Here is a 57,671-nt window from a genome sequence, read left to right on the forward strand (position 1 = left end):
ATCTCGCGCGACGCCTGGGATGAGGGAGTGCTCAGAAATTCCCATCTCAGAACATCCGGGAGGGTTCCCGAAGTCATTCCCTTCATCTCGCAACTCTCAGAGGAGTCGAAAGATGAATATCCGGAAGTCACAAAAACAAAAATAGATACTTCGCTTCGAATCAAGCCACTGGAAGAATATACGTGGAAAGAGACCTTGGACAATCTGTCAAAAGCGCTCAAAAACCCGGGGCGCGAAGCTGCTACATTCATTTGTCTTCTGACGGATGCGTCTGAAGAAACAACGGCTCGCGCCCGGGAACTGGGGGACTGGTTCTCGACATTGAGCAAAACGATCGCGCGTTTTCACCCTTTGTCCATACCGCTCACCGCCCTGGAAAATTTTGTCGATTATGCCAATCGCCTCGCGCACGACAGGCCGATCGACACGCCTGCGCTGGAAAATCTCGCCGATGATGCCGCAAATCTGTGGAGCCTTCTCCGCCCCACTGTGATGAATCACCCTTCTGTGAAAGGGGACCCAAAATTGCAGAAGGAGCTCGGTGAGGGGCCGCCGAGAATTCGGACAACAAGGCCGCAAGTCCGTCCCGCAGCCGCTGAATCTTCCGCCGCGCCAAAACCTGCTGGAGAGGCTCCGGACGACTTTGATCTGTCGCGCTGGTTGAACGTTTTTTCTCAAGATATTCCTGTCACCCCTCCGAATGAATGGAGCAGCAGCATCGACCTGAATGGGAAGACTCCCGACGCCCAAGGAATGTTCAGCGTCGAGAATAAGTACTATGTAATGACGAATGACGCGACCTATCGGGTCGAATTTGATTCACGGTTGAACGCTTGGATGATCATCCGCCCTGACGGAATGAGCAGCAAGTTGTATTCCGTTCGCTATGCAGGCAGCGGCCGCTGGCGTTCCGGTCTGGCGGGACTGCGTGGTGGAGGCAACGACGGCGGCCTCAGGATCATTCCTGAAGACAGGCAAACGGACTACAACGGCCATATCAGAACCGTCACCTTCTGGGAAAAAACCAAGATCCTCATCGCCAGGGCAACTGGAATCCACTTGAAGCCACAGAAGTTTGATACCGCCAGTGCGACTTTCAAGCCGACCAATGATCTCGAGTGCATTCAGGTGAGCTCGACGGATCTCAGCGACCTTGAGGCGCAAGTGAGGTATATGCAGGATCTGGAGAGCCTGGAAGAAACAGTGTCGCATTATCAAAAACTGTATCGATATCTCAAGACGGTCATTGAAATTTCTCCCGATGGAAAAACTACACGCAAGAATCTCTACAGCAATATGGAAACCGGAGAACAGGTTTCCAACTACATTCTGGAAAATGGTCTTGAAAACGAAGACCTGACCCGAGGAAATGAATTCCATTACTTCGCGGCAATCGACAAATCCGAGCAAGGCCTTGCGGGCAACGATCAGACGAGTGCGCTCAATACGCGACCGTTGCGAACGAAAGCCGTCATGATGATCAAGACACGCAATCTCACTCATAAGGGCCGCAGCAGCAACGAGAAAGAGTTTGTGGCGGATGTCTCCGCTGTCGTCGCGCATCCCTTTACTCAGCTTGACGACAGCGACTTCCGCTACCTGCAAGAAGAAATCGGTAAGCTGCAACGCATCTTCGCGAACAGGAAATCCAATCCAGGAAAAATGATCCATCTGGAATCTGTGCTCTTCAGGAGCAATATCAATCAGGTGGCATTTGAAAATTTCCTTCACGAGTTCCCGGATATAGGTGGAAACAGTGAACGTATCAAAGGATTTTCGGAATATATGACATCGGAGGCAATGATCGCTTTACTGCCAAGATGGGACAAAAAAACAGTAATGGAGGCCACTCCGATCAATCCACGTACCATCAGTGTAGTAAGGAGCCAAGGCTTCAAGATCAACCTGTCGGCGGCGAAACAAGTGAAGGAAACCGGCTTGTATCAAATCTACAATCAAGAATTCGCAAAGATTGGCAACAAGGTTTACGAAGTGAAGAAGAAAGCCGGAACGGATCAATATGAAGCGATCTTCCCGCACGTCCTCTTCAGGCCAAGAAGAGACGTGTTTCGTGATGCATCGGGAGTCTGGAAGTTTGGACGGCGATCCGCCGCCGAGGAATCCATGCCCGGCCCTTCGCGTCCCAGGGCGAGCCGATCAATCACCGATATCACAACCGATAGAAGCACGACGACCGCGACATATTCCATGATCACTCCTCGTCCCCTGCCTGATACGCTGTACATGAGCAGCTCCGTTTCTCCGGAACAGGTCAAATTGCAAGGAGGCTTCAGCACCCCGGCGTCGGCATCGACTGGCTACGATCATGAAGCGAACCAACTCACGGCGGATGCCAGAAACGCCGTCATTGACCAGCAGTTCAAACAAGAACAGGCCGACGCCAAAGAGGTACTGGACGTACGGTGGAAGGCCATGATGGCGCTCGGCCGTCGGATAGCCGCCATGACAACGGGCGACGAGAAAGACGAATGGCTCGAAAAGTGGCAAGAAGAGGTCAACGCACTGCCCGAGGCTATTTCCGAACATGTGGAGAAGGTGCCTACGTTCTGGGATCCGTTTCAGATTCACATCGAACGTCTGCTCAAAAAGACGACATGGGCCCCGGGCGATCCACTTCCGTCATATTCAGGCGGCAATCCGTTCATCATGCTCAGTTCGTCATACGACAAAGAAATGCGGTTCTGGTACACCCCTGTCTATCGAAGCAATGGCTTTATCTTTTCCATTGCACCGGATGAAAACGTCATTGACGTCAAGTCCACCCTCGGACAAAGCAATATTCATCGGAACGAACGGGACTGGGCCGTTCGGGAATTCATCCCATGGAACCGCATAACCGGATGGTTCGATCAGGCAGGCACTTTCACCGCCAACCCCGACTACGTCGGACGGGAAAACGGTTGACCATATTGCCTCGCCTCCGCTCGGGGCTAAACGGCAAACACCAGACCGCCGATCTCGTCTTTGGGCATCACCGTCACCGCCACCTGCATGCTCTGCTGCCCGCCGCCGATCAGCACCCCGCGCAGAGGTGACACGTCGAGGAAATCGCGGCCCCAGCCCAGCGTGATGTGACTGGTGTCGGCAAAGATGCCGTTGGTGGGATCGGCGTCGATCCAGACGCCCTCTTCGCCCTCGCGTCCCGGGCAATACACCGACACCCAGGCGTGCGAGGCGTCGGCGCCGATCAGGCGCGGTTGTCCCGGCGGCGGCTCGGTCAGCAGGTAGCCGCTGACGTAGCGCGCGGCCAGGCCGATCGAACGCAGGCAGGAGAGCATCAGGTGCGCGAAATCCTGGCATACGCCGCGGCGGTTGACGAAGACCTCCGTCACCGGCGTCGACACCGTAGTGGCGGCCGGATCGAAGGAGAACTCGTCGTGGATGCGCAGCATCAGCGCGCGCACGCCCTCCACCACCGATAGACCGGGACGGAAGCAGTCGGCCGCGTAGCGGATGAACTCGCGCTTGATGCGCACATGCGAGGACTCGAACAAGAAATTGGAGGCGTCCAGCATGCCGGGCTGCATCGACTGTCCGCCGTGGTAGGACTGCTGCATGACGGCCTCGTCCCACGACAGCGCGTCTTGCGGCAGGCTGCGCGAAGTCAGCTCCACCCATGAGTCGGCATGCACGTCCAGGCTGGTGTGGTCGGTATCCAGCGAGAAGCCCTTGATGACGTTGCCGAAATTGTCCTCGTAGCTGCGCACCAGTTGCGGCGCCGGCTGGATGTTGACGCTGTGCGAGATGCAGTGCTGCCACGGCAGCTCGCGCGGCGTCAGGTGCAGCATCTGGTGCGACAGCCGCACCGGCAGCGAATACTGGTAGGTGGTCTGGTGGCGGATCTGGTAGACCAGGCGCTGCGGCTGCGTTGCGGCGATGTCGCCGGCTTGATCGTCTTGCGCCATCTCAGACCCCCTGGCTGACCGGCGCGGTCAGCGGTGTGAAGTAATGGCGCGACAGGTCGTCGGAGAGCATGTAGCCGCCGCTGACGGCGTCGCGCATGAGCTGCGCCAGGCGCGCATTGGCCTCGGCCGCGGAGGCGGAACCGTGCGCGAAATCGGCCAGGTTCATGGCCTCCAGCTGCTGCGCCAGGTGCGAAGGAATGGTCATGCTGAGCAGGCCGAGCTGCTGGGCGATGTCGGCCAGGTATTGCTGCAGCATGCGGAACTGGTAAGCCATGCCGTGCGGATTGCTGACGTCGAAGATCAGCAGGTGCAGCACCGGCAGCCACTCCGGCGTGCGACGGTAGCGCACGCGGTAGGTGACGATGCTGCTGGCCGCTTCCAGCAGCCAGGAAAGCGCCGCCGTCTGCCGCTGCGGCGGCAGGCGCAGGAAGTTGTCGAACAGCGCGGCCATGTTGGCCATGCGTTCGATGTGGCGCCCCACCATCAGGAATTGCCAGCCGGCGTCGCGCGTCATGTCGTCCAGCGCGTGGCCCGCCAGCCCGGAGCAGGCGTCGATCACGTTGCTGAGCACATGCTGGGCCGCGGCCGGGGTATTGATACGCTCCTGCACCATGGCCGGCATCTTGTTGAGCGCGTGCCAGTTGTCCAGCGACAGATGTTCGCGCACCTGGTAGGCGGCGTTGGCCAATTGGCGCAGCTGGGCGGCGACGCTGACGGCCGCCGACGGATCCACCACCGCCGCCTGCAGGCTTTGCTGCAGGCCGGTGATGGTCGGGCGCGGATCGGACTTGGGCATCTGCACGCCCAGCTGGCTGCAGATCCAGGAGACGCTGCCCAGCATGCCGCGGCTTTCGCTCTGGCCGTCCATGGTGTATTGCAGCGTGGTGCGCAACAGGCGCGAGAGATTCTTCACGCGCTCGGAGTAGCGTCCCATCCAGAACAGGTTTTCGCCGGAATGCGAAGAGACGTCGACCGTGCTGCGGATCAGCGTGCCGGCCGCGGTGCCGACGCCGGCGGCGTCATCCGCAGGCTGGTCGCCGCCGGCGGGTTCGCCTTCGCGCAGCACCCACACGTCCTTGGTGGTGCCGCCCTGCTGCATCGACACCACGTCGCGGCGCTGGCGCGAAGCCACCCGGGTCAGGCCGCCCGGCATTACCTGGTAGCCGCCCTCGCCGTCGGCCACCGCGAACACGCGCAGGCTGATGGTGCGGTTCATCAGGCGATAGTCGCCGCTGCGCGACATCACCGGCGCCTGCGACAGGCGCACCCACTCCTGCGAGGCGTAGGCGTGCGGCTGCAGCTGCAGGCTCTCCACCAGGCGGCGGCGCGCCGCGCCCGTGACGGTATGGCCGAACACCGGCTGCATGCGCATCGAAGAAAACGCCGGCACGATCACCAGGTCGTCGAAGTGCTCCAGCGTGTAGTCCAGCGCGGGCTTCTCGCCGCACCACCAGGACGCCACCGAAGGCAGCATCAGCGGTTCGCCGAACAGGCGCTCGCTGATGGCCGGCAGGAAGCCGTGCAACGCGGTCGACTCAAGCACGCCGCTGCCCAGTGAATTGGCCACCAGCACGTTGCCCAGGCGCGCCGCCTGGGTCAGGCCCGGCACGCCCAGCGCGGAGTCGGCGCGCAGCTCCAGCGGATCGCAGTAGTCGTCGTCCATCCGGCGCAGGATGGCGTGCACGCGGCGCAAGCCGTTCAGGGTCTTCAGGAACACCTGGTCGCCGCGCACCGTGAGGTCCACCCCCTCGACCAGCGGGAAACCCAGCGTGTGCGCCAGGAAGGCATGTTCGGAATAGGTTTCGTTGTAGGGGCCGGGCGTGAGCAGCACGATCAGCGGCACCTCGCCGTTGGCCGGCGCCAGCCGCGTGAGCGTGGCGCGCAGCGTGTGGAAGTAGCCGTGCGGCGACTCCACGTGCATGTCGCGCAGCGCCTCGGGCATGGCGCGCGCCATGATCTGCCTGTTCTGCAGCGCGTAGCCGGTGCCGGACGGGCCTTGCGTGCGGTCCGACACCACCCACCAGGTGCCGTCGGCGGAGCGCGCCAGGTCGATCGCGTAGGCATGCAGGTGAACGCCGCCCGGCGGCTTCAGGCCGTGGCAGGGCATCAGGTAGCCGTGCTGCCCGAACACCAGCGCCGGCGGCAGCAGGCCCGCGCTGATCAGGGTCTGCTCGCCGTAGATATCGGCCAGCAAGGCGTTCATCAGGCGGGCGCGCTGCGCCACCGCCTGCGAGAGGAACTTCCATTCGTCGTCGGCGACGATGTGCGGCAGCAGGTCCAGCTCCCATGGGCGATTGGCGCCCTTGGGGTCGGCATAGACGTTGTAGGTGACGCCGTCGGAGGCAATGGCTTCGCGCACTTCGCTGGCGCGGCGGCGCAGCATCTCCGGCGAGAGGTTTTCAAGCTGGTCGATCAGCGTTCGCCAATGCGGCCGCAGGCGGCCGTCGGCCTGCAGCATCTCGTCGTAACGATCGCCGCTGACCGGATAGCTTTCCAGTAAACGCTGGTGCATAAATGAGGCGGAGCGGGCGCGTCGCTGGCTGGTCCGGCGCAGTCGGTCTACACCGGCGAACCGGCTGATGTGGACGGAAGGACCGGCGCGGCAAAAAGGCCGCGCCCGGATGAGTTAGAAGTAGCGTAAGTCTAACGTAAAAGGAAACTCGATAGACGCCCGCGACGGCTTGACATCGAACTTTCCCGGCGTGTGGTTGAGGCGGAAATAGCGCGCCAGGCGGCGGCTTTCCGCCTCGAAGGCATTGACCGGGAAGGTCTCGTAGTTGCGTCCGCCCGGATGCACGACGTGGTACTGGCAACCGCCCAGGCTGCGGCCGTTCCAGGTGTCCACCAGGTCGAAGGTCAGCGGCGAATCCACCGGGATGGTGGGATGCAGCGCCGATGGCGGCTGCCAGGCGCGGTAACGGATGCCGGCGACGAACTGGCCGACGGTCCCGGTCGGCTGCAGCGGCACTGGCACGCCGTTGCAGGTCAGCACGTAGCGCTCGGAAGCCATGCCCGAGACCTTCACCTGCAGGCGCTCCAGCGACGAGTCCACATAGCGCGCGGTGCCGCCGGCGCCGCTCTCCTCGCCCAGCACGTGCCAGGGTTCCAGCGCGGTGCGCAGTTCGATCTCCATGCCCTTGACGGCATAGTCGCCGATCTTGGGGCAGCGGAACTCCATGTGCGGCGCGAACCACTCGGCCTTCATCGGATAGCCGGCCTCGTTCATGTCGTCGATGACATCGCGGAAATCCTGCTCGATGAAATGCGGCAGCAGGAAACGGTCGTGCAGTTCCGTGCCCCAGCGCACCAGCCGCGCCGGCTTGTACGGCGTTTTCCAGAAGCGCGCCACCAGGCCGCGCAGCAGCAACTGCTGGGTCAGGCTCATGCGCGCATGCGGCGGCATTTCGAAGGCGCGCAGCTCCAGCAGGCCCAGGCGGCCGGTGGCGCTGTCGGGCGAATACATCTTGTCGATGCAGAACTCGGCGCGGTGCGTGTTGCCGGTGACGTCGATGAGCAGGTTGCGCAACAGGCGGTCCACCAGCCAGGGCGGGCAGTCGCCGCGGGCCACCTGCTTGTCCATCTCGGTGAAGGCCAGCTCGATCTCGACCGTCGAGTCGTTGCGCGCCTCGTCGATGCGCGGCGCCTGCGAGGTCGGGCCGATGAACATGCCCGAGAACAGGTAGGACAGCGACGGATGGTTGTGCCAGTACGAGATCAGGCTGCGCAACAGGTCGGGCCGGCGCAGGAAGGGCGAATCGCCGGTGGTGATGCCGCCCAGCACCATGTGGTTGCCGCCGCCGGTGCCGGAATGGTGGCCGTCGAGCATGAACTTCTCGGTGGTCAGGCGCGAGGCGCGCGCGGCGTCGTACAGGTGGGTGGTCTGCTCGACCAGCTCGCCCCAGTTGTTGGCCGGCTGGATGTTGACTTCGATCACGCCGGGGTCGGGCGTGACGCTGAACTTGCGCAGGCGCGGATCGTTGGGCGGCTCGTAGCCTTCCAGCAGGACCGGCTGCTTGAGCTCTTCGGCCACGGCCTCGATGGCCGCGACCAGTTCCAGGTAGTGCTCCAGCTGCGCCAGCGGCGGCATGAACAGGTAGAACACGCCATTGCGCACTTCCGCCGACAGCGCCGTGCGGGTGATCCAGTTGGCGGATTCGAAGGCGCCCGGCGCCGGCTGCGCCGGCGCTGCGGAGGCGGCGTTGCCGGCCGCGGAAACAGCGGCCCGCGCGACGGCCGGCCCGGCGGGCGGCATGCCCGGACGCAGCCCCGGCTCCTGCGGGCCGCCGGACTGGCGACGGATCTCGCTGGCGCCCGGCAGCGGACGGAACAGCTGCGAAGGATCGGCCGGATGCACGGCCGGATATTCGCTGCCGCTTACCCAGGGCAGCGAATCCAGCGGCAGGCGATAGCCCAGCGGCGAATCGCCCGGGTAGAGATAGCAGCGCTCGCTGCGCAGGAACCAGGCGCCGCTCTGCCAGCCGCGGCCGTCGACACGGCGCGCCAGCGGCAGCACATGGCCGACCGCGCTTTGCAGCCCCTGGGTGAAGACGCGCATCAGGCGCTCGCGCTCCTGCTTGTCGTCCACACGCGAGTCGAACGGATCGACGTTGCCGGGCAGCCGGCGCTCGCGCCACATGTAGTAGAACACGTCTTCATAGGCCGGGAAGACGTTCTTGCCGTCCACCTGCAGGCGTTGCGCCACGCGGTGCAGGAAGTGGCTGGTGACGATCTTGTCGGTCACGTTGGGCCGGGTCTCGTCGCCGATCAGGGCCGGGTTCAGCCAGATCGGTTCGCCGTCGCGCCGCCAGTAGCAGTTCAGCGCCCAGCGCGGCAGCTGTTCGCCCGGATACCACTTGCCCTGGCCGAAGTGCGGCAGGCCCTGCGCGGCGTAGTTGTCGCGCATGCGGTGGTAGAGCTCGGCCGCCAGCGGTTTCTTGGTCGGGCCCATGGCGGCGGTGTTCCACTCGGGCTCGTCGGGATGATCCAGCGCGACGAAGGTCGGCTCGCCGCCCATGGTCAGGCGCACGTCGTTGGCCGCCAGGTCGACGTCGATGGCGTGGCCCAGCGCCTCGATCTCGCTCCATTGCTCTTCGGTGTAGGGCTTGGTCACGCGCGGCGCTTCCCAGATGCGCTTGACGCTCATCAGGTGCTCGAACTCGACCTCGCAGGGATCGACCAGGCCCGACACCGGCGCGGCCGACGCCGGCTCGGGCGTGCACGACAGCGGGATATGCCCTTCGCCGGCGAACAGGCCCGAGGTCGGGTCGAGCCCGATCCAGCCGGCGCCGGGCAGGTAGACCTCGCACCAGGCGTGCAGGTCGGTGAAGTCGGCTTCCGGACCGGAGGGGCCGTCCAGCGATTTCTGGTCGGCGGTCAGCTGGATCAGGTAGCCGGAGACGAAGCGCGCGGCCAGCCCGAGGTGGCGCATCAGCTGCACCAGCAACCAGGAAGAATCGCGGCAGGAGCCGGATTTCAGCTCAAGCGTCTGCTCCGGCGTCTGCACGCCGGGCTCCATGCGGATGGTGTAGTCGATGTGGTTGGCCAGGCGCTGGTTGAGGTCGACCAGGAAGTTGGCGCTGCCCATCTTCTCGCGCGGAATGCCGTCGAGGAATTTCTTGAACAGCGGCGACAGCGGCAACTTCTGCCGATAAGGCAGAAGTTCGTTTTTCAGCTCATCTGCGTAATCGAACGGGAATTGTTCGGCATAAGGTTCGAGGAAAAAGTCGAAAGGATTGATGACCGACATCTCGGCCACCAGGTCGACCTCGATCTTGAATTCGGTGGTCTTTTCCGGGAATACCAGGCGCGCCAGGTAGTTGGCTTCGGGATCCTGCTGCCAGTTGATGAAATGCGGCTCGGGCAGGATGCGCAGCGAATAGCTCAGGATGCGGGTGCGGCTGTGGGGGGCCGGGCGCAGGCGAACCACTTGCGGTCCCAGGTTGATGGCACGGTCATACTTGTACGAAGTGACATGGTTCAACGCCACGTGAATTGACATGTAGATCCTTTACGACGAGCAAATGGTTGAAGTGCTGACTGCCTTGTCGGACATACCTGCTCCGCTGCCGGGACTCCGGCCCGGCCGGAGAGACAGTCATACCGGATTATTCTTACCGCCTCGTTACCCGTTCCCTGCGGCGGCGGCCGTGACCGCGCGCCTACCTGTGGTGCATATTAATGAAATCCCGCAGGCGCGGATAGATTTCGTTCTCCCAGCGGCGACCGTTGAACACGCCGTAGTGCCCCACCGCCGTCTGAACATGGTGCAGCCGCATGTAGGGCCGGATGCCGCTGCACATTTCCTGTGCAGCGACGGTCTGGCCGACGGCGCAGATGTCGTCCTTCTCCCCTTCGATGGTAAACAGCGCGGTGCGCCTGATGACTTGCGGCTTGACCTCGCGCCCGTGGTATTGCAGCTTGCCCAGCGGCAGCGCATGCTCCTGGAAGACGGTGCGCACGGTTTCCAGGTAAAACTCCGCGGGCAGATCCGACATGGCGAAGTACTCTTCATAGAAGGTCTTGATCTGCAAGGCTTTTTCGTCTTCGCCGTCGATCAGGTGATGGTAGAGGTTGCGGAAGGCGTCGACATGGCGGTTCAGGTTCATGTTCATGAACGCAGCCAGCTGCATGAACCCGGGATAGACGCGCCGTCCGGCGCCCTGGTGGCGGCCGGGCACGGTGCCGATCATGTTCTTTTCGAACCACTCGATGGGCTTGCTCTTGGCCAGCGCGTTGACGGTGGTGGGATTGACGCGGGTGTCGAGCGGCCCGGCCATGAGCGTCATGGTGCGCGGCTGGGCGTCATTGCCGTCCTCGGCCATGACCGCCGCCGCCGTGAGCGCCGCCACGGTCGGCTGGCAGACGGCCAGCAGGTGCGCGCCCGGACCGAGCACGCCCAGAAAGGAGATGACGTGGGAAACGTATTCATCCAGGCCGAACTTGCCGTGCTCCAGCGAAATGTCGCGCGCGTTGTGCCAGTCGGTGATGTAGACGTCGTGATGGCGCAGCAGGGTCTTGACGGTGCCGCGCAGCAAGGTGGCGAAGTGGCCGGACATCGGCGCCACCACCAGCACCCTGGGCTGGCCTTCGGATGTTTCCTTGCGAAAACGCAGCAGGCTGCAAAAAGGCGTGGTCGCCACCACTTCCTCATGCACCGCAATCGTGCGTCCGCCGTCCTCGACGGTCCCGATCTCGAAATCCGGCCGGGCGTGGGTCAGCTGGGTGCGCGCAAAAACCTCGCAGGCCGAGGCCAGCTTGCGCATGAAGGGGTTGGCCGGCAAACCCGGCCATTCGTACCCGAAGACGGGCGCCATCATCCTGGCGGATGCCCGCAGCGGGTCGGTGGCGTCGGCGTAATTCTGGTAGAGCTGATAGGTATTGATCATGAGGACGCCGCCCTTTTCGTTCTGTCTCTTTTGTCTGATCGCTCGCCTTGGGTGCGATGCAATATGCATGCCACGGAAGACGCGCGGCAGGCGCGGCTTTGGCCGCAATACGGCCAATCCGTCGCCGCGTCTTTTTGTCGACGCCGGCGACCGACAAAGCGATGGGCTGGCACGCGCTTTGCAAGCGCATATCGCAGGCGATTGCATATTGACCGCCCTCTTCCCTCCCGAATGAGCAGACGCGGGAGGAAAGCCGTGACGATGCCGTGGTTCGCCTTTGCCGGCGCGCGACGGCGACGTGCTCAAAGTCAACATCCGCAAGAAAACAGATAAGGGACTGACATGCCTAAGACGACTTTGCGCATCACCAGCAAGAACTACTCCTCATGGTCCCTGCGCGGCTGGCTGCTGGCCAAGTTCGCGGGCCTGTCCTTCGAGGAAGACATCGTGCCGCCGGACGACCCGACAGCGCGCGCGGAGATCCTGCTGTTGTCTTCCTCCATCCTGGTGCCCAGCCTCAAACATGGCGACGTGCTGGTGTGGGACACGCTGGCCATTGCCGAATACCTCAACGAAATCCGCCCGTCGGCCAAGCTGCTCCCGGCCGACCAGGCGGCGCGCGCGCACTGCCGGTCGGTGTGCGGTGAAATGCACTCCGGCTTTTCCGCCCTGCGCGCGGCGCTGCCGATGAACCTCAAGGGCCACTTCCCCAACTTCAAGGTGTGGTCGCGCGCCGAGGCCGACATCCACCGCATCACCACCATCTGGAAGGAATGCCTGGCCAAGTACGGCGGCCCGTTCCTGTTCGGCGAGCAGCGCACCATGGCCGACGCGATGTATGCGCCGGTGGTGACGCGCTTCATGACCTACGACGTCAAGCTCGATCCGATCTGCACCGCGTACGGCAAGCGCATCATGGCCATGCCCGAGATGCAGCAATGGATCACGGCGGCCAGGAAGGAGCCGGAAGACATTGATGAGCTGGACGTAGAGTTTTAGAACGTATCGGGCTTGTCTTTCAGCGATGCGTTCGGGCGCGGCCGGCGGCCGCGTCTTTTGTCGCAGTCCAATGCGGGACGCCGCAGAAAGGATGGTCGTGATGAACACCGTAGCTGAAAGCGCATTGACGAAGAACACGTTCTCGCATGTAGGCGAGGGCGAAACGCCCTGGGAATCCGGCGGCCTGCGCGACTTCTTCCTGTACCGCGACCTCGGCATCGCCGCGGCCACGGGCGGACAGGTGGTGGCGCAACTGGTGAAGGCCAACATGCCGCCCGAGGAAGGCACCGGCTGGCACCGGCACGAAGCCAGCTTCCACATCGTCATCATGTTGAAGGGCTGGGCGCGCTTCATGTACGAAGACCAGGTGACGCTGGTGAAGGCCGGCGACTGCGTGCACCAGCGCCCGGGCATCGTGCATTTCCTGTTCGACTATTCGCCGGACATGGAATATCTGGAGATCGTCAGCCCGGCCGATTTCACGACCATCGACATGCCGGCGCCGTGCGCGGTACCGGCGCCGACACCCTGGAGCTGAGCCGGAGCCGACAAGCGTTCCGGCGCGATTTCCCGCCTCGCCGGCGGGATGCGCGCCGGGGTTTTCAACATCGCCGCAAACAGAGAAAAAGACTGCAAGATCGGATCAAAATCATGAAAATTTCCACTGTCCAAAACCATATCGCTCTGATAGTCTTATTCCGCGCACCCTAGCAAGCACGCGCATTTGCAGCAGATCTCCACGCCTCATTTGTCGTCAAATTCAACCTAGAAAAGTTCCTGCCCACTACAGGAAAACGAATCAAATTTATGGCACATTTTTTCGATGAGATGTATTCGGGAAGCGCTGCAAGCGACAACCCGCAAGTGCGCCAGCACTACGCCGAATTCGCCAGCTGGCTGGCGTCGCAATCGGCGGAAACCATCGCCCGCAAACGTGCCGAGTCCGACCTGATCTTCCGCCGCGTCGGCATCACCTTCGCGGTCTACGGCAACGATGCGGGCACCGAGCGCCTGATCCCCTTCGACATCATCCCGCGCATCATCCACAAGGCCGAATGGGCCAAGCTGGAAGCCGGCCTGGTGCAGCGCGTCAGAACGCTCAACATGTTCATCCACGACATCTACCACGAGCAGAAGATCGTCAAGGCCGGCATCATCCCGGCCGAGCAGATCTTCAAGAACGCCCAGTACCGCCGCGAAATGCAGGACGTCAACGTGGTCAACGACATCTACGCGCACATCGCCGGCGTGGACATCGTGCGCGCCGGCGAAGGCGAGTTCTACGTCCTGGAAGACAACCTGCGCGTGCCCTCGGGCGTGTCCTACATGCTCGAGAACCGCAAGATGATGATGCGGCTCTTCCCCGACCTCTTCACGCGCCACAAGATCGCGCCGGTGGCCCACTACCCCGACCTGCTGCTGGACAACCTGCGCTCGGTGGCGCCGGCCGGCGTGACCGATCCGGTGGTGGTGGTGATGACGCCGGGCATGTACAACTCGGCCTATTTCGAACACGCCTTCCTGGCCCAGCAGATGGGCGTGGAGCTGGTCGAGGGCCAGGACCTGTTCGTCAAGGACAACGTGGTCTACATGCGCACCACGCGCGGCCCCAAGCGGGTCGACGTGATCTACCGCCGCATCGACGACGACTTCCTCGATCCGCTGGCCTTCCGTCCCGATTCCGCGCTGGGCGTGCCCGGCCTGCTGCAGGCCTATCGCGCCGGCAAGGTGACGCTGACCAACGCCATCGGCACCGGCGTGGCCGACGACAAGTCGATCTATCCGTATGTGCCGGACATGGTGAAGTTCTACCTCTCGGAAGAACCCATCCTCAACAACGTGCCGACCTACCAGTGCCGCAAGAAGGAAGACCTCGACTACACGCTGGCCAACCTGGAGAAACTGGTCGTCAAGGAAGTGCACGGCGCCGGCGGCTACGGCATGCTGGTCGGCCCGGCGTCGACCAAACAGGAGATCGAGGATTTCCGCGCCCGCGTCATCGCCAAGCCCGACGGCTACATCGCCCAGCCCACGCTGGCGCTGTCGGTCTGCCCGACCTATGTCGAAGCCGGCATCGCGCCGCGCCACCTGGACCTGCGCCCGTTCGTGCTGTCTGGAAAAAGCGTGACGATGGTCAAGGGCGGCCTCACGCGCGTGGCGCTCAAGGAAGGCTCGCTGGTGGTGAACTCGTCGCAGGGCGGCGGCACCAAGGACACCTGGATTCTGGAGAAATAAACGATGCTCAGCCGTACCGCCGATCACCTGTTCTGGATGGCCCGCTACACCGAGCGCGCCGAAAACACCGCCCGCATGCTCGACGTGCATGTGCAGACCGCGCTGCTGCCGCAATCGACCGACGACGCCGAACAAGGCTGGCGCGCCCTGCTCGGCATTTCCGAGCTGACCTGGGGTTACCAGCAGAAGTACGACAAGCTCACCGAGAAGGATGTGATCGACTTCATGGTGCGCGATCCCAACAACCCGTCATCGATTGCCTCCTGCCTGCGCCAGGCGCGCGAGAACGCGCGTGCGGTGCGCGGCGCGCTGACCACGGAGGCCTGGGAAATCCAGAACGCCACCTGGATCAAGATGCAGTCCTACCTGCAGACCAATGCGCTGGAGCAGAATCCCAGCGATTTCTTCGAATGGGTCAAGCACCGCTCGCACCTCTCGCGCGGCGTCACCATCGGCACCATGCTGAAGGACGAGGCGTTCCACTTCATCCGCCTGGGCACTTTCCTGGAGCGCGCGGACAACACCGCGCGCATCATCGACGTCAAGTTCCACGGCGCCCAGGAAGCGCAGTCGCAAAAGCAGAACGGTCAGTCGCAATCGCAGTCCAGCCAGGAAGACAGCGGCCAGATCGACTTCTACTACTGGGCCGCGATCCTGCGCTCGGTGTCGGGCTTCGAGATCTACCGCAAGGTCTACCGCGACGTCATCACGCCCGAGCGCGTGGCCGAGCTCTTGATCCTGCGCGCCGACATGCCGCGTTCTCTGCTGGCCTGCATGGGCCACGTGCTGTCGAACCTGAAGAACGTGCACAACGACGTCTCGGCCGACACCGAACGCTTTGCCGGCAAGCTGCATGCCGACCTCAAGTTCGCGCGCATCGAGGAAATCCTGGACGCCGGCCTGCACGATTACCTGACGGTATTCTTGGAGCGCATCTTCGAACTGGGCAATCGCATCAGCAAGGATTTTCTTGTTCCTTTGGCAGCATGAATATTCATTTATTCCGGCCTGGAGCCTAAGAAAATTCTGAATTGCGCCGTTAATGTAGATACACGGCGACAGTCGGCCCCGCCCGCAACTTTTGCCGGCGGGGCTTACTGTAAAATCCGGTTTTTACATTTTCAGATCACATCATGACCTATTGCGTTGCCATGCGCCTGAATAGCGGCCTGGTATTCCTGTCCGATTCGCGAACCAATGCGGGCGTCGATCACATCGGCACTTTCCGCAAAATGAGTGTTTACGAGAATCCAGGTGATCGCGTCATGGTGCTGATGACTGCCGGCAATCTCTCGATCTCGCAATCGATCCGCCAGATGGTGACCGAGCGCACCAACGCCGAAGGCCGCACCATCTGGACCGCCACCTCGATGTACGAAGCCGCCCAGATCCTGGGCGACGCCATTCGCGCGGTACACGACCGCGAAGCCGGCGAGCTGAGCAAGTTCGGCATCGACTTCAACGTCTCCATCATCTTCGGCGGCCAGATCAAGGGCGAGCGCTGCCGCCTGTTCCAGATGTATTCGGCCGGCAACTTCATCGAGTCGCACGACGAGAACACCTATTTCCAGATCGGCGAAGCCAAGTACGGCAAGCCCATCATCGACCGCGTCGTCACTCCGCAGACCACGCTGGACGAGGCCGCCAAGTGCGCGCTGATCTCCATGGACTCGACCCTGAAGTCCAACATCTCGGTCGGCCTGCCGCTGGACCTGCTGGTCTACGACAGCGAAGACCTGGCGGTGACCCGCTTCGTCACCATCGACGAGCAGAACCAGTACTTCCAGATGATCCGCCGCAGCTGGGGTTCGCAACTCAAGCGCGTGTTCGAGGCGATCGACGACCCGGTCTGGGATGCGGCGCCGGAGGCCACGCTCAACGTGCTGTCGTCCCAGTCCGACCATAGCGAGCCGGTGCGCGTGCCGCCGCCGTCGGGTGTGGCGCGCAATATCCAGGCCGTGCCGCGCCAGATCCTGGCCCACCAGGACGGCGACTCGGAACAGGCCAGCTGAACGGCTGCAGTCCGACGCATTCCGGCGCATCATTCCGGCGCACCACCCCAGGTTTCACCGGGGCAATAAAAAATGGCTGCAATCGCTTGCAGCCATTTTTGTTTCCCTTCAACAACGCAACGCCGGCATCCCGGCGTGCACTGTTGTTTTAACGCACGATGGTCTGGGCTTCGCCTTCGGCGCGGGCGCGGATGGCACCGATGCGGTAGACGGTCTCGCCGGCCGCCTTCAGGTGGGCTTCGGCGGCGTCCGCGTTTTCCTTGGAGACGATCACGGTCATGCCGATGCCGCAGTTGAAGACGCGGTGCATCTCGGCGTCAGCCACGCCGCCGTGCTGCTGCAGCCAGGTGAACAGCGGGGGCATGGTCCAGGACTTGGCATCCAGCTCTGCGGTCAGGTTGTCCTGCAGCACGCGCGGGATGTTCTCGACCAGGCCGCCGCCGGTGATGTGCACCATGCCCTTGACTTCCAGCTTCTCCATCAGCGACAGCAGCGGCTTGACGTAGATGCGGGTCGGGGCCATCAGCACGTCGGCCAGCTTGCGGCCGTGGAAATCGGCGTTCAGGTCCGGCTTGGCGACTTCCAGGATCTTGCGCACCAGCGAGTAGCCGTTGGAGTGCGCGCCCGACGAGGCCAGGCCCAGCACCACGTCGCCCGGGGCGATCTTGGTGCCGTCGATGATCTTGGACTTCTCGACCGCGCCGACGGCGAAGCCGGCCAGGTCGTATTCGCCGTCCGGGTACATGGACGGCATTTCGGCGGTCTCGCCGCCGATCAGGGCGCAGCCGGCCTGTTCGCAGCCGGCGGCGATGCCCTTGATGACGTCGGTGGCCGACGGCACGTCCAGCTTGCCGCAGGCGAAGTAATCCAGGAAGAACAGCGGCTCGGCGCCCTGCACCAGGATGTCGTTGACGCTCATGGCGACCAGGTCGATACCGACCGTATCGTGCTTGTTAAGATGGAAAGCCAGCTTCAGCTTGGTGCCTACGCCGTCGGTGCCGGACACCAGCACCGGCTCCTTGTACTTCTTGCTGATTTCGAACAGGGCGCCGAAACCGCCAATGCCGCCCAGCACGCCTTCGCGGGTCGTACGCTTGGCAAACGGCTTGATCGCCTCGACCAGTGCGTCGCCTGCATCGATGTCGACGCCAGCGTCACGGTAGGAAAGGGAGACATTGGATGGTGAAGTCATGATGAAATATTGCCAGTTAAGACGGTAAAATAGGAAATTCGGGGGTAAATCCCCCCGCCAAACCGTGATTTTAACAAAACCGACACCCCGAAGCCCCGATTCCATGCCTTTTTCTTTGTCCGAAGAACAAAAACAAAATCTGGTGTGGCTGATTGTCGGAATTCTGCTGCTGACCCTGCTGGCCGCGCTGGGCCCCATGCTCTCGCCGTTCATCGCCGCCGGCATCCTCGGCTACGCGCTCAATCCGGGCGTGGACTGGATCGCCCGGCGCCGCATCGGACCGGTGCGGGTGCCGCGCTTCGTGGCGGTGACCATCATGGTGCTGCTGCTGATCCTGGCCGCGCTGGCGCTGGTGCTGATCGTGGTGCCGCTGGTGCTGCGCCAGATCCCGCAGCTGCAGGCGCAGATCCCGCCGCTGCTGGACAAGCTCAACGCGGCCGTGTCGCCGCGGCTGCACCAGCTGGGCTTCGATGTGCGCCTGGACCTGGCCGGCATCAAGGCCCTGCTGACCCAGCAGATCAGCACCAGCGGCGACGAGCTGTGGGCCTCGGTGCTGGCGTCGGCGCGCGCGGGCGGCACGGCGCTGCTGGCGTGGGCGGCCAACCTGCTGTTCGTGCCGATGGTGCTGTTCTACCTGCTGCAGGACTGGCACCCGTTCATCAAGCGCGTGCAGACCATGATTCCGCGCCGCTGGGCCGGCCGCATCAACACCATGGCCACCGAGGTCGATGACCTGCTGGGGCAGTACCTGCGCGGTCAATTGCTGGTGATGCTGGTGCTGGCGGTCTATTATTCAGTGGCGCTGACGCTTGCGGGCTTCGACAGCGCCATTCCCGTGGGCGTGCTGACCGGCTTGCTGGTCTTCATTCCCTACGTCGGCTTCGGGCTCGGCCTGGTGCTGGCGATCCTGGCCGCCATCTTGCAGTTCGACGGCGCCGTCGGCCTGCTGTGGGTGGCGCTGATCTACGGCGCCGGCCAGGTGCTGGAAAGCTTTATCCTGACGCCCAAGCTGGTCGGCGAACGCATCGGCCTGCACCCCTTGGTCGTCATTTTTGCCTTGCTGGCCTTTGGCCAGCTGTTCGGCTTCGTCGGCGTACTGCTGGCGCTGCCGGCATCGGCCATCGTCTCGGTGATCGCCATCCATGTGCGGCGCGAGTACCTGGCCAGTGATTTCTATAACCGTCAGTCATGAAACAAATTCCGCTCGATTTAAGCGCGGACCAGCCGCAAAGCTTCGATACTTTTGTCACTGGCCGCAACGCTGAACTGCTGGAGCGCCTCAAGCAGCTCGCCGCCGGCGCTGACACGTCCACGCACACCGCCAGCGCCAGCACCGACCGCTTCATCTACCTCTGGGCCGAAGCCGGCGCCGGCAAGAGCCACCTGCTGCAGACCGTGGCCACCGCCGTCGGCGCGCGCGCGCGCGTGATCACTTCCGCGTCCGCCGGCGATGCCTTCGACTACTCCCCGCAGATTTCGCACTACCTGGTCGACGACGTCGACCAGTTGCACGACGACGCCCAGATCGCCGCCTTCAACCTGTTCAACCAGATCCGCGAACAGGGCGGCTGGCTGGTCTCCAGCGGCAAGCTGCCGCCGACCCGCCTGGAACTGCGCGAGGACCTGCGCACCCGCCTGGGCTGGGGCCTGATCTACCAGGTGCACGACCTTTCCGACGACGAGAAGATCGCCGCCCTGCTGCAGGCGACCCTGACGCGCGGCCTCGAAATCCCGCCCGCGGTGCTGATGTACATGCTGACCCATTACCGGCGCGACATGCCTTCGCTGTCGCGCATGCTCGATGCGCTGGACCGCTACTCGCTGGCGACCAAGCGCGCCATCACGTTGCCTTTGCTGCGCGAACTGTTACAACAGGAATCCGAAGAACAATGAACCTCGCCTTATTCGATCTCGACCACACCCTGCTGCCCCTCGACTCCGACCACGAGTGGGGAGAATTCCTGGCCCGCATCGGCGCGGTGGAAGCCGAAAGCTTCCGCAAGGCCAACGACCAGTGGTTCGCCCATTACCAGGCCGGCACGCTGGATCCGATCAAGTACCTGGAGTTCGCCTTCGAGATCCTGTCGCGCTTCCCGCGCGCCCAGCTCGATGAGATGCATCGCCAGTTCATGCAGGAAGTGGTGCAGCCCGCCATCCTGCCGCAAGCCGTGGCGCTGGTGAAGAAGCACCTCGACGCCGGCGACCTGGTGGCCATCGTCACCGCCACCAACCACTTCGTCACCAAGCCCATCGCCGAGCAGTTCGGCCGCGTGCACCTGATCGCGGCCATGCCCGAGCTGGACGCGCAAGGCAACATCACCGGCAAGCTGGTGGGCACGCCGACCCTGGGTGCCGGCAAGGTCACGCACACCGACGCCTGGCTGGCCGAGCTCGGACATACGCTGGACAAGTTCGAACGCAGCTACTTCTACAGCGATTCGCAAAACGACATCCCGCTGCTGGAGCGCGTGACCCACCCGATCGCCACCAACCCCAACGCCAAGCTGCTGGCCCACGCGCAAGAGCGCGGCTGGCCGGTGCTGAACCTCTTCGAAGACGGCCACGCCCAATGATCAAGAAGCTGATTCGCTCGATCCTGGGCAAGGGCAAGAAGACCGCCGGGGCCGCCGGCGGCTCCACCGAGCCCGATGTGCTGGGCCCCAAGCAGCACGGCATCGATCCGTCGCTGGTTTCTCCCAACGCGGTGCGCGTGACGCAAACCCTGCAGGAAGCCGGCTTCAAGGCCTTCATCGTCGGCGGCGCGGTGCGCGACCTGCTGCTGTCGGTCAAGCCCAAGGACTTTGACGTCGCCACCAACGCCACCCCGGAGCAGGTCAAGGCGCTGTTCCGCCGCGCCTTCATCATCGGCCGCCGTTTCCAGATCGTGCACGTGATGTTCGGCCAGGAGCTCATCGAGGTCACGACCTTCCGCGGCGCCTCGGCCGACAGCTCTCCCAAGGACGAACATGGCCGCGTGCTGCGCGACAACACCTTCGGCGAGCAGCATGAAGACGCCGTGCGGCGCGACTTCACCATCAATGCGATGTACTACGATCCGGCCTCGCAGACGGTGCTGGATTACCACGGTGGCATCGCCGACATCCGCGCCAAGACGCTGCGCATCATCGGCGAGCCGGAAGCGCGCTACCGCGAAGACCCGGTGCGCATGCTGCGCGTGGTGCGCTTCGCCGCCAAGCTGAAATTCACCATCGATCCGGCCAGCAGCAAACCCATCCGCGTGATGGCGCCGCTGATCGACAACGTGCCGGCCGCGCGCGTGTTCGACGAAATGCTCAAGCTGCTCATGAGCGGCCATGCGCTGGCCTGCCTGCAGCAGTTGCGCAAGGAAGGCCTGCATCACGGCCTGCTGCCGCTGCTGGACGTGGTGCTGGAGCAGCCGCTGGGCGAGAAGTTCGTCACGCTGGCGCTGGCCAATACCGACGCCCGCGTCAAGCAGGGCAAACCGGTGTCGCCGGGCTTCCTGTTCGCCTCGCTGCTGTGGCACCAGGTGCTGGAGAAATGGCGCGCCTACCAGGCCGCCGGCGAGTTCCCGATCCCGGCGCTGCACCTGGCCGCCGACGACGTGCTCGACGCCCAGACCGAGAAGCTCGCCCTGCAGCGCAAGATCGCCTCCGACATGCGCGACATCTGGGCCATGCAGCCGCGCTTCGAGCGCCGCGTGGGCAAAGCGCCGTACAAGCTGCTGGAACACCTGCGCCTGCGCGCCGGCTACGACTTCCTGCTGCTGCGCTGCGAATCGGGCGAACTGGACGCCGAACTGGGCGCATGGTGGGAAGCCTTCATCGCCGGCAACGGCGCCGAGCGCGAGGAGCTGATCGCGCGCAAGCCGGCCGACGCCTCTTCCGGCCCCGCGCCCAAAAAACGCAAGCGCCGCGGCGGACGCAACCGCTCCAAGAGCGGCGCGCCGGGCGAGCAGTCCTTCGACGACCAGGCTCCGGCTGAACCGGCGACCGCCGCCGAGACCGCCACGCCTGAACCACAGGACGGTCCCGCAGCCGGCGACGGCGAAGCGCCCAAACGCCGTCGTCGCCGCCGTAGCGGCAGCGGCGGAGGCTCCTCCGGCAACGACCAGGCGCCCGCCGCCGGCGGCGAATAATCCGCGCATGCAAGCGCAGCAGACCATCGCCTACATCGGCATAGGCGGCAACCTCGGTGACGCCCGCGCCACGGTCGAGCAGGCCATTGTCCGGCTGGCGTCCCTCCCCGGTTCGCAACTGCTGCGCGTCTCGTCCCTGTACCGCACGGCGCCGGTGGACTCCAGCGGCGACGACTACGTCAACGCCGTGGCCCAGCTCGCCACCACGCTGGCGCCGACGGACCTGCTGCATGCATTGCAGCAGGTCGAACTGGACCACGGCCGCGAACGCCCCTACCGCAACGCGCCGCGCACGCTCGACCTCGACGTGCTGCTCTACGGCGAGGCCCGCATCGATAGCGCCGAGCTGCAGGTACCGCATCCGCGCATGTCGCAGCGCGCCTTCGTGCTGGCGCCGCTGCTGGAAATCGATCCGGCCGTCTCGATCCCCGGCGCCGGTCCCGCAGCCCCCTATCTGGCCGGCATCACCGACCAGCCCATCAGCAGGCTCTGAGGGCGCGGACAAGCGCTGTCCCGCCCCCGTCCATCTCCCTTGCGAACTTCATCGCCGGCGCCGGCTCTGAGCCAGACGCGCGATGCGCCGGTTCGCGAGCTCATTGCCTGGCCGCATCGCCGCCCCCACCTGCCAAGGAGACACGCATGAAACTGGAAGGATCCTGCCACTGCGGCGCCGTCAGCTTCAGCCTCGAGAGCGACTCGCCCTATCCCTACCAGCGCTGCTACTGTTCGATCTGCCGCAAGACCCAGGGCGGCGGCGGTTACGCCATCAATCTCGGCGGCGACTACAGGACGCTCAAGGTGCGCGGCCGCAAGGCCATCAGCATCTATCACGCGCGCATGAAGGAACCCGGCGCGCAGCGTGCCCACCGCAGCACCGCGCAGCGTCATTTCTGCAGCAAGTGCGGCAGTGCGCTATGGCTGTACAGCCCGGAGTGGCCGGATCTCGTGCATCCGTTCGCCTCGGCCATCGATACACCCCTGCCGGCGCCGCCGGAGCACACGCACCTGCTGCTGGACTCGAAAGCGCCGTGGGTGGAAGTGGAAGGAAAGAAGAAGGACAAGAAATTCCAGCATTTCCCGAAGGAATCGCTGCTGGAATGGCATCAGCGGCTGGGGTTCGCCCCGCGCACGCTGGAAGAGTGAAGCAGAAAGGCGCTCAGAGCGCGCCGTTCTGCGCGCTGTCCGAAGGCTCGCCTTCGCGCGGCAGCGGCCGCAGTTCGGCCAGCCGGCGATGGTGTCCCTTGAGCCACAGCGGAAGCTCGTTGGCCGGCATCGGCTTGGCGATCAGGTAGCCCTGGCCGATGTTGCAGCCGAAGTCCTGCAGCAGGCGCCAGTCTTCCATGGTCTCGATGCCTTCGGCCACGGTCACCAGCTCCAGCCTTTGCGCCATGTCCAGCGCGGACTGCAGGATCACGCGCAGGTTCTTGCGCTCGTGCGCGCCATGCACGAAGGAGCGGTCGATCTTGAGCTCGGTGAACGGGATGCGCGCAAGCTGCTGCATCGATGAAAAACCGGTGCCGTAGTCGTCAATGGACAAGCCGAAACCCTTGAGCCGCAGGCGCGCCAGCGTGCCCAGCGAATTGCCCTTGTTGGCCACCACCGAACTCTCGGTGATCTCCAGCACCACGCGGTCGGCCGGCAGCGCGTGGCGATCCACCAGCGCCATGATGCGATGCATGAAGTCGGACTGCTCCAGCGACAGCGGCGACAGGTTCACCGCCACCTTGATGGCCAGCCCGCGGCTGTGCCACACCGCCGCCTGCGCCATGGCCTGGTCCATCATGCTGATGGTGAGGTCGTGGATCAGGCCGCACTGCTCGGCCATCGGAATGAAGCGATCCGGCGGGATCATGCCGCGCTCCGGATGCAGCCAGCGCGCCAGCGCCTCGACGCCCTTGAGGATGCCGGTCTGCACGTCGACCTTGGGCTGGTAGTAGGGCACCACCTGGCCGCCGGCGATCGCGGCGGCCAGGTCGGATTCGCACATCGACGGCTGCGGATCGAAATTCTGGCGCGCGTCGTTGCGCGTGGGAGTGAAGCTGCGCAATGCGGACTTGAGTTTTTCCTGGCTGAGCGGCTTTTGCAGCGCGCCCAGCACGCGCATGCCCAGCGCCTGGATCATGGTCTCCACAGACAGCAGCAGCGAAGCTTCGCGACTGGAAGCGACGATCAGCGGCATGTTTACGCCCTTCTGCTGCAGATGCTGGATCAGCTCGATGCCGTCCATCCCAGGCATCTCGAGATCGATCACGGCCAGGCCCGGCGGCAGCTTCAGCAAGGCCAGCAGATCCAACGCCTCATTGCCGTTGCCGGCCTCGTAGATCATGTCCACGCCCAGTTCGTGCAGCAGGCCCACCGTGTGCTGCCGTTGCAGCGCACTGTCGTCGACCACCAGCGCTGACTCGATCAGCTCATTCAGGTTCTCGGAAGCCATATTGTTCAATCACAGCAGAGATGTTTTCAAGGGAGATGACGTCACCGACGCCACCCAGCTGTATTGCTTCTTTCGGCATGCCGAAGACGACGCTGCTGCGCTCATCCTGGGCATAGGTGGCGGCGCCACGATCAGCCATTTCCCTGAGGCCGCGGGCGCCATCGTCGCCCATGCCGGTCATGATGATGCCGACCGCATTGCTGCCGGCGGCTTTCGCCACCGAGCGGAACAGCACATCCACCGAGGGCTTGTGCCGGCTCACGAGAGGACCGTTGATGACCTCAACATAGTACTGCACGCCATCCCGCTTGACCACAAGGTGCATCCCGCCGGGCGCGATGAGCACGCGGCCCGGCACGATCATGTCGAGGTGCTCGGCCTCCTTGACGTCGACCATGGAAATCTTGTGCAGGCGATCGGCGAAACTGCGCGTGAACCGTTCCGGCATGTGCTGCACCACCACCACCCCCGGGCAGTGCGTGCTCAGTCCGCCCAGCACCATCTCCAGCGCCTGCGGCCCGCCGGTCGATGCGCCGATGGCGACGATCCTGGCCGTAGCCGGATGGAAAGCATCGGCCGCTCCCGGCGCCTCCAGCACCGCATCGGCGCTGTATCTCTGCAACCCGGCGACCCAGCCTTCATGATGCCTCATTTCCCTCGGCGGCGCTTTCGGCATGCGTGCTTCAGCCGGCAGCGGTGCCGCTGGCGCAACACTTGCCGCCGAGACTGCGGCCGGTGTCGCTTCCGGCGCAGGCGCAGTGGTCTGAGAGACATGCGCCGCATGGCCGGCGATACTGCGTGCAGGATGGGCCTGGGCGGCGGCGCGGATCGCATTGGCCAGGTCGTCGAAGGTGTCGTGCAGGAAATCGCGCACGCCCAGCGCCGGCTTGGAGATCACGCTGACCGCGCCGGCCGCCAGCGCCTCCATCGTCACGCCGGTGCTGCTGTCAGCGCGGGTCGAACAGATGATGACGGGCGTGGGGCGCACCGCCATGATCTGCTTCAGGAAGGTGATGCCGTCCATGCGCGGCATCTCGATATCGAGCACGATCACGTCCGGCCATTCCTGGCGCATCTTGCGCATGGCGAAGATGGGGTCGGACGCGGTCGCCGCCACCTGGATGTCGCTGGTCGCGCCCAACAGCTCCTGCATCAGCTGGCGCACTACCGAGGAGTCGTCGACCACCATCACGCGAATCATGGCTGCCCCCCTGGCCGGCAATGCGCGACCGCGCGCGATGCGGCGCAACATGCGGCACGAGTCGTGGCGCAACGTGCGGCGTGATCCGGGACGGTGCGGCGTCTCATTCCGGCTTCCTGTAGATCGAGGGCGAATGCATTTCCAGCGCCAGGTTCATCCCGTGCAGCGACTCCGAATGACCCACCACCAGATAGCCTCCGGGCCGCAGGCGGCTGAGCACGTCGCTGACCACCTGCACCTTGGTCGGGAAATCGAAATAGATGATGACGTTGCGCAGGAAGATCAGGTCGAAGCTGCCGTCGTCGAAAGCGCCCAGGTCGGTCAGGTTGCGCTGCGCGAACTCGACCTTGCGCCGCAATGTCCCTTCCACCAGGAAATGCCCCTCGTACTCGGCGGTGCCGCGCAGGCAATAGCGCTTCAGGTACTGGCGCGGAATATTCTGTCCGCGCGCCATCGGGTACAGCGCCCGGCGCGCGAAGCTGAGCACGCGCGTGCTGATGTCGGAGGCGAACACCGACCAGGAACCGTCGGGCCGGTAGTGGTCCAGCAGCATCGACAAGGTATAGGCCTCCTCCCCGGTCGAACTGGCCGCGCTCCACACGCGCAGCGTCTTCACCGACGACCAGGCGGGCAACAGCTCGTTGCCCAGGAAATCGAAATGGCTCTGTTCGCGGAAGAAATAAGTCTCGTTGGTCGTGATCAGGTCGATCGCCCGCTGGCGCTCGGTGCCGCCGTCGTCGGCGGCGATCAGCGCGTGGTACTGACTGAGCTGGCGCAGCCCCAGTTCGTGCATGCGGCTGCCCAGGCGGCTTTGCAGCAGCGCCTTCTTGGACACCGGCAAGTGCAGCCCGATATGCTGCTTGAACAGCTGCTGGAACAACAGCATCTCGCGGTCGCTGACATCCGGTTCAACCAGTGCGGGGCCGCTGTTCATCGTTCAATCCTCCCGGCCCTCTGCATGCGCGCGCAGCGCGCGCTCTTCACGGTCCTCGCCGGCCAGCACGCCGTCCGAACTGATGCCCAGCAGGCTGGCCAGTTCATCCACCGACAGCACCCTGGGCACATCGAGCACCACCACGAAACGCTCGTTGATATTGATCATGCCTTCGATGAAATCGGCGCGGATGCCGGCGCCGAACGACGGCCGAGGTTCGATCCGGTCGGTCTCCAGGCTCAGCACCGCGCTGACCGCGTCGACCATCACGCCAAGCAGCAATTGCTGGTCGTCCTGCTGCAGCTCCATGATGATGATGCAGGTGCGCTTGGCGATGACGGTGGGCGCGCGACCGAAGCGCACCGACAGGTCGATCACCGGCACCACCGAGCCGCGCAGGTTGATCACGCCGCGCAAAAAACTGGGCATCAGCGGCACCTCGGTGAGCCCGCCGAACTCGATGATCTCGCGGATGCTGCCGATAGGCATCGCGAAACTTTCGGTGCCAACCAGGAAGGTCAGGAACTGGCGGCTCTCCACCGCCTCTTCCTGCTGCCGTTTCCTGAAGGTCTCGCCGTTCAACGACACGCTAGGCATCGCCTTCTCCTCTTGCAAATTCGATTTCAGTTGATCGTGCCGGCGCGTTCATCGCACCTCCAGGACCGAAGCCCTGGCCGCTTCCACGCGCACGGCCTGTACGCCGCCGTCGGCGCGCTCGCCTTGTCCGGCATAGCGTTCGCCCAGCGAAAAATAACGCATCAGCTCGCGCAGGTTCAGCGCCTGCGCACTAAGCTCCTCGGAGGTCGCCGACAATTCCTCGGAGGCCGCGGCATTGAGTTGCGCCGCCTGCGCGATCTGCCCTACCGCCACGTTGATCTGCACCAGTCCCGAACTCTGCTCGCGCGCCGAAAACGAAATGTCGTCGACCAGGTCGGCGGTGCGCTGGATCGAGGGCAGCATGCTGTCGAGCAGGCCGCCGGCGCGCTCGGCCAGCTCCATGCTGCGCTGGGCGACGTCAACGATCTCCTGCGCCGCCGCCTGCGAGCGTTCGGCCAGCTTGCGCACCTCGCCGGCGACCACGCCGAAGCCGCGCCCGTGCTCGCCGGCGCGCGCCGCCTCGATCGATGCGTTCAAGGCCAGCAGGTTGGTCTGGTAGGCGATGTCGTCGATCACGCCGATATGGCTGGCGATGGCCCGCATGGCGCCGATGGTCTCGCGCACCACCTGCGCGCTCTCGCCCGCCGCGCGCGCCGAATCGCCGGCGATCTCGTTGGTCTTGTGGGCGTTGTCGGTGTTGTGCCCCACCGTGGCGGTGATCTGCTCGACCACGCTGCCGGTCTCTTCCGCATTGGCCGCCTGGCGCGACGAATTGTCGCTCAGCTGCTGCGCGGCGGCCGACAGTTGCGCGGAGGCGCTGACCAGCATGGCGATGGCGACGCTGACGTCATGCAAGACGCCGTTGAGGCGATCCATCATCTGCTGGGCGCTGTCCATCATGCTGCCGCGTCCCAGCCGGGACACCTTGAAACGCACCGACAGATCTCCTTCGGCCGCACGCCGTAGCGCGCGCATCGCCTCGCGCGGGTCGCCGCCGATCTGGCGCGCGAACAGATAGCGCGTATAGCCGCCCAGCAGCAGCGCGATGCACATGGCGACCAGGGTCACGCCGATCATGCTCTGCATGTTGCTGCGTTCCAGCGCGTCGGCGCGCACCTTGTTGTCGGTGGCCTGGCGCACGTTCTCGTCGGTCAGCGCCTGCAACTGATTGCGCACCCGCTCGGACTGCAGATACAGGCCGGCGACGGCCTCCGGCCCCAGGCCGCCTTCGCGCTGCAGCCTGGCATTCTCATTGGCCACCCTGATGTAGTCGGCCAGCATCTGTTCGCACTGGCGCTGCAGCTCATCCTCCAGCGGCGACAGAATGGTGGTCGCCTTGTAGGCGGCGAAGGCCTTGTTCATCTGGCCGATGCTGCCGTCCAGCAAACCGTTTATCCGCACGCGCTCGGCCGGCTCGTCGGCGCGCTGCAGCAAGGCCATGTCGAGGTAGACGTCCTGCGCATGCTTGCGGGTGTCGTTGAGGCTGACGATGGTCTTGAGGTTGGAAACATAGACCTCCTGCAACAAGCCGTTGACCTTGTAGAGGTTGTAGGCGCCCATGGCGCCGACCCCCAGCGTGATCAATGCCCCCAGCACGAAGGACGCCGCAAGCTTGTTGGCAAGTTTCATGATGACCTCGTTGTGTTGCAGCGGTCGCTGCCGGCGGCGCGCTCAGAACCGCTTGAACGACGACTCGTCGATGGGCGGCTGCCCGTCGGCGCCGTCGAGCATCGACAGGCGGCGCACGCGCGGCTCGCCGCCGATGTTCGGCTTCTGGTTCACCACCGTCTCCCCGCGCGAGGGCGTCTTCCTGGCGTCGCCGACGCGGAAGAAGCGCATCAGCTCCTGCAGGTGGATCGCCTGCGCGCTCATCTCTTCCGAGGTCGACGACAGTTCCTCCGACGCCGACGCCGTCATCTGCGTGGTCTGCGCCATCTGGTGCACGGCATTGTTGATCTGCTCCAGGCCCGCCGACTGCTCGTTGGAAGCGGCGGCGATCTCCTGCACCAGGTCGGCGGTCTTGCGGATCGACGGCACCATCTGGTTGAGCAGGCCGCCCGCCTTTTCGGCCAGGCCCACGCTCTGCTCGGCCACCGCGATGATTTCCTGCGCGGCCGTCTGCGAGCGCTCGGCCAGCTTGCGCACTTCGGCCGCCACCACCGCGAAGCCCTTGCCGTGTTCGCCGGCGCGCGCCGCTTCGATCGCGGCGTTCAGGGCCAGCAGGTTGGTCTGGTAGGCGATGTCGTCGATGATGCCGATCTTGCTGGCGATCTGCTTCATCGCCAGCACCGTCTCGCGCACGGCGTTGCCGCCTTCGCTGGCGGCATTGGCCGACTGGCTCGCGATGCCGTCGGTGGTGCGCGCGTTCTCGGCGTTCTGCGCGATGGTGGCGGTGATCTGCTCGACCGAGGCGCTGGTCTCCTCGACGTTGGAGGCCTGCTGCGCGGCGTTGTGCGACAGCGCCTGCGACGACGACGAGATCTGCTCGGATGCCGACGCCAGTGAGCTGGCGGTGCCGCCGACGTCGCCGATCACATCGGTCCACTTGTTGACCATCTGCTGGGTGCTGTAGAGCACGCTGACCTTGTCCTTCTTGTGCAGCGGCACGGCCACGGTGAGGTCGCCCTCGGCCACACGACGCAGCACCGTCATGGCGTCGCGCGGCTCGCCGCCGATCTGCGAGCGGATGGTGTAATAGGCGAACCACAGGCAGCCGAACAGCAGCATCACGGAGGCGGCCAGCAGCCAGAAGATCTTCTGCTCCAGCTCGACGTAATCGCGCTGGGCCCGGGTCACCTTGCCCTCGGTGCGCTCGTCGACCAGGCGCAGGAAATCGTTGATCGGGCTCATCACCTTGCCGAACAGCGCGCGATAGGTCTGGTCGAACACCAGCTCCTGCGCCATCGCCTGGTTGGGCGCGCCCACCACGGTGAACTTGCCCTCGCCGTCGTCGAACTCGCCCTTGACGGCGTGGAAGGCGGTGACGTCGATCTTGGAGAGCTGGTCGGACACGTTGACCGCCTCCTGCATCTTGGCCAGTTCCTGCTCGGTGAAGCCGGACTGCTTCATCAGCTCGATCAGCGACACCGGCTTGACGCCCGGGTCGGCCTGCAGCTTGCGGGCGCTGACCAGGTCCCAGTTGAAGCGGTCATAGTTCTTGGGACGCGCGCGCTTGCCGTTGCGGATGTCCACGATCATGTAATAGCGATCCTCGTCGTTAGGGTCGCCGGTGGTCACATAGGCCCGCGCGAACTTGGTCATGTCCTCGGTGGTGCGCCGCAGTTCGTTGGCCAGCGTGGAAGAGTAGTAACGCGATTCATGCGCGCGTTCGAGCGCCAGGTTGGCGTCCTTGAGCGCGCCGGTCAGGCTGATCACCACCGCCACCAGAATCGACAGTACCAGCGCCAGCCAGATGAAGAGCTGCTTGATGCTCATCCGGTGCGTCATCGTGTTATGCATGATTGCTTCCCTCTCTGCGGCCTGCTCATTGCTCGGACGCCACGCCGCGTTCGGCCTGCGTCGTCGGATGGTATTGTTCCTGCTGCTGCGTGTATTGCACCAGATGCGGGATATCAAGGATCAGCGCCACCCGGCCATCGCCCAGGATGGTCGAACCGGACAGTCCCTTGACCTTGCCGAACAGCTGCCCCAGCGGCTTGATCACCGCCTGGCATTCGCCCAGCAGGCCGTCCACCAGCAAACCCGCGCGCTGCTGGCCGTACTGCACGATCACCAGGCTCTTGCGGCCGCGTTCGCGCAGCGGCAGGTCGAACAGTTCGCGCAGGTGGACGAAGGGCAAGGGCTCCTCGCGCACCGACACGATGTTGTGCTCCGGACGCTGCGCCGGCATGTCGATGCACTCGACCACCATGTCCAGCGGGATCACGAAGACGGCATTGCCGACCACCACCTGGAAGCCCGAGATGATCGCCAGCGTCAGCGGCAGGCGCACGCGCACCACGGTCCCGCGTCCGCGTTCGGTATCGATGGCGACCTCGCCGTGCAGCGCGTCGATGTTGCGTTTGACCACGTCCATGCCCACGCCGCGGCCGGACAGCTCGGTCACCTGCCGCGCGGTGGAAAATCCCGGCTCGAACACGAAGCGGTAGATCTCGGCGTCGGAAAGATCGGCGTCCGGCGTGGTCAGCCCGCGGCTGATGGCGGTGGCGAGGATGCGGTCGCGGTCCATGCCGCGGCCGTCGTCCATCACTTCGATCACCACGCTGCCGGACTCGTGCGTCGCATTGAGCCGCAGCGTGGCCTTGGGCTCCTTGCCGGCGGCGATGCGCTCGGCGGCCGGCTCGATGCCGTGGTCGATGGCGTTGCGCACGATGTGCATCAGGGGATCGGCGATACGCTCGATCATGGATTTGTCGAGCTCGGTTTCCGAACCGGTCATGACCAGCTCGATGTCCTTCTCCATGTCGCGCGCGAAGTCGCGCACGATACGCGGGAAGCGCTGGAACACTTCGCTGATCTGCACCATGCGCAGCGTCAGCGCGGCGTCGCGGATCTGTTCCATCAGGGCGTCGATGGCCTGGGTGGCTTCCTCGAACTGGGTGTCCTTGCGGCGGCGCGCGATCAGGCGCGCGCTGGCGCCGGCGATCACCAGCTCGCCCACCAGGTCGATCAGCTGGTCGAGCCTGGAGACTTCGATCTTGATGAATTTTTGTTCTTGCGCGCGACGGTCGTCCAATGGGCGCGGACGCGGGCCGATCTGCGCCAGCGCGGCCACCACCGTCGACGGCCGGGCCGCGCCCGCCGGCGCTGCGCGCGATGCGGCCAGCGCCGCGGCGGCATCCATGCCCAGGCCTTGCCACTCCGGCTCGGACAGCGCGCCGTGCTGCTGCCACATGGCGGCCAGGCGCTGCGCTTCGGCCGTGCCCAGTCGCCCCAGCACGCCGGCATAGGCCGACAGCGGGCTGCGCGGCGGCAGGATGTCGATGCGACTGTCTTCGCGCACGAACTCGAACACGCTCTCCAGCGTCTGCAGCGTGGAGTCCGATACCAGGCAGATCTCGAAACCGAGATAGCAGCTTTCCGCGTCCATCTGCTCGGCCTCGGGCATCTGCTCCAGCACCGGCATGATGGCCACGATACGTCCCAGCGTGCGCAGGTAATGCAGGAAGGAAACCGGATCCAGGCCATCGCGCAGGACGTTGTCGCTGAACTGCAGCGACAGGTGCCAATAGGGATTGGACGAGGGCGCGCCGTCGTTGGCCGGCAGGACCGGCGGCGCCGGCTGTTCGGCCGTTCCCGCGGCGGCAGCGGCGGTGACTTGGGCCGGCGGCGGCGCGGCGGCGCCGGCGCTGCGCGCCATGACGTCAAGCTCTGCCTCCAGCGCCTGGCGGCGCGCCAGGTCGGGCTCGTGCTCTTCCTCGCGCCGCTCGATGGCGTCGACCAGCTCGCCGATGTAGTCGCCGCATTGCAGCAGCAGCGACATCATGTGGTCGTTGAGCGGCAGCTCCTCGTTGCGCACCTTGTCCAGCACATGCTCGACCAGGTGGGTGAACTGCACGATGCTGTCGAAGGCGAACAGACCGGCCGAGCCCTTGATGGTGTGGGCGGCGCGGAAGATGGCGTTGACCGCATCCTTGCCGGGACCTTCCATCTCGATCTGCAGCAGCGCGGCTTCCATCGCTACCAGCAGCTCGCGGGCTTCCTGCACCACGGCGTCGCGCGCGGAATCCTTCTTCATGCCGCCCCCTCCAGCGCCGCGCCTTCGGCGCCGAACCAGTCATGCAGCTGCAGCAGGTCGAATACCGCCAGCACGGCGGGGCTGTAGGCCACCACTTCGATGCGGCGTCCGCTGCGCTCGGCTTCGCGCCTGAGCAGGAGCAGCAGTTGCACGCCGGCGGTGTCGATTTCATCCACGCCGGACAGGTCCAGCGACACCGACTGTTCCGCCAGCGACAAGGCATGCAACAGCTCGGGCTTGCGTTCGGACGCCTGGAATATGGTCAGGCCGCCGCTGAAGGTCAGCAGCAGGTTGCCATTGTGGGAGGCGTGCTTGAGCGACATCTGAATTTCTCTATCCTGTTTCCTGTGCCGGGCCCGTCAGGGTTGCACCAGCTTGGCTACCGCATCCAGCAGCACCGGCGGCTGGAACGGCTTGTTGACCCAGGCGCGGATGCCCGCCGCCTTGCCTTCCTGCTTGCGCGCCTCGCCGCTTTCGGTGGTGAGCATGATCACCGGCGTGAACTTGTAGGCCGGCATCTGCTTCATCTCGCGCACGAAGGACAGGCCATCGAGGTTGGGCATGTTGAGGTCGGAGATGACCAGGTTGAACTTGCGCCCGTCCAGCTTCTTCAGCGCCTCCTTGCCATCGGCCGCTTCCACCACGTTGTAGCCCGCGCCCTTGAGTGCGAGGGTGATGGTCTGTCGCAGGCTGAATGAATCGTCGACGATCAAAATGCTCTTTTCCATGAAGGCTCCGTCAAAAGAAGTCCACTTGCGACTGCAGCGAATTCTGCGCCTGCTGGCCTGCGTGCACCTGGCGCTGTTCCTGGGTGGTGTAGGTCTTTTCCAGCTCGGCCAGCCACTGCTCCGGCGACGGCAGCCCGGGGCCGCCCGCGGCTTCGTGCAGGCGCACGATGTCGCGCTGGACGTGGTCGAGGATCTGGCTGATGCGGTCCTGGAATTGCAGGTTCACGAGGATGTCGCAGACCTCGCGGTCGACCTCGCGGTTCTCGCCCTCGAGCTGTTCCACGGTGGCGGAAAGCTTCAGGGCCGACTCGCGGAAATCGGCCACCACCTGGTCGATCACCTCGCGGGAATTCTCGATGATGCCGCCGGCCACGGCCGACGCCTCGCCGGCGCCGCCGACTGCGGCCATGATCTGCTGGCGCACGCCCTTGGCGCGCGCGGCGATCTGCCGGCTGTTCTCGGCCGAGCGCTCGGCCAGCTCCTGCCAGCTCAGTTCGTCGCTGAGCAGGTCGGTGACGCCGGTGCGGCCGGCCAGTTGTTCGTTTTCGTGGGCCAGCCGGCGGATGTCGTCGTTGGCGCCGGCGACCGTGTCCAGCTTGGCCAGCAACGCCTGGCGCGAGGCCAGCACGCTTTCCAGCGCCGAGGCGATGCCGCCCAGTTGCTCGGCGGCGTTCTGGATCACCTTCAGCACGTCGGCGTTCTTGCCGCTCTGCGACAGGTCGAGCGCGCCGCCCAGGCGTTCGTGGATGCCGACGAAGCGGGCGGTGAGATTGTCGATGGCCGACTTGGTCTGGGCGCGCGCCAGCTGCACATGACCTTGCCAGAGCGGCAACACGCGCTGCAGCAGGCCGGAAAGTTGCGATGGAGCATCAGCGACGGGCTCGGGTTGGGCCGGCGGCGCGGCCAGCAAAGGCACGGCCGCCGCCTGGCCGGCCTCGGGCGCAGGCAGGCATGTCAGGTAAAAGGCCCCTCCGATCAGCAGGCCGACCAGGCCTCCGAGCCACCAATGCTGCGCCAGCATCATGAACAAGAGCAGGTTCACGACGCACAGCACCGGCAAGATATTGCGAAGCGATTTCACAGCCACTACCCCAAAAATGTTGTTGTTTTCCACAGCCGTTCCGGATTCCCCGGTATCCAACAAACGTTTATCGGCAAAACGAAACTGTTTTTTTAGCAATATTTTGAATATTTAATAAATTTTTCGTTTTCCTCTTGCCCCCTGCGAACTCCCCATGCCCTCGCGAGGCGCCCATGGCACTAATTGGCCGCGCTTCGGGTCTATCATGCTTCGCATGCGCCGCATGAGTGCCGCTGCGCAGACGAGAATGGGGCGACTTTATTGTGCAGGCTGCTCCGGAACGGCCTTCTGATGAATAAAGGCCGAATTCCGGCTGAGTTGTCATCCACGCCCGGTCGGGCCGCCCTTGAAATTGACAAAACATCAACTACAAGAGATTTCAGCCACATGTTCAACGCCATCCCCGTCTGGCTGCAGACCGCAGGCCTGCTCGCCCTCTCCAACATGTTCATGACCTTCGCCTGGTACGGCCACCTGCGCAGCCTGGCCGCCAAGCCCTGGTGGATCGCGGCCCTGATCAGCTGGGCCATCGCCCTGTTCGAATACCTGCTGCAGGTGCCGGCCAACCGCATCGGCTATACCCAGTTCAGCCTGGCGCAGCTGAAGATCATGCAGGAGGCGATCACGCTGACCGTGTTCGTGCCCTTCGCCATGATCTACATGAACCAGCCGTTCAAGCTCGATTACCTGTGGGCCGGCCTGTGCCTGGTGGGCGCGGTGTATTTCATCTTCCGCACCTGAGCCCCTTCCGCGCGAGCGCCGCCGCCGGACAGTCCTGGCGGCGAAATCATCTACAATGCCGCACCCGATGCAGGGAAGACACATGGAACTGGAAAGCTACCGCTACATTGCGATCGAGGGACCGATAGGCGTCGGCAAGACATCGCTTGCCGCGCGCCTGGCGACGCTGTTCGCGGCGCAGGCGATCTTCGAGCAGCCCGAGGCCAACCCTTTCCTCGAAGACTTCTATCGCGACGCCGGAAGGCACGCCTTCCAGACCCAGGCGTTCTTCCTCCTGCAACGCATTGCGCAGCTGCAGGCGCCGCTGGATCCGGCGGCCGCGACGCAGCGCTTCGTCGCCGACTTCATGCTGGAGAAGAACATCCTCTTCTCCGAGCTGACCCTGGCCGGCGCCGAACTGCAGCTCTATCACGCGCTGCATGCGCAATTGCGTCCGCAGGTGCGCTTGCCTGACCTGGTGATCCACCTGCAGGCGCCGCCGGAGACGCTGCTCGAACGCATCGCGCGGCGCGGCATCGGGATGGAGGAAACGATTTCCTCCGACTACCTGCGACGGCTGTCCGACGGCTACAGCAGTTTTTTCTATCACTACGAAGAGGCGCCGGTCTTGACCGTCAATACCGAGCACCTGGATCCGGCCCACAACGACGCCGACCTCCAGGTGCTGCTGCAGCACATCGAAGCGATGCGCGGCAAGCGCGCCTTTCTCAATCAGGGAGGTTGATTTTCCAATGGCAGGCTATCTTCAGGAACCCGGCGCGGCGCGCGCCAAGCCGGTGACGACCCACACGCTGCAGGCGATGCGCGGCAAAGGCGACAAGATCACCATGCTGACCTGCTACGACGCCAGCTTTGCCACGCTGATGGAACGCGCCGGCGTGGAAACGGTTCTGATCGGCGACTCGCTGGGCATGGTATGCCAGGGCCACAACTCGACGCTGCCGGTCACCATCGCCGACATCGCCTACCACACCGCCAGCGTGGCGCGCGGCGCCAGCACCATGCTGGTGATCGCCGACCTGCCCTTCGGCACCTATCCGACGCGCGAGGAAGCGTTCAGGAACGCCGCGCTGCTGATGCAGGCCGGCGCCCAGATGGTCAAGCTCGAAGGCGGCGTGTGGCTGGCCGACACGATCCGCTTCCTGACCGAACGCGGCATCCCGGTGTGCGCCCATATCGGGCTGACGCCGCAGTCGGTGCACCAGCTGGGCGGCTTCAAGGTCCAGGGCAAGACCAGCGACGGCGCCACGCAACTGCACGCCGATGCGCTGGCCGTGCAGCAGGCGGGCGCATCGCTGGTGGTGATCGAGGCCGTGCCCGCGGCGCTGGGCAAGGAAGTCACCGACCGCATCGCGATCCCCACCATCGGCATCGGCGCCGGTCCCGACTGCTCGGGCCAGGTGCTGGTGATGCACGACATGCTGGGCGTGTTCCCCGGTCACAAGAGCCGTTTCGTGCGCAACTTCATGGAAGGCGCCGACGGCATCGAGGCCGCGGTGAAGGCTTATGTCGCCGCGGTGAAGGACGGCAGCTTCCCGGCGCAGGAGCATTGCTTCTGAGGCGCGCACTGTCGCGCCGCCGTGTGGCGCGTCCATGAAAAAAGCCCGGTCTCGACCGGGCTTTTTTTACGTGCGCCGCCAGTTCGGCGATGCGCGTGGTGCACGTGGTGCGCGCTCAGCTGCGCACGTCGCGCACGTCGTCATAGCGCGCCACCGCCTCGGCCAGGAAGCTCTTGCAATCCTCGGCGTTGCCGATGGCCTTGGTGAGGTTGCGCAGCAGGCCGTCGTGCACGCCGTAGACCAGTCCATAGAAGGACAGCTCCTGGCCGCGCTCCCAGGCGTCGCTGACGATGGTGGTGCGGCAGATGTTGGCCAGCTGCTCCAGCACGTTGAGCTCGCACAGGCGGTCGTGCTGCTCGGTGTGCGTCATGTCGTCATGGAAGCAATGGGCGTGCTTCTCGTGCACGTCCTGCACGTGCTGCAACCAGTTGTCGGCCAGGCCGACGCGGCGCCTGGTAAGCGCGGCGGACACGCCCGCGCAGCCGTAGTGGCCGCAGATGATGACGTGCTTGACCTTCAGCACGTCGACGGCGAACTGCAGCACCGACAGGCAGTTCAGGTCGGTGTGCACCACCACGTTGGCGATGTTGCGATGGACGAACAGCTCGCCCGGCAGCAGGCCCAGCAGGTCGTTGGCCGGCACACGGTTGTCGGAGCAGCCGATCCACATGTATTCGGGCGAGCGCTGCGCGCCCAGCTTGGTGAAGAAGTCCGGATCACGCGCGGTGATCTCGGAGGCCCAGCGGCGGTTACCCTTGAGCAGCTGTTCCTGGATCATGTCTTGTGGGCTTGGAGTTGTCATGGTCGGCAAGAGATGAATGATCAGGCGCAGGCCTTTGCGCGCGACAAGCGCGCGCCAAACCATACGCATGAGGTGGATGAGCGAAAGACATGCCGCTTGCGGCTTCCCCGACCTTGTGGACGATCGCGGTGCTGCTGCCGGTGTCGCGCGTGCCGGATACGGCCCCCTGCGCGACGCTGCTATCAGGGATCTGCGTCCCCGGTCTTTCGGCGTTGCCGCGGCGCGTCGGCGGGCGTCAGGCCGCGCGGTGCGCCACGCGTGCATTCTGTCCTAGCATGCACAAACAAAAACCGGCGAACCTCTCGGCTCGCCGGTCTCGGAAGGATATTACTCGAAGAATTCCTTGACCTTGTCCTTCCAGGTCTTGGTCTGCGGACTGTGCTTGGCGCCGCCTTCGGTGGTCAGCTGCTCGAATTCGCGCAGCAGTTCCTTCTGGCGCTCGGTCAGCTTGACCGGGGTCTCGACCACCACGTGGCAGAACAGGTCGCCCGGGAAACCGGAACGCACGCCCTTGATGCCCTTGCCGCGCAGGCGGAAGGTCTTGCCGCTTTGCGTGCCCTCGGGAATCGAGAACGATGCCTTGCCGTTTAACGTGGGCGCTTCGATCTCGCCGCCCAGCGCCGCCTTGGCGAAGGAAATCGGCATCTCGCAGTGCAGGTCGTCGCCGTCGCGCTGGAACACGTCGTGCGCCTTGATGTGGATCTCCACATACAGGTCGCCCGGAGGACCGCCGTTGACGCCCGGCTCGCCGTTGCCGGAGGAGCGGATGCGCATGCCGTCGTCGATGCCTTCCGGAATCTTCACTTCCAGCGTCTTGTTGCGCTTGATGCGGCCGGCGCCGGCGCAGGTGGCGCAGGGTTCGGGGATGACCTTGCCGCTGCCGTGGCACTTCGGGCAGGTCTGCTGGATGCTGAAGAAGCCTTGCTGCATGCGCACCTGGCCGTGGCCGCCGCAGGTCGAGCAGGTGACCGGCGAGGTGCCGGGCTTGGCGCCGCTGCCGTGGCAGGTGTCGCACTCGTCCCAGGACGGCACGCGGATGGTGGTGTCAAAACCGTGGGCAGCCTGCTCCAGGGTGATTTCCAGGTTGTAGCGCAAGTCGGCGCCGCGGTAGACCTGCGGGCCGGAGCTGCGGCCGCGGCCGCCGCCACCGCCGAAGATGTCGCCGAAGATGTCGCCGAAGGCATCGGCGAAGCCACCCGCGCCGGCGCCGCCGCCGGCGCCCATGTTGGGATCGACGCCGGCATGGCCGTAGCGGTCGTAGGCCTCGCGCTTCTGCGGGTCGGACAGCATCTCGTAGGCTTCCTTGACCTCCTTGAACTTCTCTTCCGCGCCCTTGCTGTCCGGGTTGCGGTCAGGATGGTACTTCATCGCCAGCTTGCGATAAGCCTTCTTGATCTCGTCGTCGGTGGCGTTTTTCGCCAGGCCGAGAATTTCGTAAAAATCGCGTTTTGCCATGTTGTCTAACCCGTATTTCGTCGCGCGCCGGAACACCGCGCGCAACGGCAAACGAACAAAGTGAAAAAGCCGAGTTCAGCTTTTGGCTGCGGGACTCGGCGTGCCCGGCCTTGCGAAAACGACATGCGGGCCGGGGGAATGCATCTCAAAAATCCGCCCGGGCTGCCGAATCCGCATGGTTTTCATGCAAATTCCGCACCCGGGCGCGAGGTCCGATCTTGCGATCAGGCTCGGATTACTTCACTTCCTTGAAGTCCGCGTCGACGACGTTGTCGTCCTTGGGCTGGCCGTGGCCGGCAGCGCCTTCGGCGCCGGCGGCACCCGCTGCGCCGCCTGCGGCTGCAGCCTGGGCCTGCTGGTCGGCGTACATCTTCTCGCCCAGCTTTTGCGCGGCGGTACCCAGCGCGGCGGTCTTGGCGTCGATGGCGGCCTTGTCGTCACCCTTCAGGACTTCTTCCAGCTCCTTGATGGCGGCTTCGATGGCTTCCTTCTCGCCGGCGGCCAGCTTGTCGCCGTATTCGCCCAGCGCCTTCCTGGTGGAGTGCACCAGCGCATCGCCCTGGTTGCGGCTCTCGGCCAGTTCACGCAGCTTCTTGTCTTCCTCGGCGTTGGCTTCGGCGTCGCGCACCATCTTTTCGATCTCGTCTTCGTTCAGGCCCGAGTTCGCCTTGATGGTGATCTTGTTTTCCTTGCCGGTGGCCTTGTCCTTGGCGCCCACGTGCAGGATGCCGTTGGCGTCGATGTCGAAGGTCACTTCGATCTGCGGGGTGCCGCGCGGCGCCGGCGGGATGCCTTCCAGGTTGAATTCGCCCAGGCCCTTGTTGCCGGCGGCCATTTCGCGTTCGCCCTGGTAGACCTTGATGGTCACGGCCGGCTGGTTGTCGTCGGCAGTGGAGAACACCTGGCTGAACTTGGTCGGGATGGTGGTGTTCTTCTTGATCATCTTGGTCATGACGCCGCCCATGGTCTCGATGCCCAGCGACAGCGGGGTCACGTCCAGCAGCAGCACGTCCTTGCGGTCGCCCGACAGGACCGAACCCTGGATGGCGGCGCCCACGGCGACGGCTTCGTCCGGGTTGACGTCACGGCGCGGATCCTTGCCGAAGAACTCCTTGACCTTCTCGATCACCTTGGGCATGCGGGTCATGCCGCCGACCAGGATCACGTCGTCGATGTCGGAAACCTTGACACCGGCGTCCTTGATGGCGGTGCGGCAGGGCTCGATGGTCTTGGCGATCAGCTCCTCAACCAGGGACTCCAGCTTGGCGCGGGTGATCTTCAGGTTCAGGTGGGTCGGCGCGCCATTGGCCATGGCGATGTACGGCTCGTTGATCTCGGTCTGCTGCGACGAGGACAGCTCGATCTTGGCGCGCTCGGCCGATGCCTTGATGCGTTGCAGGGCGATGGCGTCCTTGGACAGGTCCAGGCCGTTGATCTTCTTGAACTCTTCGATGATGTAGTCGATCAGGCGCTGGTCGAAGTCTTCACCGCCCAGGAAGGTGTCGCCGTTGGTGGACAGCACTTCGAACTGCTTCTCGCCGTCGACGTCGGCGATTTCGATGATGGACACGTCGAAGGTGCCGCCGCCCAGGTCATACACGGCGATCTTGCGGTCGCCCTTTTCCGCCTTGTCCAGGCCGAAAGCCAGCGCAGCCGCGGTCGGCTCGTTGATGATGCGCTTCACGTCCAGGCCGGCGATGCGGCCGGCGTCCTTGGTCGCCTGGCGCTGCGCGTCGTTGAAGTAAGCCGGCACGGTGATCACGGCTTCGGTGACTTCTTCGCCCAGGTAGTCTTCGGCGGTCTTCTTCATCTTGCGCAGGACTTCAGCGGAAATCTGCGGCGGAGCCAGCTTCTTGTCGCGCACGCCGATCCAGGCGTCGCCGTTGTCGGCGGCCACGATCTCGTAGGGCATCAGGTTGATGTCCTTTTGCACTTCCTTTTCCTGGAACTTGCGGCCGATCAGGCGCTTGGAGGCGTAGATGGTGTTGCGCGGGTTGGTGACGGCCTGGCGCTTGGCGGGTGCGCCGACGAGGATCTCGCCGTCTTCCTGGTAGGCGATGATGGACGGCGTGGTGCGCGCGCCTTCCGAGTTCTCGATCACCTTGGGCGTATTGCCTTCCATGACGGAAACGCAAGAGTTGGTGGTGCCCAGGTCAATGCCAATGATTTTTCCCATGATTTTTCCTTCGATCTTTCAGCCCTGGATGCCGGGCTACAGTAGTTTTTAATGGTTTTAATATGTGGAGGAAAGACGGACTTTCAAGCGCCTGAGCCAGGCCAAAAAGCAATTTTTATGCCTTTTCCCGCGCAGGCTTCCGGCAGCCGCCCCTCCGCTTACTTTCCCTGGGCCACCGTCACCAGCGCCGGGCGCAGCAGACGGTCGGAAATCATGTAGCCCTTCTGCAGCACGGCCACCACGGTGTTGGCGTCCTGCTCGGCGGGCACGGCCGAGACGGCCTGGTGCTTCATCGGGTCGAGCTTTTCGCCGGTCTGCGGGCTGACTTCCTGCAGCTTGTTCTTCTCGAAGGCCGAGGACAGTTGCTTCAGGGTCATGTCCACGCCTTCCTTGAGCGACTCCAGCGAGGCGTTTTCGATCTTCAGGGCCATTTCCAGGCTGTCCTTGACGGACAGCAACGATTCGGCGAAGCCTTCGATGGCGAACTTGTGGGCCTTGGCGATATCGTCCTGGGCGCGGCGGCGGATGTTCTCGCCTTCGGCACGGGCACGCAGGAAAGCGTCCTGCATCTCGGCAGCCTTGGCTTCAGCCGCGGCCAGCTTGTCTTCCAGCGTCGGTTCCGCAGGCGCTGCCTGGGGCGCGTCGGCTGCCGCCTCGGCGGCGGCTGCTGCGGCTTGCTCGTTCTGCGCTTCCTGTTTTTCCATGTCTTGCATTCCTGAATTACCTCCAACAAATCAATCAGTTACACGCATTGAGACCGGCATTTTCCGCCAATCCCGCGCAAGATGCCGTTCAAATAGGGTATTCCCCTGATATTTCAAGGGCTTTTTGCCCATTCCTGCCATTTCAACAAGAAAATTGTTACCGGTCGTTACAAGAATTACCAGGCTCATCTTCAAGTTAATACGGCCTTGACCTAATATGAATTCAAGCCTGAGCCGTTCGTGCTCAGCGCGATCTGGATGCGGCGCCGCCCGGTCTGGACCACCCGGGCCCCGCACTTTCCGTCAAATGGGGTGACACCATGAAACTGCCACTGATCGCCGCAACCATCCTGGTTGCCGCCTACAGCCTGCTGGCTACCGCCTGGATCAGCTATTCCCACCTGGTAGGCCTGTACGCGCTGTAAGCCAGCACTGCAAGACCGCAGGACCCGCTCGCCATCCGCCAGCCCTCATTTCTTCTTCTGTCGAAGAGAAGCCGGCGCAGTCACTGCCCGCGCAAGGCATTGCCAAAGCGTCAATCCCGCCAGGAACATCCCGCGCAAGCCATCGGACAGCCCGCTATTCTAGCAGGCCGCCAGCGGCTTTCCGCCCCATCCGGGGCTGACCGGGAGGCGACAGGCGAAAAAAGATTCAGCGGGCGGCGCCCATGCCGGCCGCGCGCTGCGCGGCGATCGCCGCTTCCCGCGCCGTTTCTTCGTGGGCGGCGGCGTTGCTCATGGTGGGCCAGCCGCCGAGATGCTGCTCGGCGATGTCGACCATGCCCGCGATCCAGGCCGGCGACTCGTTCAGGCAGGGGATGAAGTGGAACTCCTCGCCGCCGGCGTGCAGGAACTCGGCCTTGCCTTCCATGGCGATCTCTTCCAGCGTCTCCAGGCAGTCGCTGGTGAAACCGGGGCACATCACGTCGACCCGGCGCACGCCCTGGCGCGCCAGCTCCTGCAGCGTGGGCGCCGTGTAGGGTTGCAGCCACTCGGCCTTGCCGAAGCGCGACTGGAAGGTGACCATGTACTCATGCTCGGCCAGCCCCAGCGACTGCGCCAGCAGGCGCGCCGTGTTGTGGCATTCGCAGTGGTAGGGATCGCCCAGCAGCAGCGTGCGCCGGGGCACGCCGTGGAAACTCATCACCAGCTTGCCCGGCTTGCCGTGCAGCGCCCAGTGGTCCAGCACCGACTGGCGCAGCGCCTGGATGTAGCCGTCGTGGTTGTGATAATCGCGGATCATGCGCAGCTCGGGGATATTGCGCACGCGGCGATAATGCGCGAACACCGAATCGAAGATCGAGGCGGTGGTGGTGCCCGAATACTGCGGATAAGCCGGCAGCAGCACGATGCGCGTGCAGCCCTGCGCCTTCAGGCTGTCCAGCACGTCGGGCAGCGCCGGGCTGCCATAGCGCATCGCATGGACGACCTGCAGCTGGCGATGCCCGCGCGCGGCCAGTTGCTCGCCCAGCGCCGCGGCCTGGCGTTCGGTGTGCACGCGCAGCGGCGAGCCTTGCTCGGTCCAGATGCTGGCGTATTTTTCAGCCGACTTCGACGAGCGGAACGGCAGGATGATGCCGTTGAGGATGAACCACCAGACGGCGCGCGGAATCTCCACCACGCGCGGATCGGACAGGAACTGCTTCAGGTAGCGGCGCAGCGAACGCGCGTCGGGCGCGTCGGGCGTGCCGAGGTTGACCAGCACCACCGCCGTGGAAGGCAGGCTGCCGTGGGTGTAATCCGGTTCTGTGCGAAATGCCATCGATGTCGTGTCGGGAGGTGAATCAGGAAGCCAGCAGCTCGCGCGCGTGCTTGCGCGTGGTCGCGGTGATCTCCAGCCCGCCCAGCATGCGCGCGATTTCTTCCACGCGCGCCTTGGCGTCCAGGCCGTCGATCTGCGACAACGTGCGGCCGGCCTCGTTGCGTTTGCTGACCTGGAAATGCTGGTTGGCCTGGCTGGCCACCTGCGGCAGGTGGGTCACGCACAGCACCTGGCGCTCCTGGCCCAGGCGCTTCAACAGGCGACCGACCACTTCAGCCACGCCGCCGCCGATGCCGCTGTCGACTTCATCGAAGATCAGCGTGGGCGTGCCCGTGGCGTGCGAGGCGATCACCGAGATCGCCAGCGAGATGCGCGCCAGTTCGCCGCCGGAGGCGACCTTGGCCAGCGACCGCAGGGCCACGCCGGCGTGACCGGCGACGGTGAACTCCACCTGCTCCATGCCGTAAGAGGCCGGTTCGCATTCGTTGAGCGCGATCGAGAAACGCCCGCCGGCCATCGACAGGTCCTGCATCGCCGCCGTCACCGCCTCGCTCAGGGCCGCCGCCGCCTTGGCGCGCGCCTTGGAGAGCTTGCCTGCGAGGTTGAGGTAGGCCGCTTTCAGTTTTTCTTCCTGCGCGCGCATGGCGTCGAGGTCGGTGGCGTCGGCCAGCTGCTTGAGCTGGCCGGCCAGGGTTTCATGCTCCTGCGGCAAGTCGTCGGGCTGCACATGGAACTTGCGCGCGGTGGAATGCACCGCTTCCAGCCGCTCCTCCACCGCCTGCAATCGCGCCGGATCGAGCTCGACCCGGCCCAGGTAATCGTTGAGCGCGTACACCGCCTCCTGCAGCTGGATCTGCGCCGGCTCCAGCGAATCGAGCACCGGCTTCAACGCGCTGTCCACGTCGACCAGCTTGCCCAGCTTTTGCGTGATCGCCGACAGCTGGGACAGGATGGGCGACTCCGACTCCGAGATCGCCGACAGCGCCTCCTGGGCGCCGCCGATCAGTGATGCGGCATGCGACAGGCGGCTGTGCTCGGCGCTGATCTCGGCCCATTCGCCGGGCTTGACGGCCAGGCGCTGCAGCTCGGCGACCTGCCATTCGAGGCGCTCGCGCTCCAGCAGCACGTTGCGCGCGTTCTGCTCGAACTCTTCACGTTGCCTGGCCAGCGCGCGCCAGGTCTTGTGGGCGGCGGCGACGTCGCGCGCCTGCTCCAGCAAGCCGGCCTGGCTGTCCAGCAGCTGGCGCTGGGCATCGGACTTCATCAGCGACTGGTGCGCGTGCTGGCCGTGGATGTCGACCAGCATCTCGCCCAGCTCGCGCAGTTGCCCGGCGGTGGCGGCGATGCCGTTGACATAGGCCTTGGAGCGGCCGGCGTTGTCGATCACCCGGCGCAGCAGCACGCCGCCCTCTTCTTCGGCGAATTCATGTTCGGCAAGCCAGGCCTGCACTTCCGGCGTGGCCGAGAAATCGGCGGTGATGTCGGCCTTGGCCGCGCCTTCGCGCACCACGCTGGCGTCGCCGCGCCCGCCCAGCGCCAGCGCCAGGGCATCGATCAGGATGGATTTGCCGGCGCCGGTTTCGCCGGTGAAGACGGAAAACCCGCGCGCGAATTCGAGCTCAATGGCATCGACAATCACAAAGTCGCGGATCGTGAGGGTACGCAGCATGGTGGTATTGGAAGTCGGTTGGACTGGCGACAGTGTCGGCCGTCATCATGACGCACGGATGACGGCGGCCGGGTTCGTGTTCTGGAACCGGCTTATTGTAATCGGCCTTCTATCGAGGGATATTCGTTCCAGTGCAGCTTTTGCCGCAGGGTGTCGAAATAGCTCCAGCCTTCGGGATGCAGGAAGGTGATCTTGTGCGCCGAACGGCGGATCACGATGCGGTCGCCGTGCAGCACGCTGGTCAGCGACTGCATGTCGAAATTGGCGCTGACCTCGCGTCCCGCCACCACCTGGATGACGATCTCGCAAGAGTCCGAGACCGTGATCGGGCGGTTGGACAGCGCATGCGGCGAAATCGGCACCAGCACGATGCCGTGCAGGCTGGGATGCAGGATGGGCCCGCCGGCCGACAGCGAATAGGCGGTGGAACCGGTGGGCGTGGCCACGATCAGGCCGTCCGAGCGCTGGTTGTACATGAAGCGGCCGTCGACCTCCACCCGCAGCTCGACCATGCCGGAAGTGGCGCCGCGCGCCACCACCACGTCGTTCAGCGCCAGCGCGCGGAAGATCTCGCCGCCTTCGCGGTAGACGCGCGCCTCCAGCAGCGAGCGCGACTCGGCCTCGACCTTGCCGTCCAGCATTTCGCCCAGAGCCGGTATCATTCGGTCCTGCGGTATATCCGTGATGAAGCCCAGCCGCCCCTGGTTGATGCCGATCAGCGGCACGTTGTACGGCGCCAGCTGGCGCGCGATGCCCAGCATGGTGCCGTCGCCGCCGACCACGATGGCGACGTCGGCCTGCTGGCCGATCTGCTCCGGCGTCAGGCTGTCGTAGCCCTGCAGCCCGATGTTCTGCGCGGTCTCTTCTTCGAACGCCACGGTGTGGCCGTGCGACTCAAGAAAGACGGCGATATCTGACAGGATCTGCGCGATGCCGACGGCCTGGAACTTGCCGACGATCGCGACGGTTTTGGGCACGGCTGCCTGGACGGGTAATTTGATGGGCCACATGCTGCGGATTAGACCATAATTTGAGATGACTTTGTAATGAATACTCCCGCCTCCCCGACGCCGTCCTCGGCCTCCCGCGCCGCCGTCAAGGCCGTGCTGTTCGACCTCGACGATACCCTGTGGGCCATCGAACCGGTGCTGGTGCGCGCCGAAGGCCTGCTCTATGAATGGCTGCAGGCCAAGGCGCCGCGCGTGGCCGCCGCGCATACGGTGACCACCCTGCGCGAACGGCGCATGGCGCTCATGCGCACCGATCCGGCGTTTCGCATCGACCTCTGGAAACTGCGCCACACGGCGCTGACCGAAGTGTTCGCCGAGCACGGCGAGGACCTAGCGCTGGTGGACGAGGGCATGGCCCTGTTCTCGCAGGCGCGCAGCACGGTCACGCTGTTCGACGACGTCGAGCCCGGCCTGCAGCGGCTGGCCCGCACGCTGACGCTGGGCAGTGTCTCCAACGGTTTCGCCGACCTGGAGCGCATCGGCCTGGCGGGACATTTCGGCGTTTCCCTCGCGGCCCACCGCTTCGGCCTCGCCAAGCCCGACCCGCAGATCTTCCACGCCGCCTGCCAGGCGCTGGGCGTGGCGCCGGCCGAGGCCGTCTATGTCGGCGACGACCCGCACCTCGACGTGCAGGGCGCCCAGCAGGCCGGCCTGCGCGCGGTGTGGATGAACCGTTTCGGGCGTACCCTGCCCGAGGGCATCGTGCCCGACGCCGTCTGCAGCGACCTGCACCAGCTGCACGACTGGCTGGAGGCGCAGGCCCGCGCTTCCTGAGCCGCACACCAAGACCGGACTTTTTGGCCGATAACTAGTTAGAATACGGCTTATGCAACTTGATAACCGCGCCCGCACTCTGCTCAAGGCGCTGGTCGAACGGTATATCGCCGACGGCCAGCCCGTGGGTTCGCGCGCGCTGTCCAAGCTGTCGGGCCTGGAACTGTCGCCGGCCACCATCCGCAACATCATGGCCGATCTCGAAGAGATGGGCTTCGTCGCCAGCCCGCATACCTCGGCCGGCCGCGTGCCCACGCCGCGCGGCTACCGCATGTTCGTCGACACCCTGCTGACGGTGGAGGCGATCGACGAGAGCGCGCTGGAAGGCCGCCTGCAAAACCGCCTGCAGAATTCCTCCCCGCAAAAGATCATCACCAATGCGGCGCAGGTGCTGTCCTCGCTGTCGCAGTTCGCCGGCGTGGTGCTGACGCCCAAGCGCGAGTCGGCGTTCCAGCAGATCGAGTTCCTGCGCCTGTCGGAAAAACGCATCCTGCTGGTGATCGTGGACCACGGCGGCGATGTGCAGAACCGCATGCTGCTGACCGAGGTCGACTACACGCCCAGCCAGCTGACCCAGGCCGCCAATTACATCAACCAGCACTACGCCGGCCAGTCCTTCGAACAAGTGCGCGTGCGCCTGCAGGGCGAACTGCGCCAGTTGCGCGACGACATGAACGCGCTGATGCTGGCCGCCGTCGAGGCCGGCAGCGACGCCATGAGCGAGGAGGCCGACAACAACGTGGTCATCTCCGGCGAGCGCAACCTGCTGTCGGTGACCGACCTGTCGTCCAACATGAATTCGCTGCGCCAGCTGTTCGACATGTTCGAGCAGAAGACCGGCCTGCTGCAGTTGCTGGACGTTTCCAGCAAGGCTACCGGCGTGCAGATCTTCATCGGCGGCGAGTCGCAACTGGTGCCGATGGACGACATGAGCATCGTCACCGCGCCGTATGAGGTGAACGGCCGCATCGTCGGCACCCTGGGCGTGATCGGCCCGACCCGCATGGCCTACGAGCGCGTGATTCCCATCGTCGACATCACCGCCAAGCTGCTCTCGAGCGCGCTGAGCCAGCACTGATCCCGGCCCGGAAAAACAAAAGCCACGTGCGATCCACGTGGCTTTTTCAATTTATTGCCGCTGTAAAGCCAGGCAAAAAACCGCAGCCGGCCCGGCAAGAGATGTAAGGGTTGGTTACCGCTTACTTCTTGATCTTCTTGCAGTTCTTACAATGGCCGTACAGCGCCAGGGCATGGTCGGCGATCTCGAAACCGTGTTCCTGGGCGATCTTCAGCTGGCGCTTTTCGATCTCGGCGTCGAAGAATTCTTCGACCTTGCCGCAGTCCAGGCAGACCAGGTGATCGTGGTGCGAGCCTTCATTGAGCTCGAACACGGCCTTGCCGGTCTCGAAGTGATTGCGTTGGAGCAGACCGGCCTGTTCGAACTGGGTCAGCACGCGATAGACGGTGGCCAGGCCGACGTCGAGGTTGTCGGAAAGCAATTGCTTGTAGACATCCTCGGCGCTCAGGTGGCGCACGGTGGTGTTCTGGAAGATCTCGAGGATCTTCAGCCGCGGCAGGGTCGCTTTCAGGCCGCTGGCTTTGAGTTCGGATGGATTATTAGGCATGGTTCAGTAAATTCCCGGTTATCTGGCTTATCATATAGTGTTTTAGGCCCATGGCTCAACCCGGTTGAAATCTTTATGCGAATGCTCTCCCGAATGAAGTCTCGTTACCAACCCGTCGCAATGACGCTGTGCGTCGCGCTGGCCGCCGCACTGGCCGGCTGTTCCTCGACCAAAGCGCCGGACAAGGCCGCCGAGGCTGACAATTCGGGCGTGAAAGTGTCCGGCAAGAGCACCAGCCTGTTCGGCTTCCTGAAGCCGTATCGCATCGACATCCAGCAAGGCAACTTCGTCTCCAAGGAAATGGTCGCCCAGCTGCGTCCGGGCCTCACGCGCGACCAGGTGCGCTTCGTGCTGGGCACCCCGCTGCTCAACGACATGTTCCACTCCAACCGCTGGGACTACGATTTCCGCCTGGCCAAGGGCAGCGGCGAGATCATGACCAGCCGCGTGTCGGTGTTCTTCAAGGATGACCTGGTCGAGCACGTCGACGGCGGCGAGAACCTGCCCACCGAAAGCGAATACCTGACCCTGATCAACAACGCCAAGACCGGCGCCAAACCGGCGCTGAGCGACACCGACATCAAGCCGGCCGCGCCCGCCGCTCCGTCTTCCGCCAACCAGTAATCCGAGCATTTCCATGACCGTACTCAATATCGCGGTGGCCGGCGCCTCCGGGCGCATGGGCCGCATGCTGATCGAAGCCGTCCTCAACGCCGACGACCTCAGGCTGGCCGGCGCGCTGGACGCCCCCGGCTCGGCCGCCGTCGGCACCGACCCGGGCGCCTTCCTGGGCAAAGCCACCGGCGTGCAGATCGAATCCGACCTGGCCCGCGGCCTGGCCGGCGTCGACGTGCTGATCGACTTCACCCGTCCCGAAGGCACGCTCAAGCACATCGAATACTGCGCCGCGCACGGCATCAAAGTGGTGATCGGCACCACCGGCTTCGAGCAGCCGGGCCGCGACGCCATCGCCGCCGCCGCGCAAAAGACCGCCATCATGGCCGCGCCCAACATGAGCGTGGGCGTGAACGTGACCTTGAAGCTGCTGGAAATGGCGGCCAAGAATTTCGCCGAAGGCTACGACATCGAGATCATCGAAGCGCACCACCGCTTCAAGGTCGACGCTCCCTCCGGCACCGCGCTGAAGATGGGCGAAGTGATCGCCGGCGCGCTGGGCAAGAATCTCGACGACGTCGCCGTCTATGCCCGCGAAGGCGTGACCGGCGAGCGCGATCCGTCCTCGATCGGTTTTGCCACCGTGCGCGGCGGCGACATCATCGGCGACCACACCGTGCTGTTCGCCGGCATCGGCGAACGCATCGAGATCTCGCACAAGTCTTCCAGCCGCGTCTCGTACGCCATGGGCAGCCTGCGCGCCGCGCGCTTCCTGGGCGGCAAACAGACCGGCCTGTACGACATGCAGGACGTGCTGGGCTTTCGCTAAGCCCTGAACCCTGCGAGGCCCGCCATGAGATTCGCTGCCGCACCCCACCAGGTCCGGCAGCGAATTTTTTTGCGGCGCGCCGCTCCAAGCCTTTCCCGCCCGTGCGCACTCATCGTTGAGCGCGCCTCACCCAGAAAGAACGACACATGGAATCCAACGTAGGTTTTGCCCACTACTGGGCGCAAGGCGATGCCGTTTCCCACACCGTGGCCTACCTGCTGCTGCTGATGTCGATCGCCAGCTGGTTCTACATTCTCTCCAAGGCATGGGCCGCCTGGCGCATCCGCCGCGGCAGCAACGCGCTGGAAAAATTCTGGCAGGCCCCCACCCTGGGCGACGCCGTGGCCGCGATGCAGAACGTCGACAGCGAGCTGATCTACACCCCGATGGCCGAGCGCGCCTCGGAGGCCGCGGACATCTTCAACCGCCAGCAGTCGACGCCGTCGCTCAACGCCGCCACCGCGCCTGACGAACTGATCACGCGCACGCTGCGGCGCGAGATCAACCGCGTCTCGGCGCGCCTGGAGCGCGGCCTCACGCTGCTGGCCTCGGTCGGTTCCACCGCTCCCTTCGTCGGCCTGTTCGGCACGGTCTGGGGCATCTACCACGCGCTGGCCGCGGTCTCGGCCAGCGGCACGGTGCAGATCGACAAGGTCGCGGGCCCGGTGGGCGAAGCGCTGATCATGACCGCGCTGGGCCTGGTGGTGGCGATACCGGCGGTGCTGGCCTACAACGCCTTCACCCGCATCAACCGTGTGGTGCTGGCCGAGCTGGACGGCTTCGCGCACGACCTGCACGCCTACCTCACCACCGGCGAACGCGTCGGCGGCGTACGCAAATGAACGCGCTGCGCGCCCCCGTGTCATCCGGGCAGGGGGTGAAATGCGACATCACACGCTTTAAGGAGGCCACATGAGCTTCGGCGGATTCAACGACAACCAGAACTCGGCGCCGATGGCCGACATCAACGTCACCCCGATGGTGGACGTGATGCTGGTGCTGCTGGTGATCTTCATCATCTCGGCACCCATGTTCACCCACGCGCTCAAGCTCGACCTGCCCACCGCCAAGTCGCAGCCGGCGCCGGAAAAGCCCGAGACCGTCACCGTCGGCATCGACGCCGTCGGCAAGCTGTACTGGAACGACCAGCCGGTCAGCGCCGCCGAAATGGACCAGCGCATGGCCGCTGCCGCCGCCCGGCAGCCGCAACCGGAAATGCAGCTGCGCGCCGACAAATCCACCCGCTACGAAACCATCGCCGAAGTCATGTCCGCCGCCCAGGGCGCGGGCCTGACCAAGCTGGGCTTCGTCACCGATCCCAAACCCGGCGCCGCCCGCGCGGCCGCCCCTGCAGCAAAGTAAATATGGCAACCGTACAACTCGCGGGCGACCGCATCACCGACTGGGACAGCTTCCACACCGAAAGCGCGCAAGCCTTCGGCTTCCCGGATTTCTATGGCCGCAACATGGACGCATGGGTCGATTGCCTCTCGTATCTGCGCGACGAAGACGGCATGACCAGGTTCCGCCTCAAGCCCAAGGAAATGCTGCGCATCGAAATCACCGGCAGCGCCGACCTGCACCAGCGCCTGCCTGAGCTGGTCGAAGACGTGGAGTTCTGCTGCACGGCGATCAACGACCGCTGCGAGGATTACGAAGAAGCGCCGATGATCGAGCTGATCTGGAAATGAGCGGTGGCGGGCGCGGGTTTCAGCACGCTGATGATCGCGGCGTCCCGCCCGAATGCAGTTCGCCAAGGCGCGACGAACGACACTGGATCCCGGCCTGCGCCGGGATGACGGATTACATTGGATAGCGAGCCACGGAATCGATGCCGCAGGCGAGCAGCAAGCACCGCGAGGCCGAAGGCGAGCCGGACACAAGGCAAAGCCGCAGGCGAGCCGGATCGGAAGTCCGCTTCTGCCCAGCCGCTGAACCGTGCGGAAAAATGGATCAGAAAGGAGGCCGGAGCGTAGCGACTTGCCTCCTTTCCCATTTTTCTGCGCGGTTCAGCGGGCACCCCGAAGGGGCTGGGCGGTAGCGGCCGCCTTCTTTTGCTTACTTTTCTTGGCGGAGCAAGAAAAGTGAGCGGCTGCCGGGCCGCCCCCGGCGCTCCGTTTCGACCGGAGAAAGAAAAGCATAGAGCCAGTACATCTGCCGGCAGCAAGACCAGACTACCCGCCAAAGAACAACCGCATGCACGCTGACTTCGATACGCCGCAAAGCGGCTACTCAGCCCGAACGGGATTCGGAGAAGCGCAACGAACGACACTGGATCCCGGCCTTCGCCGGGATGACAGATTACATGAGATAGCGAGCCTGTACATCGATGCCGCAGGCGAGCAGCAAGCACCGCGAGGCCGAAGGCGAGCCGAAAACAAGGCAAAGCCGCAGGCGAGCCGGATCGGAAGTCCGCTTCTGCCCAGCCGCTGAACCGTGCGGAAAAATGGATCAGAAAGGAGGCCGGAGCGCAGCGACTTGCCTCCTTTCCCATTTTTCCGTGCGGTTCAGCGGGGACCCCGAAGGGGCTGGGCGGTAGCGGCCGCCTTTCTTTGCTTACTTTCTTTGGCGGAGCAAAGAAAGTGAGCGGCTGCCGGGCCGCCCCCGGCGCTCCGTTTCGACCGGAGAGAGAAAAGCATAGAGCCAGTACATCTGCCGGCAGCAAGACCAGACTACCCGCCAAAGAACAACCGCATGCACGCTGACTTCGATACGCCGCAAAGCGGCTACTCAGCCCGAACGGGATTCGGAGAAGCGCAACGAACGACACTGGATCCCGGCCTTCGCCGGGATGACGGATTACATGAGATAGCGAGCATGTACATCGATGCCGCAGGCGAGCAGCAAGCACCGCGAGGCCGCAGGCGAGCCGGATCGGAAATCCGCTTCTGCCCAGCCGCTGAACCGCGCGGAAAGGCGACAAGACCAGACTACCCAAAAAGAAAAAGGGAAGAGCCCAACGCCCTCCCCTCCAACACCAAACCCGATCAAGACAAGACCAAGCGGTCAACCATCTCATCAATCAATCAATCAGCTCATCCCCGTCATAAAACGGATACGGCCCCTCAAACTCACCAATAGCCGCAGTATGGCTGACCAAACCCGCCGACGCCGCATCCCACCAATGCAGCTGAAACCCCGGCGGCTCCATCACAAAGCAGGAAGCCGCCGCCGGATCCAGATCCAGCACCACCTGGTGCGACACGCCCGGACAAGTGGACGCGATGGTCCCGCCAAAGCGCCGCTGGATGGAGCGATGCAAATGCCCGCACAGCACGCGCTCGACCTGGGGATGCTTGCGCACCACCGCCTCCAGCGCCAACACATCCTCCCCCGCCAGCCCGATATCGTCCATGTGTCCGATGCCGGTGGTAAAGGGCGGATGATGCATCACGATCACGGTCGGCCGCTCCGGCTGCGCCGCCAGCACATCGTCGAGCCAGCGCAGGCTGGCCGCCGCCAGGGCGCCGCTGCTGGAGCGCGGAATGACGGTATCGAGCGCCACGATGCGGATCGGATGATCCTCGATCACATACTCGATGCGCTCGCCGCCCCGCTGCAGATACGCATGATCGGGAAACGCCGCGCGCAAGGCATTGCGCTCGTCATGGTTGCCCGGCAGCAGGTAGTAAGGCATGGCCAGCGGCGCCAGCAGCATGCGCAGGAATTCATACTCCGACGGCTTGCCGAAATCGACCAGGTCGCCGGTGATCACCACCGCGTCGGGCTTCTGCCTGAGCTCGTTGACCTGCGCCACGCAGCGGCGCAGGCTCTCGGCGGTATCCACCACGCGGTAGGACTTCTTGCCGTCGGTCTTGATGTGCAGGTCTGAAATCTGTCCGAGGATCATGCTGCCTCCTGTTGGCCGGTCGCCGCAACCGGCACCTTCACCAGCGCGCCGGCATCCACCGCCAGCGCCACCGCCTGGCCCGGCTGCCATATGCCGCGCCGGCTGGTCTCGGCAATGAGCGGCCGCTCCACGCCGATGTCGATCTCGAAGCGGGTGCGGTCGCCCATGAAGAACGTGTTAACGATCGTGCCGCGCAGCGTGTCGCCGGCGGCGTCCTCGGCCTCCAGCACCTGCACGCTCTCGGGACGGAACATGGCGGTCGCCGGCTGGCCTTCCGCCACATTATCCGGCAACGGCAAGGTGCCTGCCGGCAGTTGCAAACGGCCGCCGGCGGCAATGCCCTCGACGCGGTTCATGGCGCCGATGAACTCGGCCACGAAGGCGTTGGCCGGGCAGTAGTAAATATCCTGCGGGCTGCCGATCTGCGAGATCCTGCCGCGCTCCATGACCACGATGCGGTCGCCCAGCGCCATCGCCTCGCCCTGGTCATGGGTAACGTAGACGGCGGTGATGCCGAGCTTGCGCAACAGCTGGTTCAGGTCGCTGCGCACGGCTTCGCGCAGTTTCGCATCCAGCGCGGTCAGCGGCTCGTCCAGCAGCAGCACCTTGGGCTCCACCGCCAGTGCGCGCGCCAGCGCCACGCGCTGCTTCTGGCCGCCGGAGAGCTGGTCGACGCGACGGTGCGACAGGCCCTGCAGGTGCACCATCTCCAGCAGGCGATCGACGCGCTGGGCGCGTTCCTCGGCCGGGATCTTGCGGATCTTCATGCCGTAGGCGATGTTCTCGCCCACGGTCATGTTGGGGAACAGCGCGTAGTTCTGGAACACCATGCCCACGCCGCGCTTCTCGATGGGCAGGCCGGTGACGTCGTCCTCGCCGAACTGCACGCGGCCGCCCTGGTCGGGAAACTCCAGCCCGGCGATCATGCGCAGCGTGGTGGTCTTGCCGCAGCCCGAGGGGCCCAGCAGCACCAGCGTCTCGCCGGCGCGGATTTCAAGGTCGAGCGGCTGCAGCGCGCGCGTGCCGTTCTCAAATGACTTGGCGCATTGCGTCAGCCGGATCGAAACAGGTTGCTTCATAGACTTGCTCTCTTGCGTGTTGCCTGGGTAGCCCACTGCATGCCGATCAGCAGCGGGATGATCATGAAAAAGAAAATCAGGGTGTAGGCCGAGCCGACCTCCAGCCGCATCGACGCATAGGCATCGGCCAGGCCGACCGGCAGGGTCTGGGTCAGCGGTGTATGCAGCATCCAGGTGATGTTGAATTCGCCGATCGACAGCGTGACCACCATCAACGCGCCGGCCAGGATGCCGGAGGCGACGTTGGGAATGACCACCCCGAAGAAGCGCCGCATCATGCCCGCGCCGAGGCTGGCCGCGGCCTCCTCCAGCTGCGCCAGCTGCGAGGACTGCATCACCGCCAGCACCGGGCGCACCATGAACGGCAGCGTGAACAGCACATGGCCCACCAGGATGAAGACGATGCTGGCGCGAAATTCGCGATACTGGCCATAGGCCATGATCAGCGCCAGCGCCGTGGCAAGACCGGGCACCGCCACCGGCATCATCAGCAGTTCCTCGATGGCGCGCGCGATGCGGCTACGGCCGCCCTTGTAGCGCGCCAGCATATAGGCCAGCGGCACGCCGACCACCGCCGTCACCACCAGGCAGGCCAGCGCGATGAAGATGGAGCGCCAGATGGTGGGCTGGTACATCTCCCACACCTGGGCCACCCAGCGCAGCGTCAGGCCGCTGGAAATGCCGACGAAGAAATTCTCGGTCACGCCGGCCAGCATGGACAGCAGCACCGGCACCACCAGGAAGGCGCATACCAGCAGCGTGAAAGCCAGCTGCGCGTAAAAGCGGAAGTTGCGTTTCATGCGCGTCTCCTCACGCTGCGGCGGCCACGCCATTGCCGGTGAACGAGCGCGCCAGCGCCAGCACCAGCCAGGTGATCAGGCCCAGCACGATGGACAGCGAAGCGGCGGTGGCGAAGTTGGCGTAGCCGGTGAATTCGTTATAGATGGTCATCGGCAGCACGTCGATGTTGGCCGCCAGCGTGAAGGCGGTGCCGAAGGCGCCGACGCTGGTGGCAAAGCAGATCGCGCCCGACGAGATCAGCGCGGGAACCAGCGCCGGCAGCACCACGTGCAGCAGCACCTGCCACGGCTTGGCGCCGAGCGAACGCGCGGCTTCTTCCAGCGAGGGATCGAGCTTTTCGGCGGCGGCCACCACCGTCAGGATCACGCGCGGAATCGAAAAATACAGGTAGCCGAGGAACAGCCCCGACAAGGAATAGGCGAACACCAGCGACTCGCCGAACAGCCAGCTGGTGAAGGCGCCGACCAGGCCCTGGCGGCCGGCCAGCATGATCACCATGAAGCCGACCACCACGCCGGGGAACGCCAACGGGAAGGTCAGCATGGCCAGCAGCGCAGCCTGGCCGGGAAAACGATTACGCTGCAGGAACAGGCCGACGAACACCGAGATTGCCAGCGTCGCCGCCGTCACCGCCGCCGCCAGCGCCAGCGTCGACGCCAGGCTGATGAAGTAATGGCGGTTGGTGAGCACGGCCAGATACGCCATCGCCCCGTCCGGCCCGGAGGCGCCCACGCCCACCAGGCGCACCATGGGCAACAGCCAGAAGGCGCAGAAGAGGGTCATGCCCGGCACGGCGAACCACAGCCAGACGCTGTCGCGCCGGGACCTGGGCTTGCCGGCCGGCGCGGCTGCCGGCGTTGAAAAAACGGGATTCATGGTCTGTCCTGCAGCTTGCATCAACGCACTTCCGCCAGATAACGCTCGCCGAACTTGCGCTGGGCTTCAGCCATCTTGCCGTAGTCCACCGACTTGGCGCGGGCATACTCGGCCGCCGGCAGGAAGCGCGACTCGGCTTCCTTGGACATCGCCGATGCGCGCACCGGGCGCAGGTAGGCATTGGCCCAGATCGCCTGGCCCTGGTCGGACAGCAGGAAGTCCAGCACCTTCTTGGCGTCGGCCTGGTGCGGCGCGTTCTTCACCAGCGACACCACGTAGGGCACGGTCACGGTGCCTTCGCTGGGGATCACGAAGGCGACGTTGGCGCGGTCCTTGTACTTGGCGCGGTAGGCGTCGAAGTCATAGCCCAGGAGGATGGGGATCTCGCCCGAGATCAGGCGCGCATACGACGTCTGCTTGGGAACGATGGGCTGGTTCTTCTGCAGGTTCTTGAAGTAGTTGATGGCCGGCGAGAAATCGTCCAGCGAACCGCCCAGCGCCTGGTTGATCGCCACCGCGCCGACATAGCCGACGAAGGCCGAGGCCGGATCGAGGTAGCCGATCAGGCCCTTGTATTCCGGCTTTTGCAGGTCGGCCCAGGACTTGGGCACGGCCTTGCCCTTCAGGGCGTCGACGTTGACCATGATGCCCATGGTGCCGGAGTGGATGGTGAACCAGTAGCCGTCCGGATCCTTCAGGCCGTTGGGGATGTCGTTCCAGTTGGCCGGCTTGTAGGGCGCGACCAGGTCCTTGCCCTTGGCCTCGATGCCGAAGGACACGCCCAGGTAGGTGAAGTCGGCGACCGG

At 64.6% G+C, this 57,671-nt stretch carries 50 protein-coding genes (2 of these 50 cut by a window edge); 22 read left to right on the top strand and 28 right to left on the bottom strand.

Annotation, left to right across the window (positions count from 1 at the left end; all coding sequences use genetic code 11):
* Positions 1-2,925, top strand: the 3' portion of a protein-coding gene (locus CEJ42_RS11370) for an enterotoxin A family protein (protein ID WP_129587702.1). It extends 2,097 nt beyond the left edge of the window; only the last 2,925 of its 5,022 coding nucleotides appear in the window; its start codon lies beyond the left edge, outside the window; its stop codon occupies positions 2,923-2,925.
* Positions 2,926-2,951: 26 nt separating this feature from the next.
* Here CEJ42_RS11370 and CEJ42_RS11375 read toward each other — a convergent pair whose 3' ends face one another.
* From CEJ42_RS11375 to CEJ42_RS11390, 4 genes are all read right to left on the bottom strand, one after another.
* Positions 2,952-3,926: a transglutaminase family protein gene (locus CEJ42_RS11375; protein WP_088751123.1), complete on the bottom strand. Its 975-nt coding sequence runs from the start codon at positions 3,924-3,926 to the stop codon at positions 2,952-2,954.
* Between the two features lies 1 nt (position 3,927).
* The gene (locus tag CEJ42_RS11380) at positions 3,928-6,438 is read right to left on the bottom strand and encodes a circularly permuted type 2 ATP-grasp protein (RefSeq protein WP_088751124.1); all 2,511 of its coding nucleotides are present in this window, start codon (positions 6,436-6,438) and stop codon (positions 3,928-3,930) included.
* 114 nt (positions 6,439-6,552) lie between these two features.
* Positions 6,553-9,924: a transglutaminase family protein gene (locus CEJ42_RS11385; protein ID WP_088751125.1), complete on the bottom strand. Its 3,372-nt coding sequence runs from the start codon at positions 9,922-9,924 to the stop codon at positions 6,553-6,555.
* Between the two features lie 160 nt (positions 9,925-10,084).
* Positions 10,085-11,311, bottom strand: a complete 1,227-nt coding sequence (locus tag CEJ42_RS11390) for a polyhydroxyalkanoate depolymerase (RefSeq protein ID WP_088751126.1) — start codon at positions 11,309-11,311, stop codon at positions 10,085-10,087.
* Between the two features lie 342 nt (positions 11,312-11,653).
* On the opposite strand from CEJ42_RS11390, the gene CEJ42_RS11395 reads away from it, so the two are divergent.
* From CEJ42_RS11395 to CEJ42_RS11415, 5 genes are all read left to right on the top strand, one after another.
* Positions 11,654-12,310: a glutathione S-transferase family protein gene (locus CEJ42_RS11395; protein ID WP_079216780.1), complete on the top strand. Its 657-nt coding sequence runs from the start codon at positions 11,654-11,656 to the stop codon at positions 12,308-12,310.
* Between the two features lie 100 nt (positions 12,311-12,410).
* Positions 12,411-12,848, top strand: a complete 438-nt coding sequence (locus CEJ42_RS11400) for a cupin domain-containing protein (protein WP_088751176.1) — start codon at positions 12,411-12,413, stop codon at positions 12,846-12,848.
* Positions 12,849-13,117: 269 nt separating this feature from the next.
* Positions 13,118-14,545 (top strand): circularly permuted type 2 ATP-grasp protein, encoded by a 1,428-nt coding sequence (locus tag CEJ42_RS11405; RefSeq protein WP_079216782.1) that lies wholly within the window; start codon positions 13,118-13,120, stop codon positions 14,543-14,545.
* Between the two features lie 3 nt (positions 14,546-14,548).
* Positions 14,549-15,535 (top strand): alpha-E domain-containing protein, encoded by a 987-nt coding sequence (locus CEJ42_RS11410; RefSeq protein ID WP_079216784.1) that lies wholly within the window; start codon positions 14,549-14,551, stop codon positions 15,533-15,535.
* Between the two features lie 143 nt (positions 15,536-15,678).
* Positions 15,679-16,557, top strand: coding sequence for a proteasome-type protease (locus CEJ42_RS11415; RefSeq protein ID WP_079216786.1), 879 nt, complete (start codon positions 15,679-15,681; stop codon positions 16,555-16,557).
* A gap of 148 nt (positions 16,558-16,705) precedes the next feature.
* Here the strand turns inward: CEJ42_RS11415 and purM are convergent, their stop codons facing one another.
* Complete coding sequence (gene purM / locus CEJ42_RS11420; protein WP_079216787.1) at positions 16,706-17,749, bottom strand: phosphoribosylformylglycinamidine cyclo-ligase; 1,044 nt, start codon at positions 17,747-17,749, stop codon at positions 16,706-16,708.
* Between the two features lie 103 nt (positions 17,750-17,852).
* Between purM and CEJ42_RS11425 the strand changes: the two genes are divergently transcribed.
* The 6 genes from CEJ42_RS11425 to CEJ42_RS11450 all read left to right on the top strand — a co-directional run bounded on the left by CEJ42_RS11425 (position 17,853) and on the right by CEJ42_RS11450 (position 23,009).
* Positions 17,853-18,941 (top strand): AI-2E family transporter, encoded by a 1,089-nt coding sequence (locus tag CEJ42_RS11425; protein WP_088751127.1) that lies wholly within the window; start codon positions 17,853-17,855, stop codon positions 18,939-18,941.
* On the top strand, positions 18,938-19,642 hold the full coding sequence (gene hda, locus CEJ42_RS11430; RefSeq protein WP_088751128.1) for a DnaA regulatory inactivator Hda: 705 nt from the start codon (positions 18,938-18,940) through the stop codon (positions 19,640-19,642). The genes CEJ42_RS11425 and hda overlap by 4 nt, the downstream gene beginning before the upstream one ends.
* Entirely contained in the window at positions 19,639-20,322 is a 684-nt protein-coding gene (locus CEJ42_RS11435) for a histidinol-phosphatase (protein ID WP_079216790.1), read from the top strand. Before hda ends, CEJ42_RS11435 begins: the two co-directional genes overlap by 4 nt.
* Positions 20,319-21,866, top strand: coding sequence for a polynucleotide adenylyltransferase PcnB (gene pcnB, locus CEJ42_RS11440; protein ID WP_088751129.1), 1,548 nt, complete (start codon positions 20,319-20,321; stop codon positions 21,864-21,866). Before CEJ42_RS11435 ends, pcnB begins: the two co-directional genes overlap by 4 nt.
* A gap of 7 nt (positions 21,867-21,873) precedes the next feature.
* On the top strand, positions 21,874-22,359 hold the full coding sequence (gene folK / locus CEJ42_RS11445) for a 2-amino-4-hydroxy-6-hydroxymethyldihydropteridine diphosphokinase (protein ID WP_088751130.1): 486 nt from the start codon (positions 21,874-21,876) through the stop codon (positions 22,357-22,359).
* A gap of 146 nt (positions 22,360-22,505) precedes the next feature.
* Positions 22,506-23,009 (top strand): GFA family protein, encoded by a 504-nt coding sequence (locus tag CEJ42_RS11450; RefSeq protein ID WP_088751131.1) that lies wholly within the window; start codon positions 22,506-22,508, stop codon positions 23,007-23,009.
* Between the two features lie 13 nt (positions 23,010-23,022).
* Here the strand turns inward: CEJ42_RS11450 and CEJ42_RS11455 are convergent, their stop codons facing one another.
* The 10 genes from CEJ42_RS11455 to CEJ42_RS11500 form a co-directional block, all read right to left on the bottom strand.
* On the bottom strand, positions 23,023-24,300 hold the full coding sequence (locus CEJ42_RS11455) for an EAL domain-containing response regulator (RefSeq protein ID WP_088751132.1): 1,278 nt from the start codon (positions 24,298-24,300) through the stop codon (positions 23,023-23,025).
* Entirely contained in the window at positions 24,278-25,501 is a 1,224-nt protein-coding gene (locus CEJ42_RS11460; protein ID WP_088751133.1) for a protein-glutamate methylesterase/protein-glutamine glutaminase, read from the bottom strand. Before CEJ42_RS11460 ends, CEJ42_RS11455 begins: the two co-directional genes overlap by 23 nt.
* Before the next feature lie 103 nt (positions 25,502-25,604).
* Positions 25,605-26,435 (bottom strand): CheR family methyltransferase, encoded by an 831-nt coding sequence (locus CEJ42_RS11465; protein WP_088751134.1) that lies wholly within the window; start codon positions 26,433-26,435, stop codon positions 25,605-25,607.
* A 3-nt stretch (positions 26,436-26,438) separates the two neighbouring features.
* Positions 26,439-27,032, bottom strand: a complete 594-nt coding sequence (locus tag CEJ42_RS11470; RefSeq protein WP_088751135.1) for a chemotaxis protein CheW — start codon at positions 27,030-27,032, stop codon at positions 26,439-26,441.
* Positions 27,033-27,080: 48 nt separating this feature from the next.
* A complete protein-coding gene (locus tag CEJ42_RS11475) occupies positions 27,081-28,661 on the bottom strand; it encodes a methyl-accepting chemotaxis protein (protein ID WP_088751136.1) in 1,581 nt (526 codons plus the stop codon).
* Between the two features lie 42 nt (positions 28,662-28,703).
* Entirely contained in the window at positions 28,704-30,491 is a 1,788-nt protein-coding gene (locus tag CEJ42_RS11480) for a methyl-accepting chemotaxis protein (RefSeq protein WP_079216803.1), read from the bottom strand.
* Positions 30,492-30,516: 25 nt separating this feature from the next.
* Positions 30,517-32,730 (bottom strand): chemotaxis protein CheA, encoded by a 2,214-nt coding sequence (locus CEJ42_RS11485; RefSeq protein WP_088751137.1) that lies wholly within the window; start codon positions 32,728-32,730, stop codon positions 30,517-30,519.
* Complete coding sequence (locus CEJ42_RS11490; protein WP_079216807.1) at positions 32,727-33,053, bottom strand: STAS domain-containing protein; 327 nt, start codon at positions 33,051-33,053, stop codon at positions 32,727-32,729. The genes CEJ42_RS11485 and CEJ42_RS11490 overlap by 4 nt, the downstream gene beginning before the upstream one ends.
* A 36-nt stretch (positions 33,054-33,089) precedes the next feature.
* Positions 33,090-33,458 carry a response regulator gene (locus tag CEJ42_RS11495; protein ID WP_079216808.1) on the bottom strand — a complete coding sequence of 123 codons (369 nt, stop codon included), beginning with the start codon at positions 33,456-33,458 and terminating at the stop codon, positions 33,090-33,092.
* A gap of 10 nt (positions 33,459-33,468) precedes the next feature.
* Positions 33,469-34,500, bottom strand: coding sequence for a chemotaxis protein (locus CEJ42_RS11500; protein ID WP_338064254.1), 1,032 nt, complete (start codon positions 34,498-34,500; stop codon positions 33,469-33,471).
* A 426-nt stretch (positions 34,501-34,926) separates the two neighbouring features.
* On the opposite strand from CEJ42_RS11500, the gene CEJ42_RS11505 reads away from it, so the two are divergent.
* From CEJ42_RS11505 to panB, 3 genes are all read left to right on the top strand, one after another.
* Positions 34,927-35,280, top strand: a complete 354-nt coding sequence (locus CEJ42_RS11505) for a DMT family protein (RefSeq protein ID WP_079216810.1) — start codon at positions 34,927-34,929, stop codon at positions 35,278-35,280.
* Between the two features lie 82 nt (positions 35,281-35,362).
* A complete protein-coding gene (locus CEJ42_RS11510) occupies positions 35,363-36,004 on the top strand; it encodes a deoxynucleoside kinase (RefSeq protein WP_079216811.1) in 642 nt (213 codons plus the stop codon).
* 7 nt (positions 36,005-36,011) lie between these two features.
* Positions 36,012-36,839 (top strand): 3-methyl-2-oxobutanoate hydroxymethyltransferase, encoded by an 828-nt coding sequence (panB, locus tag CEJ42_RS11515; RefSeq protein WP_088751139.1) that lies wholly within the window; start codon positions 36,012-36,014, stop codon positions 36,837-36,839.
* 115 nt (positions 36,840-36,954) lie between these two features.
* On the opposite strand, the gene can is transcribed toward panB, so the two are convergent.
* The 7 genes from can to CEJ42_RS11550 all read right to left on the bottom strand — a co-directional run bounded on the left by can (position 36,955) and on the right by CEJ42_RS11550 (position 46,416).
* The gene (gene can, locus CEJ42_RS11520; RefSeq protein WP_088751177.1) at positions 36,955-37,641 is read right to left on the bottom strand and encodes a carbonate dehydratase; all 687 of its coding nucleotides are present in this window, start codon (positions 37,639-37,641) and stop codon (positions 36,955-36,957) included.
* Between the two features lie 327 nt (positions 37,642-37,968).
* Entirely contained in the window at positions 37,969-39,096 is a 1,128-nt protein-coding gene (dnaJ, locus tag CEJ42_RS11525) for a molecular chaperone DnaJ (RefSeq protein WP_079216813.1), read from the bottom strand.
* Between the two features lie 235 nt (positions 39,097-39,331).
* Positions 39,332-41,272: a molecular chaperone DnaK gene (gene dnaK / locus CEJ42_RS11530; protein WP_079216814.1), complete on the bottom strand. Its 1,941-nt coding sequence runs from the start codon at positions 41,270-41,272 to the stop codon at positions 39,332-39,334.
* Between the two features lie 158 nt (positions 41,273-41,430).
* Positions 41,431-41,985 (bottom strand): nucleotide exchange factor GrpE, encoded by a 555-nt coding sequence (gene grpE, locus CEJ42_RS11535; protein ID WP_079216815.1) that lies wholly within the window; start codon positions 41,983-41,985, stop codon positions 41,431-41,433.
* A gap of 642 nt (positions 41,986-42,627) precedes the next feature.
* Positions 42,628-43,737, bottom strand: coding sequence for a ferrochelatase (gene hemH, locus CEJ42_RS11540; protein ID WP_088751140.1), 1,110 nt, complete (start codon positions 43,735-43,737; stop codon positions 42,628-42,630).
* 22 nt (positions 43,738-43,759) lie between these two features.
* Positions 43,760-45,406, bottom strand: a complete 1,647-nt coding sequence (gene recN, locus CEJ42_RS11545; RefSeq protein WP_088751141.1) for a DNA repair protein RecN — start codon at positions 45,404-45,406, stop codon at positions 43,760-43,762.
* Positions 45,407-45,498: 92 nt separating this feature from the next.
* Positions 45,499-46,416: an NAD kinase gene (locus tag CEJ42_RS11550; RefSeq protein ID WP_079216818.1), complete on the bottom strand. Its 918-nt coding sequence runs from the start codon at positions 46,414-46,416 to the stop codon at positions 45,499-45,501.
* A 36-nt stretch (positions 46,417-46,452) separates the two neighbouring features.
* On the opposite strand from CEJ42_RS11550, the gene CEJ42_RS11555 reads away from it, so the two are divergent.
* Together CEJ42_RS11555 and hrcA are read left to right on the top strand one after the other, a co-directional pair.
* Positions 46,453-47,190 (top strand): HAD family hydrolase, encoded by a 738-nt coding sequence (locus CEJ42_RS11555; protein ID WP_088751142.1) that lies wholly within the window; start codon positions 46,453-46,455, stop codon positions 47,188-47,190.
* A gap of 52 nt (positions 47,191-47,242) precedes the next feature.
* Complete coding sequence (hrcA, locus tag CEJ42_RS11560; RefSeq protein WP_079216820.1) at positions 47,243-48,268, top strand: heat-inducible transcriptional repressor HrcA; 1,026 nt, start codon at positions 47,243-47,245, stop codon at positions 48,266-48,268.
* A gap of 121 nt (positions 48,269-48,389) precedes the next feature.
* Here the strand turns inward: hrcA and fur are convergent, their stop codons facing one another.
* Positions 48,390-48,815, bottom strand: coding sequence for a ferric iron uptake transcriptional regulator (gene fur / locus CEJ42_RS11565; RefSeq protein ID WP_079216821.1), 426 nt, complete (start codon positions 48,813-48,815; stop codon positions 48,390-48,392).
* A 93-nt stretch (positions 48,816-48,908) separates the two neighbouring features.
* On the opposite strand from fur, the gene CEJ42_RS11570 reads away from it, so the two are divergent.
* From CEJ42_RS11570 to CEJ42_RS11590, 5 genes are all read left to right on the top strand, one after another.
* Entirely contained in the window at positions 48,909-49,439 is a 531-nt protein-coding gene (locus CEJ42_RS11570) for an outer membrane protein assembly factor BamE (RefSeq protein WP_079216822.1), read from the top strand.
* A gap of 13 nt (positions 49,440-49,452) precedes the next feature.
* Entirely contained in the window at positions 49,453-50,259 is an 807-nt protein-coding gene (gene dapB / locus CEJ42_RS11575; protein ID WP_088751143.1) for a 4-hydroxy-tetrahydrodipicolinate reductase, read from the top strand.
* Positions 50,260-50,405: 146 nt separating this feature from the next.
* Positions 50,406-51,101, top strand: coding sequence for a MotA/TolQ/ExbB proton channel family protein (locus CEJ42_RS11580; RefSeq protein WP_079216824.1), 696 nt, complete (start codon positions 50,406-50,408; stop codon positions 51,099-51,101).
* A 70-nt stretch (positions 51,102-51,171) separates the two neighbouring features.
* Positions 51,172-51,621: an ExbD/TolR family protein gene (locus tag CEJ42_RS11585; protein WP_079216825.1), complete on the top strand. Its 450-nt coding sequence runs from the start codon at positions 51,172-51,174 to the stop codon at positions 51,619-51,621.
* A gap of 2 nt (positions 51,622-51,623) precedes the next feature.
* The gene (locus CEJ42_RS11590; RefSeq protein WP_079216826.1) at positions 51,624-51,950 is read left to right on the top strand and encodes a barstar family protein; all 327 of its coding nucleotides are present in this window, start codon (positions 51,624-51,626) and stop codon (positions 51,948-51,950) included.
* A gap of 1,331 nt (positions 51,951-53,281) precedes the next feature.
* Here CEJ42_RS11590 and CEJ42_RS11595 read toward each other — a convergent pair.
* The 5 genes from CEJ42_RS11595 to CEJ42_RS11615 form a co-directional block, all read right to left on the bottom strand.
* Entirely contained in the window at positions 53,282-54,109 is an 828-nt protein-coding gene (locus CEJ42_RS11595; protein WP_088751144.1) for a phosphodiesterase, read from the bottom strand.
* Complete coding sequence (locus CEJ42_RS11600; RefSeq protein ID WP_088751145.1) at positions 54,106-55,188, bottom strand: ABC transporter ATP-binding protein; 1,083 nt, start codon at positions 55,186-55,188, stop codon at positions 54,106-54,108. The genes CEJ42_RS11595 and CEJ42_RS11600 overlap by 4 nt, the downstream gene beginning before the upstream one ends.
* A complete protein-coding gene (locus CEJ42_RS11605) occupies positions 55,185-55,988 on the bottom strand; it encodes an ABC transporter permease (RefSeq protein WP_079216829.1) in 804 nt (267 codons plus the stop codon). Before CEJ42_RS11605 ends, CEJ42_RS11600 begins: the two co-directional genes overlap by 4 nt.
* A gap of 10 nt (positions 55,989-55,998) precedes the next feature.
* Positions 55,999-56,772 (bottom strand): ABC transporter permease, encoded by a 774-nt coding sequence (locus tag CEJ42_RS11610; protein WP_207760416.1) that lies wholly within the window; start codon positions 56,770-56,772, stop codon positions 55,999-56,001.
* Between the two features lie 113 nt (positions 56,773-56,885).
* On the bottom strand, positions 56,886-57,671 hold the 3' portion of the coding sequence (locus CEJ42_RS11615) for an ABC transporter substrate-binding protein (RefSeq protein WP_079216831.1). The gene runs 222 nt beyond the window's last position; only the last 786 of its 1,008 coding nucleotides appear in the window; its start codon lies off the right edge, out of view — the gene reads right to left on this strand; its stop codon occupies positions 56,886-56,888.

This window comes from Herbaspirillum robiniae (genome assembly GCF_002213415.1).
GTDB classification, from domain to species: Bacteria; Pseudomonadota; Gammaproteobacteria; order Burkholderiales; family Burkholderiaceae_D; genus Herbaspirillum; species Herbaspirillum robiniae.

Coding starts and splice junctions, on each gene's coding strand:
- CEJ42_RS11495 (WP_079216808.1), bottom strand. CDS start 33,458: ATGGAAAAGAGCATTTTGATCGTCGACGATTCATTCAGCCTGCGACAG.
- CEJ42_RS11580 (WP_079216824.1), top strand. CDS start 50,406: ATGGAATCCAACGTAGGTTTTGCCCACTACTGGGCGCAAGGCGATGCC.
- CEJ42_RS11490 (WP_079216807.1), bottom strand. CDS start 33,053: ATGTCGCTCAAGCACGCCTCCCACAATGGCAACCTGCTGCTGACCTTC.
- CEJ42_RS11380 (WP_088751124.1), bottom strand. CDS start 6,438: ATGCACCAGCGTTTACTGGAAAGCTATCCGGTCAGCGGCGATCGTTAC.
- dnaK (WP_079216814.1), bottom strand. CDS start 41,272: ATGGGAAAAATCATTGGCATTGACCTGGGCACCACCAACTCTTGCGTT.
- CEJ42_RS11475 (WP_088751136.1), bottom strand. CDS start 28,661: ATGAAACTTGCCAACAAGCTTGCGGCGTCCTTCGTGCTGGGGGCATTG.
- CEJ42_RS11455 (WP_088751132.1), bottom strand. CDS start 24,300: ATGGCTTCCGAGAACCTGAATGAGCTGATCGAGTCAGCGCTGGTGGTC.
- CEJ42_RS11405 (WP_079216782.1), top strand. CDS start 13,118: ATGGCACATTTTTTCGATGAGATGTATTCGGGAAGCGCTGCAAGCGAC.
- CEJ42_RS11485 (WP_088751137.1), bottom strand. CDS start 32,730: ATGAAGAAGGATTCCGCGCGCGACGCCGTGGTGCAGGAAGCCCGCGAG.
- hrcA (WP_079216820.1), top strand. CDS start 47,243: ATGCAACTTGATAACCGCGCCCGCACTCTGCTCAAGGCGCTGGTCGAA.
- pcnB (WP_088751129.1), top strand. CDS start 20,319: ATGATCAAGAAGCTGATTCGCTCGATCCTGGGCAAGGGCAAGAAGACC.
- CEJ42_RS11470 (WP_088751135.1), bottom strand. CDS start 27,032: ATGCCTAGCGTGTCGTTGAACGGCGAGACCTTCAGGAAACGGCAGCAG.
- can (WP_088751177.1), bottom strand. CDS start 37,641: ATGACAACTCCAAGCCCACAAGACATGATCCAGGAACAGCTGCTCAAG.
- CEJ42_RS11600 (WP_088751145.1), bottom strand. CDS start 55,188: ATGAAGCAACCTGTTTCGATCCGGCTGACGCAATGCGCCAAGTCATTT.
- CEJ42_RS11505 (WP_079216810.1), top strand. CDS start 34,927: ATGTTCAACGCCATCCCCGTCTGGCTGCAGACCGCAGGCCTGCTCGCC.
- CEJ42_RS11415 (WP_079216786.1), top strand. CDS start 15,679: ATGACCTATTGCGTTGCCATGCGCCTGAATAGCGGCCTGGTATTCCTG.
- hda (WP_088751128.1), top strand. CDS start 18,938: ATGAAACAAATTCCGCTCGATTTAAGCGCGGACCAGCCGCAAAGCTTC.
- CEJ42_RS11410 (WP_079216784.1), top strand. CDS start 14,549: ATGCTCAGCCGTACCGCCGATCACCTGTTCTGGATGGCCCGCTACACC.
- hemH (WP_088751140.1), bottom strand. CDS start 43,737: ATGGCATTTCGCACAGAACCGGATTACACCCACGGCAGCCTGCCTTCC.
- CEJ42_RS11605 (WP_079216829.1), bottom strand. CDS start 55,988: ATGAAACGCAACTTCCGCTTTTACGCGCAGCTGGCTTTCACGCTGCTG.
- CEJ42_RS11425 (WP_088751127.1), top strand. CDS start 17,853: ATGCCTTTTTCTTTGTCCGAAGAACAAAAACAAAATCTGGTGTGGCTG.
- CEJ42_RS11460 (WP_088751133.1), bottom strand. CDS start 25,501: ATGATTCGCGTGATGGTGGTCGACGACTCCTCGGTAGTGCGCCAGCTG.
- folK (WP_088751130.1), top strand. CDS start 21,874: ATGCAAGCGCAGCAGACCATCGCCTACATCGGCATAGGCGGCAACCTC.
- grpE (WP_079216815.1), bottom strand. CDS start 41,985: ATGCAAGACATGGAAAAACAGGAAGCGCAGAACGAGCAAGCCGCAGCA.
- CEJ42_RS11390 (WP_088751126.1), bottom strand. CDS start 11,311: ATGATCAATACCTATCAGCTCTACCAGAATTACGCCGACGCCACCGAC.
- recN (WP_088751141.1), bottom strand. CDS start 45,406: ATGCTGCGTACCCTCACGATCCGCGACTTTGTGATTGTCGATGCCATT.
- panB (WP_088751139.1), top strand. CDS start 36,012: ATGGCAGGCTATCTTCAGGAACCCGGCGCGGCGCGCGCCAAGCCGGTG.
- CEJ42_RS11555 (WP_088751142.1), top strand. CDS start 46,453: ATGAATACTCCCGCCTCCCCGACGCCGTCCTCGGCCTCCCGCGCCGCC.
- CEJ42_RS11400 (WP_088751176.1), top strand. CDS start 12,411: ATGAACACCGTAGCTGAAAGCGCATTGACGAAGAACACGTTCTCGCAT.
- CEJ42_RS11395 (WP_079216780.1), top strand. CDS start 11,654: ATGCCTAAGACGACTTTGCGCATCACCAGCAAGAACTACTCCTCATGG.
- CEJ42_RS11385 (WP_088751125.1), bottom strand. CDS start 9,924: ATGTCAATTCACGTGGCGTTGAACCATGTCACTTCGTACAAGTATGAC.
- CEJ42_RS11550 (WP_079216818.1), bottom strand. CDS start 46,416: ATGTGGCCCATCAAATTACCCGTCCAGGCAGCCGTGCCCAAAACCGTC.
- CEJ42_RS11570 (WP_079216822.1), top strand. CDS start 48,909: ATGAAGTCTCGTTACCAACCCGTCGCAATGACGCTGTGCGTCGCGCTG.
- CEJ42_RS11585 (WP_079216825.1), top strand. CDS start 51,172: ATGAGCTTCGGCGGATTCAACGACAACCAGAACTCGGCGCCGATGGCC.
- CEJ42_RS11610 (WP_207760416.1), bottom strand. CDS start 56,772: ATGACCCTCTTCTGCGCCTTCTGGCTGTTGCCCATGGTGCGCCTGGTG.
- CEJ42_RS11595 (WP_088751144.1), bottom strand. CDS start 54,109: ATGATCCTCGGACAGATTTCAGACCTGCACATCAAGACCGACGGCAAG.
- dapB (WP_088751143.1), top strand. CDS start 49,453: ATGACCGTACTCAATATCGCGGTGGCCGGCGCCTCCGGGCGCATGGGC.
- CEJ42_RS11480 (WP_079216803.1), bottom strand. CDS start 30,491: ATGCATAACACGATGACGCACCGGATGAGCATCAAGCAGCTCTTCATC.
- CEJ42_RS11435 (WP_079216790.1), top strand. CDS start 19,639: ATGAACCTCGCCTTATTCGATCTCGACCACACCCTGCTGCCCCTCGAC.
- dnaJ (WP_079216813.1), bottom strand. CDS start 39,096: ATGGCAAAACGCGATTTTTACGAAATTCTCGGCCTGGCGAAAAACGCC.
- CEJ42_RS11375 (WP_088751123.1), bottom strand. CDS start 3,926: ATGGCGCAAGACGATCAAGCCGGCGACATCGCCGCAACGCAGCCGCAG.
- CEJ42_RS11590 (WP_079216826.1), top strand. CDS start 51,624: ATGGCAACCGTACAACTCGCGGGCGACCGCATCACCGACTGGGACAGC.
- purM (WP_079216787.1), bottom strand. CDS start 17,749: ATGACTTCACCATCCAATGTCTCCCTTTCCTACCGTGACGCTGGCGTC.
- CEJ42_RS11510 (WP_079216811.1), top strand. CDS start 35,363: ATGGAACTGGAAAGCTACCGCTACATTGCGATCGAGGGACCGATAGGC.
- fur (WP_079216821.1), bottom strand. CDS start 48,815: ATGCCTAATAATCCATCCGAACTCAAAGCCAGCGGCCTGAAAGCGACC.
- CEJ42_RS11450 (WP_088751131.1), top strand. CDS start 22,506: ATGAAACTGGAAGGATCCTGCCACTGCGGCGCCGTCAGCTTCAGCCTC.
- CEJ42_RS11465 (WP_088751134.1), bottom strand. CDS start 26,435: ATGAACAGCGGCCCCGCACTGGTTGAACCGGATGTCAGCGACCGCGAG.